The organism is Shewanella zhuhaiensis, from assembly GCF_022484835.1.
In the GTDB taxonomy this organism is placed as follows: Bacteria; Pseudomonadota; Gammaproteobacteria; order Enterobacterales; family Shewanellaceae; genus Shewanella; species Shewanella khirikhana.
In genome coordinates this window covers 169,579-225,817 of record NZ_JAKUDL010000004.1, presented here as the reverse complement: position 1 = coordinate 225,817, position 56,239 = coordinate 169,579, and the positions used below count along the sequence as shown (strand labels likewise).

Sequence of the window (56,239 nt, the reverse complement as noted above, 5' to 3'; positions counted from 1 at the left end):
GCTGGGTGTTCAAAGGTAAATTCGGTCATCCGCCGCACGGCGGCATCATCGCAGCGGGAAACGTCCTGAGCATCCAGCTCCAGCAGCGCCCGCTCGGCGGTTTGCAGTCTGGTGTCAAGGAAGCCTATCAGCTGGTCGAGGTCGTCTTTAATTTCGCGTTCCAGCTGCCAAAAGGCATAGCCCACCGACAACACCAGGGTGGTGAGACCACACAGAATAAGCAGCCAGAGCAAGCGCATACTGCGCTCGCCAAGGGCCTTTACCCGGCCCCGTTTGCTGCTGCGGTCGTTAGCCACATCCATTTCAACTACCGTCATCCTGTACCACCGAAATCAAACAATCCTGTTCATGTGCCAGAGTAGCACCAACTGCGGCCTCGCCCTATCGGTCAAATCGGCTAAGAGTTGCTCTCATCACGTAAATATCGTTGCCGCACCGCCTCAGGCATGGCCGCCAGGCGCCGGGATACCATGGCGTCAAAGGCCTCGAACAGGGCAGACACATCGAGCTGCGGCTCCAGCAGCATGAGCGCCTCGGCGGCGGCCTCCAGCGTCGAGAGGCTATCGGCCCTGTGTGCCTTGCGGATCCGGTAGGCCGAGGGCTTTTCGGGTGACAAGGCGAGCTTGGGCAGCGTGTGCAGCCAGGGGTTGAGGTGATACATCTTCAGCGCCTTGCGCCAGGTGCCATCGAGCAGAATCAGCAGCCGGTTTTCCGGCTCAGGCGCGTTTGCCGCAGGCGTAAACACCGCCTCCCCTGCTTCGGCAGGATACACCAGCACAGGCGCCAGCCCCTGAGCCTGAATTTGTGCCTGCAGCCCGGCAAAATCCGCAGATGTTTCGCCAACCACAATCTGCGCCTTGTCCAACATCAGCGGCAGTAAACGGGCACTGTTTTTGCCATGGTCGGTTTCAGATGGGTGCTGCAACACCCAGACAGCGCTGCGGGATGTCACAGGTTTGAGGACATCGCACAGACACACGTTGCTCGGAAAATGGCAGTGCTGACAAACTTTTCGACTCAACTTTGCGCTCCAGGACAGTGGTGATTCAGGCAGTGACAACTTTCATTTCAAGGTGGGTCTGAACGGTCGCTTCTGATAAAAAGAGGCCCACACCGAGCTTATCGTTGTGGGCCAAAGGGTGATTCATTATCGCCGGACGGGGCACGCTTAGCCGTGCTCTGGTTCCCGGTGCCAATGGCCAAGCCCTGGCAACATCATCACAAACAAGAGTAGCAGTGCCAGAACCCCCATGGTCAAACCTATGGCCAGCGGCGCTTCCAGAGGCGTCAATTGCACCAGCGCAGTAATCACAGACGCACCACTCATCTGAATAAAACCCAGCATGGCTGTGGCCGTACCGGCACGCTCACCGAAGGGCGCCAGCGCCATGCTGGTGGCCGGGCCAAGCAAGAAAGCAAAACCAATACACAGCAGCATCATCGGCAGCATAAAGGCGAAGGCTCCTGCCAGCGGGGTCTGCCAGTCAACCAGTTGCAGGCCAAGCTCCAGCAGCGACGCCAGTGCCATCAGCCACAAGGCCACAATCACAGTGGGGCGATTGCCAAGACGCTTAATGACCAGCGGCGCCGCAAAACACGCCACTACGTTGACCAAAGCATTGAGGCCAAACAGACCGGAGAAGGTCAGCTCACTGAGCCCAAGGCGGCCAATCAGCCAGATGGACGAGTAAGACACATAACACAGGATAGCCGCCATGGCCGCCATACAGGTGATGGCATAAAACATAAAGTGGCTGTTTTTCAGCACAGGGCCATAACGCTCCCAGCGGTACAAAGGTCCGGCAGAATGAGTATTGGCCGGACGGGTTTCCGGCAGACGATAGCCCACCACCACCAGCATCAACAGGCCGTACAGCGCCATAAAGGCGAAGGTAGAGCGCCAGCCAAATTGCAGTGCCAGCAGGCCGCCAAGGGTTGGGGCCAGCGCCGGGATCACGCAGATAGCTCCGTTAAGGTAACTGTAAATACGGGCGCCTTCGGACTGGCTGTAGCTGTCACGCACGGCACTGAAGGCCACGATGGACGTAGAACAGGCCGCCAGACCTTGCAGCAGACGCGCCAATTGCAGCCACTCGAACTCCATCGCTGCCATGGCAAGCAAGCTGCTGACCACATAGAGCACGGTACCAAACAGGGCGACCGGGCGACGACCATAACGGTCGGCCAGCGGACCAATCAATACCTGACCCACACCCATGGCAAACAAAAACAGCACCAGGGTGGACTGCACCTGCCGCTCGTCAACGCCATAATCCACCGCCATCGCGGGCATGGAAGGCAAGTAGATGTCGATGGCCAGCGGGCTCAACAGCACCAGAGACATCAAAATGGGCAACAGATTACGGGACATGGCGTTAGGTATTTTCAGACTGGTTTAACGATGCGAGCATCTTACCCCTGCTGTGGTATGAACAGAAATGGTATATATTCCTTTTACAAATTCCTTCAAGGAATATCTATGCAACTGGATAAACTGGCCCGTATTGACCTGAATTTATTGGTAGTACTGCAGGTCTTGATTGAAGAACAGAGCGTGACCCGCGCGGCCGTGCGGCTGAATCTGAGTCAATCGGCGCTGTCGAAAAGCCTGAGCCGCCTGCGGGAAACCCTGGGCGACCCGCTGTTTTCCCGTACCGCCCACGGGCTGAAGCCCACGGCACATGCACTGGCACTCGGCGAGCGGCTTCCGAAAATTCTGCAGGAGCTGTATCAACTCACCCTGCCCCCCAGTTTCGACCCGGGCAGCAGCAACCGCAGCTTCAGCTTTGCTATGGTGGAGAGCGCCTACGAAACCCTGATCCCCGGGTTTATCGGCCCCTTGCTGGCCCAGGCGCCGAACCTGCGTATCAACTCCTACATGTGGAATGAAAAGTCCATCAGTGACTTACAGCTGGGCCAGATTGACTTTGGTATCGATGGCATCGACCTGCAGCCCCAATCGAATTTCAGTATCGACAGCCTGCCTGAAGGCATCTGCCATCAGACTCTGTATCACGACCATCAACTGTGTTTGGTACGGGTGGGACACCCGGCGCTGGCGCTGCATCAGGCGGGCAACTGGGATGTAGAGGCTTACCTCAGCATGCAGCATGTGCAGGTGCGCTGCGAAGGTAACGACTGGTGGGCGCTGGATTACCACCTGGCAGCCAAGGGGCAGCAGCGGGATTTGTGCACCACGGTGCCGGACTTTTACGGCGCCGCCAGCGTCTGTGCCCACACAGACCTGGTGTTTACCCTGCCGGAAAGTTTCGCCCGCCACGCCATCAATCTGTATCCGCTGGTAATGCTGCCGCTGCCGTTTGATTTTATGCCGCTGGCATACGTGCTGCTGTGGCATCAGCGCAACGACGGCGACCCGGGCCACAAGTGGCTCAGAGAACTGATTACCCAGAGTGCAAGGCACAGTGCCCGCGACAGCGGCAGCTGGAATTAACTCAAGGCTGCGGGAAGATTAACCATATTTCACGTGCTTCGCGGGACGATTTTTCGCAGACTGTGACCATGACACCCGCCGAGGAGGCAATATGATTTACAGTCAATTCCACACCCCGCCCCTGCACCAACGTTTCAGCGGCCTTAAAGGTCTGGCCATGTTTGTGGCCGGTTTGGTGGTAATGGGACTCAGCCTGGTGGCCTTACCCTTTATTCTGCTGGCCGGAGCGGTCGCCTTCGGGCTGCTGAGCGTATTTGGCCGCATCTGGTTGGGTAAGCTGGTTCGCCGCGCCCAGCAAGCTCAGGCCAAGCGCGCCGAGACGCAGTTTGAAGCCGAAACCAGCGACGCCTTTATCCGTTTTCGCGATCGCGATGCATTCCGTCCACGTCCCCATCAGGGCCGCACCTTCGATCACGATCCAACCGAGTAATCCACTGCCCCGGGGCTAGCGCTCATCACCCGGCCCCGGCATTTCCACCAGCAAATCTTTGGCTCTCTCCAGGGCCTTTTTTTCGTCCGGATGGGTCGAAAGCGGCAGAACCTTTTCCACCTGCTCGGCCAGCGACTGCCACAGCGGCGCAATAATCTCCCGCTCCTGTGCATTCCCCAGCATGGCGCCGTGGCGCAGCAGCGCAGCCGCCCCCACCACATCGATACGCCCAAGAATGCCATCGGCAAGCGCCATCGATAATTCAATCATCGCCGGCACGCTGCGGCCATAGCGGATCACCTGGCGTAAATAGTCTTCTGCCTGCGCTAAATCGCTGCCCAGCGTGGCTTCATCATGCAACATGTGGCGGGCTCGCAGGAACATGGCATCCAGCTGCCCTTGCTGGGCCGCTTCAGCTAGCCAGCGCTCGCCGGCAAGCGTATCGGCCGGGCAACCCTCACCGCGACTCAGCATCAGCGATACATGGTACTGCGCCGCCGGGAAGCCCCCACGGGCAGCCGATTCGATATGGCCAAAGGCGCGCTCAAGCTCACCGGCCTGATAATAGAGCACCCCGAGATTGGCTTCGGCCTCGGTGTGGCCTGCCTCCGCCGCCTGGGTCAGCAGTGCTTTGGCAAGGATTAAGTCCTGGGGCTGACCAAACTGGCCGGTCAGCGCACAAAAGCCCAGCAAGGCACGGGCATCGTCTATGCCTTCATCTGCCGCCTGAACCAGCAGTTCAAGACCTTTTTTGGCATCGGTTTCGCCGTCATAGCCGTGCAGCCAGGCCACCGCCAGCTCGTATCTGGCCTTGGGCAAATGGTTTGCCGCCTCCCTAAACCAATGCTTGGCCTTGGTCAGCAGCCTCTTTGGCTCGAGGACTGAGGCTTGTTGGTCATCATCAAAGGCTTCGGCCTTATCGCGGGCCATCAGGCCTTCCACCTTAAATGCCATCCCCAGCAGATACTGAGCCTCGGCATCGTCCTGCATCACAGCGCGAAAACACAGCTCGCGATTGCCAAGGGCATCCAGTGGCTCAAATTCCCATTCGCCCAGATTGCCAAGTTCAGCCACCAGGGCGCAGAAGTTTTGCAGCGACTTTTCCGCCAGCGCCAGCAACTGCTCCTGACTCAGATGGTATTTTTCCGGGTGGGCACCGCGGTTACCATCGGCACGCAGCCGATGCATGGCCCGCACCTGACGCACCCCCAATAGGCGCGCCTGTGACAGGGCTTCGATACGGTTGTAGAGATTGGGGCTGTCGAATGACAAGCGGCCATCGGCGAGCAGGCCGGTTAATTTGAACAGAGCACTTCTGAGGGTCAAAAGTGCTTGGGAAGGCACATCACGGGCATGACGGCGGGCCTGTTGATAATCAGCGCCCAAATCGCTGTTGAAGGCGCTGACAAGCCCAGTATCGGTTAGCCGGGTATGTGCCATAGGTCTCCCTATCAAGCCTGTGAGCGGGTCACCATGTAAAGGCGGAACAGTGCCACGTTAACGAACAGGCCGATAAAGGCAAAGGCGGTATCGGTCAGCAGTTGCAGCGGCAAACCCACGTTGCCAGCCACCTGCGACAAGGTGCCGCCAATCAGCGACAGCGGCACATAAAGCATCAGCAATGCCATGGTTTTAAAGGCAATGGGCGCCGAAAACTGGAAGCTGGCCTTGATAGCCTCAAAGGGCGTTAAGCGCTCGGCCACCACCATAAAATTCACGTAAGCGAGACGGGCAAACAGATACAGGCTGATCCCGAGGCCCACAATCCACAGCGGGCCAAACACGGCCAGAAACACCACTGGCGCCAGAATGGCCATGCCCGAGAACACCCCGGCCAGCAGCAGCGGTGGCACAAAAGGCATGCTGGCTTTCAGTAATTGGCCGGTGGCCAGCTGATGGCCTTCGCTGCGCAGCTGTAAATACAGGGTCAGCGCGGCAATCAGAATCGAGAAAATGATCAGCAGCACCATCATGGCGAAGAAGTGCGGTGCCCCAAATTGTGGGTTTTCAATATCGGCCTTGGCAAACTCGCTGCCCAGCCACAGCTGGATCCCAACCTGGGCCAGCAACAGTGGAATGGTCAGAGCCGCCAATTGGCTCAGATGATTGCGAAAGAAATTAAACGCTTCGCTCAGAACTACCGACAATGACATGTGTCTATCCAACCGTTAAAAGTTAATTACATTCCGCCGCCCAAAAGCGATTTGTGACCGGCAGAAACTGACCCCTTATTTTGTGCGCCTAGAATACCGAAAAACCCCCGTGGATGCACAGGGCTTATCGGTGACCAAGGGTTGATATGACGCAAATTCCGTGCATTTTTTACCTTGGGCGGCCTAGAATACCCCCCAACCTTTGAAGGAAAACACCAACAGGACGTCTCAAAATGAAACGAATCACCACTCTTTCTCTGCTTGCCTCCCTGTCTCTGCTGGCGCCTGTGGCCAGTGCAGCCGATTTTGGCGCCCTGGCGGCAGACACGCTCAAGCAAGTAAGCAGCACCACTCAGTCGGCCAGCAACACCGCTCAGGCCGCATCCAACCAAGCCCAAAGCGGCGATCTGCTGGGCAACTTAATGGCCCTTGGCCTGGATCAGAATCAGGCCGAAGGTGGCATGGGCGCCCTGCTGAAAATGGCTCAGGGCAGCCTCAGTGGCAGTGAATTCTCCAGCCTCAGCAACGCCATCCCCGGCGCCGACAAGATGCTGAGCGCCGTGCCGGCGCTGGACTCCGGCAGCGGTATGTCTGGCCTGCTTTCCGGCGTGGGCGGCAGCCTGGGCAACTCGCTTCAGGGCAGCGCTCTTGTGTATGATGCCTTTGAAAAACTGGGGATTTCACGTGAGCTGGCTGCGCCTATGGTGGATGTTGCCAAAAACTACCTGCAGGCCAATGCCAGTGAAGATACCGTGGGTCTGCTGATGAAAGGTCTCGGCAGCCTGCTGTAAACTTCACAGCTCAAACAGCCATTCTTGGGAGGAAAGCATGATAGCGGCACTGAAAAAACTGCTGAAACAGCAACTGGGGGAACCCGGCAAGTTGCTTTCCCGGCAGGAAGCCGCTGCGGCACTCCTGATTGAAGTGGTACTGGCCGATGAAAGCCTCTCCGGGCAGGAGCAAACACTGTTGCCCGGCATTATCGCCAATCTCACCGGCGCCTCTGCTGCTGAGGCGAGCGAGCTTATCCAAAGTGCCATGGCGCGCCACGAAGAAGCGGTCTCGCTGTTTGAATATACGGATTTAATCAATCGGGAATTCAGCCTGCAGGACAAACAGGCGCTAATTCTGGCGATGTGGCAACTGGCCTTTGCCGATGGGGAATTGTGCCAATACGAAGAGCAGATCATCCGTAAAACGGCCGATCTGCTCTACTTAAAACACAGTGAATTGATCCAGCTGCGCAACCAGGTAAGCGACTAATCTGCCGGTCGGCTAATCAAGCACCCAGTCAGGCCAGCAGGGAAACCAAACTCGCAGGACAGGAACCGCTCGCACCGAGCAGCGTTTTACTTAAAATCAATTACCTAAGCCAGCTGCTTGCCCATTTCCATGCCCTGACCGTGAAGCTTGCCCAGCTTCTCCGCCAGACCGCCCAAATCCACCTTCACCCCGGCCATTTCACTGACCTGAGCCAGCCAACTGGTGCGCTCATCGTCGCCGATTTTCTCCCAGTCACTGACCACCCGTTTGGACATGGCAATCATGCCCGCAAGCTTTGAGTAAGGCTCGCAGGTCTTGGGCGCATCCTGAAAGCGGATCCCCTTCACAAGCGCCGGCGTGAACTTCCAGTTTTGCGCCAGCATGGCGCCGATATCGGCAGAATCGTAGCCAAGCATTTCTTTTTCCATCAAATGCCGGTCGGCACCCTCAGCCACAGCTGCGCGGATAGCGGCGGATTTTTCGGGCTCACCACTGGCAATTAGGAGTTCGCCAATGGAATGTAAAATACCGCAGGTAAAGGCTTCTTCCGGCAGGGTGCCAAGCCGCTTGGCCAGCTCCTGACAAATGGTGGCCACTTCAAAGGTATTCCCCCAAAAATCCCCTAAATCAATACCTTCCACCTTGGGCACCGCACCTACCACCGCTGAGGCAATCACCAGGGTGCGCAGAGTTTGCATGCCCAAACGCACCACAGCATCGTCGATGGAACCCACTTCCCGCGAGCTGCCAAAGCGCGCCGAGTTGGCCAGTCTAAGCACCCGGGCGCTGAGCACAGGGTCGTGGGAAAGCTTTTCGCAAACCTCTTTTATGGAGGTGTCTTCGTTATTTACCGCATCCAACAACTCGGCGATGGCCTTGGGCAACCTTGGCAATTCATCGACCTTGGATAAAAGCGCAGCTGAATTCATATTCCGGTCTCCTTTGTCTGCTTATTCAAATATAGACCAGATTTTTACTACCACGCCCTTTGGTTACAGCCGGGTAAATTTGAGTACGAATCTATCAGTCTTTCCGCGTATATCCTTGTCAAACGCCGACTTTTCCAGATTATCTTCGGGATTGGCCAGCGCCGCGCTCTCGCCTTCCAGCACAAATCCGGCGGCGGTCATTTTTGCAATCACCACCGCAGGTTCAATGCGGTGCAGACTGTGGGTCACGGCAGTCCCCGCGCCGGCACTGGCGCGATGGTCGATAATCGCCACCTTGCCGCCCGGTTTGAGTGAGCGATACATCAGCGCCGTGAGCTTATCGACATCGATGGCAGGCCAGTCTTTTTCACTGAAAAAGGCGTCATGAAAGCCAAGTACGAAAAAGATGCGATCGAAACTCGCTTCGGCAAAGTGCAGGTCATCGGCCTCCGCCAGCAAGGTCTGCACATTGGGCAAGCGCGTGTTGTAGTCACGCAGCTTCAGCTCATCACCGGCAAAGGGCAGATACGCCTTGTTATTGTGCGCCACGACTGTGCCTTGTTTGCCCACGGTGCGGGCCAGCAGCTCGGTGTAGTAACCGCCTCCGGAAAAGATATCCAGCACCTGCTGACCCGGCGCTACCTCGAAGAAATTAAGAATGGCATCTGGGTGTCGATTGGCATCTGTCAGTCTGTCGGCTGCGGGCCGAGCTGCGTCGTTAATGGCAGCCTGAATGGCCGGTTGATCCGCCGCCAGGGCGGTGGTTGCACTGACGCCCAATAAGGACAGCAGCATTGTGGTTCCCAAAACGCGAGTGAATGTGTTCATCTGCAAGCTCCCGGTATAGTTGCGCCACACCATTTTGGTAAAGCAAAAGTAAATTTGCTGTTTATATTTTGTAAATATTTGCTTTTATTGAGGAAAAGTGTAAGAAAATGTTTGCCGGTTAAAAAACAAGCTGCTAGCTATATCAGTGAATGCCAATACAACACAGGAAGGTGGATATGGGTAAATCACTGATGCGAAAAGGTACGCTGGGAATGCTGGGCGCCTTGGTCACCCTGGGCTTGTTTGTCTTTATGGCCTATTTGGTGAAACAGCCGCCGGTGGAATATCAGCAGCCGACACCGACACCTACACTCCAGGTCACCATGCCGGACAGAGTCGATCCCAAGCCGATTCGGGAGCGCACGCCACCACCTATCCCTGAGCCAATAAAACCCATAGCTATCGCCACTGGCGGCGGCGATCCAAACGGCACTTTAATCGATACACCCACCATTGAGCTGCCACCGGTGCAACCGACAGGTCACGATTTTGGCAACAACGACTTTGAGGCCGTGCCCGTGGTGCAAATCCAGCCTAACTATCCCATCAGCGCCGCCCAAAACGGCAAGGAAGGCTTTGTGGTGTTGGGCTTCGATATTGCCGCCGATGGCAGCACCACTAATATCCGGGTGCTGGATGCCAACCCCAAACGCACCTTCGATGCCGCCGCCCGCGACGCAGTTAAGCGCTGGAAGTACAAACCCAGGATGGTCGATGGCAAACCGGTTGCTGTGAGTAACCAGCAGATCCGCCTCGACTTCAGCCTGGATCAGCGGATTTAACAGGCACTATCCGCTTTACGCTGCAAATGCCCCTTCTGCCACCACAGCAGGGGCAACACCAGCATCAGCAACGCCGCCGCATAAGCCATACGTTCGCCAAGCGATATCCCAAGCGCAATGCAGAAACCCAACCCCAATAAGATCCACGGGCGGGACGATGCGCCAAGCAAACGCAAGGCCGCCAGCATCGACATGGCATAGATAATTACAAACACCCCGTTGCTCCAGGCAATCAGCTGCTCCAGATCCTGCTTGAACACAAACACCAGGGTCAGCACCAACGCCATGGTGCCCAGAATCGCCGTTTGGGCGCGCACCGGCACACCGTGGTCGTTAAGACGCTGGAAATAGCGCGGCATAATGCCTTCGCAGCTAAAACTCCACAGCAGTCTGGCAGCACTGCCGGCATACACATTCACGGTAGCCAGGCCGGCGGCAATCCCCAGCACCCCAATCACCTGAGCACCGGCGCCGCCAAGCAGGGCATCGAATACCCCCATCATGGCCACGCCTGTGCTGGATGGCACCAGCCACAGCAGGCTGGTACAGCCAAGATAAATCAGCCCCACCAGCACAGTGCCAATCATCATCGCCGGGATCATGTCTTTTTCCGGCTCACGAAAATCGTGGGCCAGGTGAGTCATAGCCTCAACCCCGAGAAAGCTCCAGAAGGCGATACCCGCAGCCAGCATCATGGGACCTGTCTGCCAGGCTGATTCAAAATCCGGCAATTCGACGGCCTGATGCTGCACACCAAGCGCCATAAACAGCGCCAGAACCACAGACACAATCCCCAGCGTCAGTGCGAACTGCGCCTTGGCCGACACCTGCAATCCCTTTAAATTGGCGAGCCACAACAGACCTATCACCAGCAGCTGCGCCACCAACAGCTCAGCGCCCGCCAATGGCAGTAAAGCGGTGACAAACTGAAATGTCATCAAAATGGCGGCCGGGGCGCCCATGGGGATCACCAGCAAAAAGATAAGCCCGATACTGCGCCCGAGGGTACGGCCAAAGGCTTTTTCCACGAAGAAGGCTGGCCCGGCGGCATGGGGAAAACGGCTAGCCAAACGACCAAACACCAGGGTCACAGGGATAATGGCCAGGGTAAGCAGCGCCCAGGCCCAGAGCGCACTGGCACCGGCCTTTTCCAGGGTCATCTGCGGTAAGATAAACACCCCGGTACCCAATAAAGTGGTGGCCATGAGTCCGGCGCCTTGCCAACGTCCGATCGTTCCTTTGATATGTTCCATCTGTTAAATTATTGCTGCGGGGAATGAGCCAAAGTATAGTCGGGCACCGAATAACATTCTGTCGTGCTTTTCCGCCATACCAGGGCATAAAGCCGTCATTTTGCCGGATATTAATCAGTTTGCCGTCATTTCGTCGGCAACAGTCATGGGGAGCTGCTTCAAGGTGGATAAATTCGACAAGGCCATAGTGCAGGCACTGAGGGAAGACGCACGCCAGAGCGTATCGGCCATTGCCGAGCGGGTGAATTTGTCGCGAAGCGCTGTGTCGGACCGGATCAAAAAGCTCGAGAGCACAGGTGTTATCCGTGGTTATCAGGTGCTCTTGTCCGAGTCGCAAAAAGAAGGGGTGTCAGCCTACTTCGAAATTCAGCACAAATGCCCCCGCTGCGCCGACGTGGTGCATGTGTTTCAGGCCATTCCCGAAGTGCTGACCTGCCACGGCATCTCAGGTGATATGGATCTGCTGGTGTACGTTCATACCCCGTCGATGCGGCGCCTGCACGAAATCCGCGAATACATAGATACCCACACCGAAATAGTAAAAATTAAAACCCATGTGGTAATGAGCGAGTGGATCAATAACCTCGCCAGCTGATCTCAATTGCGCCACAGCCCGATCACCAAAATGCCAAATGGCGCCCGAATTGAGTGAGCCGGTCGGCAATTGGCAACACCGCTGGCACCAAGCGAAAAAATTGCCTTTTATGCGCTGGAGTTAGCGGTAAACTATGGTCATCAGTTCCCCGATATTTTGACCCATGGACCATACTCATCCAGGCACAGCCGAACTCAATCTGCTTTGGGGCTCACTTATTCTCGAAGAGCTGTCACGCTATGGCGTGCAGCACCTGTGCATGGCGCCGGGCTCGCGCTCCACGCCACTCACTCTGGCCGCAGCCGCACAAACCAAGCTCAGTCGCCATCTGCATTTCGATGAGCGTGGGCTGGGCTTTCTGGCGCTGGGACTGGCCAAGGCCAGCGGCACGCCGGTGGCCATCATCACCACTTCGGGCACTGCGGTGGCCAATCTCTACCCTGCCATTGTCGAAGCCTGGCTGACCCGGGTGCCGCTGATTGTGCTCTCCGGCGACCGTCCCTGGGAGCTGATTGGCTGCGGAGCCAATCAGGCGATTCCCCAGCCCGGGATCTTCGGCCAGTATGCCGAGCCGCTGAACCTGCCGGCGCCAAGCCGCCAGATAGCACCGGAAGCGCTGCTCAGTGCCATCGACGAAAAGCTTGCCAACCTCAGTCGGCCACTGCACATCAACTGCATGTACCGCGAGCCCCTGTATCCCAGCGAAGCGTCTGAGCTCAGCGGCTTCGACGGCTACCTTAGCCGCCTCAGTCACTGGCAGGCCACCCAAACGCCCTACCTCGACATAGCGCCATCGCGCCCCTTCAGCCCACCGACGAGGGACGCCATGATGCGCTTCGTCCACGGCAAGGGCGTGATAGTGGCAGGCACCCTCACCGAAGACGAGGCACCGCTGGAACTCATTACGCTTGCGCAAAAGCTTGGTTGGCCGCTGCTGACCGATGCCCAGTGCCAACTGCGGCAACATCCGGGCGCCATTGGCCATATCGACCAACTGCTGCAAAGCCCCAGAGCCAAAGGCTTGTTGGAACAGGCCGATCGGGTGCTGGTGTTCGGCGCTCGCCTGCTGTCAAAACGGCTTATCGCCTTTTTGGCCGAAAAAGACTGGCACAGCCAATGGCAGGTATTGCCAGCACAGGAGCGGCTCGACCCCAGCCACAGCAGCAAACAATTGTGGCTTGGCCGTGCGGGTGAGATGGCGGCGCTGGACTGGCCGCGCTCCAGCGAGGCCAACTGGGCCAATGAACTGACGGCACTGAATCAGGCCGCAGAGCAGGACTTTATCCACCATATCGACGGCGGCGAGTTTGGCGAGGCCCAGGTAGTGCGCGCCATTGCCGCCAGCCACACCGCCGAGCAGCAGCTCTTTATCGGCAACAGCCTGCCGGTGCGGCTGTACGACATGTTCGCCCCCATCGGCTGCTGCGCCGCCAGTACCTTTACCAATCGCGGCGCCTCCGGCATCGATGGCTTGCTGGCTACTGCCTGCGGCGTGGCCCGTCATCAGGGCAGACCCACAACCCTGATTATCGGCGACCTGTCGGCGCTGCATGATCTCAATTCGCTGGCGCTGGCGCGAGGCTGCCAGTCGCCGCTGGTCATAGTGGTGCTGAATAACGATGGCGGCAATATTTTCAACCTGCTGCCGGTGCCTTCCGAGAACCTGAGAAGCGATTTTTACCGCCTGAGCCATGGGCTGGAATTTGGCTATGGTGCAGCCATGTTCGGCCTGCCCTACGACAGAGCCGAAGACATGGACAGCTTTATGGAGGCTTATCAGAGCGCGCTGGAACATCCCGGCGCCAGCCTGATTGAAGTGACAGTCGCCCACGACCAGGCCAGCAATCAAATCAAGAGGATGGCAGAGTGGATGCGAAGCCGCTGATACCAACGCTGGTGCTGCTGCACGGTTTTCTGGGCAGCGGCCGCGATTGGGATGCGCTCAGGCAAACGCTGGGTAATCGCCTGCGGGTGTTGACCCCGGATCTGCCCGGCCACGGCCTGAATCCTCTGCCCTGCAGCGAGTTCAATTTCGACGGTGTCTGCAACGCGCTGAAGCGCTATCTGACCGAGCATGAGGTGAGTCAGTTTCACTTGCTGGGCTATTCCCTTGGCGGCAGATTGGCGCTGCATCTGGCCAAACGCTTGCAGGCCAAGCAGGGGCAGGAAGGGCATCGGTCGCAGCGGCTGTTATCGCTCACTCTGGAATCCTGCCATCCGGGCCTCGCAGATAGTTCTGCCCGCAACGAGCGGCTTGGCTCTGATGAACTTTGGGCCCAGCGGCTGGCCAGCGAACCACTCGGCCAGTTTCTGGACGACTGGTATCGACAGGGAGTGTTCGCTCATCTGGACCATGTCAGCCGCGCCCGGCTTATCGAAAAGCGGCTGCAAGACCATCCGGATACCCAGCGCAATCAATTGGTTACCCTTTACCGGTCCACTTCCCTTGGCAGGCAACAAGACCTGTGGCAATTGCCCGCCATGCTCAGTTGCCCAGTCAACTTTATTTATGGCGAGCACGACAGCAAGTTTGCCGCCATTGCCCGGAACTGGCAGCAGCTGGCGCCTGTCCACAGCCACAGCATTCGCGGCGCAGGCCACAATTGCCATGCCGAGCAGCCTGGAGTACTGGCGACCTTGCTGCTTGACCTTATCGATGGAACCCAATCATGACTTCTTCTATGGAATTCGCCCTCTACCCCTACCGTATCGCCCTCTCCCGCCCCTTACCGGTGGGCAAGCAGCGCATCGACCACAGACAGGGCCTGGTGCTTGAAGCGCGTTTGGATGGTGTAACTGCTTTTTCCGAGATAGCCCCGCTGTCGGGGATCGATATCGATGGTGAATCGCTTCAGGGCTTCAGCAGGGAGTCTTTGGATGATTGTATTGCCGCGCTTAAGACCAGCCTGAAACAGATTGCTACCCTGGATGAGCTGGAACAGGCCGCCGATGACGCCAGCCTGCCCGCCATCGGCTGGGGCCTCGGCGTGACTGCGGCCAAACTCAGGGGCCATTTCGGCCACAGCTTTGATGACAATGCCCGCACCCCGGCCATCCCGGCGGTACCGCTGCTATATTTAAACCCGGGCGAGAGTCTTGATGCTCTGATGTTGCGGGTCAAAGCACTGCCGGATACGACCCGCTTTGCCAAGGTCAAGGTGGCGCAAACCTCCATGGAGGAGGAACTTCGGCTTATCCATGCCATTTTGGCGGCCAGGCCCAGGCTAAAGCTGCGCCTCGATGCCAACCAGGGCTTTGAGCTGGAAACCGCCATCGACTTTTGCGCCTGTCTGCCGCTTCAAAGCATCGACTATATTGAAGAGCCCTGTCGCAACCCGCTGGACAACCCGGCCCTGCACCGTGCCACCGGCATCGGCTTCGCGCTGGATGAATCCATTGCCTCAGGGACAGACGCGCTACATTCGGACCCACAGGCTCAGGGCCTTAAAGCTTTGGTGCTCAAACCCATGCTGCTGGGCTCCCCCGCCAGAGTGCAACGACTTATCGACCAGGCCCATGCCCTCGGGGTGCGCTGCGTTATCAGCTCAAGCCTTGAGTCTTCCCTCGGCATAGATGCACTCAGGCAATTTGCTGCCATAACAACCCCGGACGAAGCACCGGGGCTGGATACTCTGGCCGCCTTCGATGCTGACTGTGTGCTGCCAAGCGGCAAGAACCGACTGCTTACACCCAGTGCCCCGGGCTCGATTCAGGGCTCTGAAATTGGGGCTTCACTGCTTTGACGGCATCAACCGCACTGTCACCGCTGCAACAGGCCGCCGATCGTTGGCCCGATGCCTGTGCCCTGCGCTGGGGCGATACCCGTCTCAGCTACCGCGAGCTGGCACTCAAAGCACGGCACATTGGCGCCGCGCTTAAACAGGCAGGCATTAAACGGCTGGGAGTCATTGGCCGCAACAGCCCCGAGCAGGTGCTGCTTTACTGGGGCTGTGTGGAGGCTGGCAGCCTGTTTTGCCCGCTGTCATGGCGCTTCCCCAAGGCACAGCTTGAGAAGCTCGCCGGGCGGCTGGAACTGGATGCCATCTATTATGGCGATCCCCAAATACCCAGGCTTGGCGCCATCGATGAGTTTTCCGTCACCGCATGCCCAAACACCCATACAGAAACGGACACACCTGAGCCCGGCCTTATCGACTGGCAGGCACCGGTTAATCTGGTACTGACCTCGGGCTCCAGCGGCGAGCCCAAAGCCGCACTGCACAGCCTGGCCAACTACATGGCCAGCGCCACTGGGTCGGCGTCACTCATACCCCTTAAGCCAGGCGACAGCTGGCTGTTATCACTGCCGCTGTTTCATATCGGTGGGCTGGCGATTTTGCACCGCTGCGTTCTCGAAGGCGCCTGTGTGGCCATTCCGACAGAGCGCACCCTCAGCGACAGCCTCGCCCAGCTAAAGCCAACCCATGTGTCACTGGTGGCAGCTCAGCTAAGCGAATTGCTGGGCCAAGCGCCCGAGCGTCTGTCATCGGTGAAAGCCTTGCTGCTTGGCGGCGGCGCCATGCCTGTATCCCTGCTGGAGAGCGTGAAAGCCCTCGGGATTGCAGCCTTTAGCAGCTACGGCATGACGGAAATGAGCTCACAAATCACCACCGGGCCAGCCAACAGCGAAGGCGCCAGCGGTACTCTGCTGCCCGGGCGGCAACTGCGCATTGAGGACGGAGAAATTCAGGTGCGCGGCGATACCCTGTTTCTGGGCTATCTGACGCCAAACAGCATAGAAAGGCCGCTGACCATAGACGGCTGGTTTGCCACCAGGGACAAAGGCCACCTTGATGCTGACGGTCGGCTGTTTGTGGCAGGTCGGCTGGATAACATGTTTGTTTGCGGCGGCGAGAATCTGCAACCGGAGGAAGTGGAAGCGGCGCTGTGTCGTCATCCAGCCATCGCCGAGGCGCTGGTATTTGCGTTGGCTGACGCACGCTTTGGCAACCTGCCCCACGCCATGTTGCGCTTAAGGCAGGATAGCGGCACCATGCCAAGCCAAGCTGAGCTGGATGCGTTTCTTGCCAGCCACATTGCCCGCTTCAAGCGGCCACGGCGCTACTTTGCCTGGCCGGAGAATGCCTGGCACGAGACAGGCAGCAGCGGCCTTAAGCCCAATCGAAAGGCACTGATACAGGCGCTGCTGGCGCGGGAAGGCCTAAAAGGCTAACTTAAAGGCTAAACAGGTATAAAAAAACCGGCGCTCAGGCCGGTTTTTTCAGACTCGCCGGAAGTTAAACTTCCATGCAGGCCTTAAGTTTGTTCATGGCGTTCTTTTCGAGCTGACGAATACGCTCGGCAGACACCTGATACTGCTCGGCCAGCTCCTGCAGGGTGACCTTGTCGTCATCCAACCAGCGGGCACGCAGAATGTGCTGGCTGCGCTCATCCAGAGTCTTGATGGCCGACAGCAAACGGTTCTGGGCAGCAGATTCCCAGTTGTCGTTTTCGATGTTGGCCGCCAAATCGGAAGAGTGGTCTTCCAGATAATGAACAGGCGCGAAGCTCTCGTCATCGTCGTGGTCGTTCACCAGATCGAATGCCTGATCCTGGGCCGCCATACGCGACTCCATCTCAGTTACGTCTTCCTTCGATACCCCAAGGTTTTCCGCTACCATGGCCACTTCATCATCTGAGAACCAGCCCAGACGCTGTTTGGCCTTGCGCAGATTAAAGAACAGCTTGCGCTGTGCCTTGGTGGTGGCCACCTTGACGATGCGCCAGTTTTTGAGGACGTATTCGTGGATCTCGGCTTTAATCCAATGCACCGCAAAGGACACCAGACGCACGCCTACATCGGGATCGAATCGCTTAACGGCCTTCATCAGACCTATGTTGCCTTCCTGAATAAGGTCAGCCTGTGGCAGACCGTAGCCGGAGTAGCTTTTGGCAACGTGCACTACAAAGCGCAGGTGGGACATAATCAGCTGCTTAGCCGCCTGCAGGTCACCGGTTTCCTGCAAACGCTTGGCGAGCTGATACTCCTGCTCCGCCTCCAGCATGGGCATGCTGTTGACCGAGTGAATATAAGCTTCAAGGCTACCGGCTCCCTGGGGGACCATCAGTGCCATTGATTGCGTTTGTCCAGTCATTGGTTCTCCTGATTACTTCTCACTTGAGCCTTTACCCGAGGTTCGGGGAGGGCTGATGAACTATCGGCCATCTGACATGTCATGTCAAGACTGCCGCCAAGCCACCTATTCCGGAAAGCTATTTTGGCCCCGCAAATAGGACTTCTCAAGTGAACAAAAGTTCATTTTTTGCGCGTCTGAGCGGGGCTTAAGAGGGCTCAATCGCCCGCAGGTGTTGGCGTACCGACAGATATGAGCCAAGCCAGCCGAGGAAGGAGGCCAGAAACACCAGCTGGATAAGCTCGGTAAAGCTTAAGGAAGCCATCTCAATATTGCTGCCGTAAAGCCCCAACAATTCGGCGATGGCGCCATCCAGATACCACACCAGCAGGTTGATGATGATCCAGGCCAGAATGCCGCCAATCACGCCATACCAGATCCCGGTATAGAGGAAAGGCCGCTGAATAAAGGCTTCGGTAGCGCCCACCAGCTTCATCACTTCGATTTCGTTGCGGCGGTTCATAATCGCCAGACGAATGGTGTTACCAATCACCAGCACCACCGCCAGCACCAACAGGGCAGCAATCGCCATTACGGTGCTCTCCAGCAAACGGATCACCGCCTGCAAGCGCTCCAGCCACTCAATATCGAGGCGGCCAAAGCTCACTTCCTGTTCGCGCTCAAGCTTGCCAAGCAGCTCGCGGGCACCCACCGGGGTGGAATATTTGGCCGTAGGGGTCACAGTCACCACCGCCGGCAGTGGGTTGGCATCCAGATAAGACAGCGCCTCACCAAAGCCCGATAACTGCTGGAACTCGGCCAGCGCCTGATCGCGGTTGATATACTGCACCTCGGCGATTTCCGGGTACACCTTAATTCGGGAAATCAGGCTTTGAATCGCCTGCTCGTTGCGGCCTTCATCGATAAACAGGGAAATTTCAGCGGCACTGTTCCAGGACTGGGTGATGGTATCGGCGTTTTTCACCAGCACCTGCAAGGCGGCGGGCAGACTCAGGCTCACCCCCAGCACAGCCATGGTCATCAGTGACGATACCGGATTGCGCCACAGCTCGCCGATACTGGCCATGCCCTGCTGAATATGGCGGATAAAGAACATCACAATCTGGCCGGTAAAGGGCAGTTTGCTGCGGGTCAGCTCTCCGTGTTCGCGCATGGTCAGCTCCTTTATTCGCCGCGGCGCAGCGGCTCACCAATTTCGCGCGCCCCCAGCATACGGCCCTGGCGCAGGGTCAGGGTGCGGTATTTCATCCGGGCGATAAGCCCCAGATCGTGGGTGGCGATGAGTACCGTGGTGCCGGCATCGTTGAAGGTCTCAAACAAGCGCAGAATGTCCATCGACAACTTGGGGTCGAGGTTACCCGTAGGCTCATCCGCCAGCAGCAGTGCGGGCTTGTTGACGATGGCGCGGGCAATACCCACCCGCTGCTGCTCGCCGCCGGAGAGCATGATGGGGTTGTGGCGCTCTTTGCCATACAGGCCCACCATGTCAAGCGCTGCAGCCACCCGCTTTTTGATTTCGCCGTGGGTAAAGCCTTCGATAACCAGTGGCAGCGCCACGTTGTCGAACACGCTTCTGTCCATCAGCAGGTGGTGATTCTGAAAAATCATGCCGATTTCGCGGCGCAGATAAGGCACGTGGCGACGACTGATATCGGCAATATCGTGGCCGTTGATATACACCTTGCCGGCGCTGGCACGCTCGATAACCGTGATAAGTTTGAGCAGGGTACTCTTGCCCGCCCCCGAGTGTCCGGTGAGGAAGGCCATCTCGCCGCGGCGCAGATGGAAATTCACATCGGACAGGGCCTTTTGCCCGCCGGGGTAGACCTTGCTGACCTGCTCAAATCGAATCATGGGTTATCCGTTTTCTCCTGACTGAACAGGGCATCAATAAAGTCGTGAGCGTTGAACACCCGCAGATCGTCGATCTGCTCGCCAACACCTATGTATCGGATAGGAATACCAAATTTATCGGCAATGGCAAAGATAACTCCGCCTTTTGCGGTACCATCGAGCTTGGTAATGGAGATACCGGTCACGCCCACGGCCTCTTCAAACAGCTTGGCCTGGCTGATGGCATTCTGACCGGTGCTGGCGTCCAGAGTCAGCATCACTTCATGGGGGGCGCTCTCGTCGAGCTTCTTCATCACCCGCACCACTTTTTTCAGCTCTTCCATCAGGTGGCTCTTGTTCTGCAAACGACCGGCGGTGTCGCAAATCAGCACATCCACGCCCTTGGCCTTAGCCGATTGCAATGCGTCGAACAGCACCGAGGCACTGTCGGCACCGGTATGCTGGGCCACCACAGGGATATTGTTGCGCTGGCCCCACACCTGCAGCTGTTCAACCGCAGCGGCGCGGAAAGTATCACCGGCAGCCAGCATCACGCTCTTGCCCTGGCTCTGATACTGCTTGGCGAGCTTACCGATAGTGGTGGTTTTACCCACACCGTTTACGCCCACCATCAGAATCACATAAGGGCCTTCGGCATTTTCAGGCACCAGAGGCACGCTCACAGGCTCCAGGGTGCGCTGCATTTCTTCACGCAGCAGCTCATACAGGGCCTCGGCGTCTTTCAGTTGTTTGCGACTGGCGTGCTCGGTCAGGCTGTTGATCAGCTTGGAGGTGGTTTCAACCCCCACGTCGGCGATCAGCAGCTGCTCTTCCAGCTCTTCAAACAGTTCATCATCAATTTTCTTACCGCGGAACAGGCCAATAAAGCCACTGCCGATGTTCTCGCTGGTGCGCATCAAGCCACGCTTCAAACGGGCGAAGAAGCCTTCTTTCACCGGCTTGGCCTGGGGCTCGGGCTGCACCTCAACATCGGCTGCAGCGGCTTGCTCGGCGGCAAGGCGTTCGGTCTCAGCTTGCTCGGCAGCAATACGTTCGGCTTCGAGACGGGCTGCTTCCGCCTGCTCAGCGGCAACACGTTCTGCTTCAACACGTTCTGCTTCAACACGTTCAGCCTCGAGACGGGCGGCTTCAGCTTGCTCGGCAGCAATACGTTCAGCTTCGATACGTTCGGCTTCGAGACGGGCTGCTTCGGCGCGGGCGGCTTCAGCCTGCTCAGCGGCAATACGTTCTGCTTCAACGCGCTCAGCTTCAAGACGAGCAGCTTCGGCGCGGCTGGCTTCGGCCTGCTCAGCGGCAATACGTTCTGCCTCAAGGCGGGTGGCCTCGGCTTGCTCGGCAGCAATACGTTCAGCTTCGATACGCTCAGCCTCGAGACGTGCTGCTTCGGCGCGAGCGGCTTCAGCCTGCTCGGCGGCAATACGTTCGGCTTCAACACGTTCAGCCTCAAGACGTGCTGCTTCGGCGCGGGCGGCCTCGGCTTGCTCGGCGGCTTGACGCTCAGCCTGTTCTGCTTGTTCGGCGGCAGCCTGTTCTGCTGCGGCTTGCTCGGCGGCAATGTGTTCCTGCTGAGCACTGGCGCGTTCTGCTTCGGCCTGTTTTGCGGCCGCATCATCCTTGTCCCGGCGGAACCAGGAGAAAAAACCTTTCTTTGACATCTGTTGTACCGGTCTGTGTTGGCGCGGGGCCGTTTGCGAAGCCGGCGGCTTCATCGGTCATTCCGTGCCGTCTGGGAAGGTATCCCTGGGGATACGCTTTACGTTAAAATGACGGCCTTTTACGGGGTGGCCTAGTCTACCACTTTCTTTCTTCGGGCAAAATGACGGGGAACCAATGAGCAGAAATCGTTCATCTGCCGGACGCGGTCAGGGCACCAAGCCCAAGACCAGTGGCGGCTCGGGCACAGGTCAGGTGCGGATCATCGGCGGCCAATGGCGCTCACGCAAGCTGCCAATCAAGGATCTGGAAGGGCTGCGCCCTACCACCGACCGGGTGCGTGAAACCCTGTTTAACTGGATAGCGCCACATTTGCCCCACGCGCGGGTGCTGGATTGTTTCGGCGGCAGCGGCGCGCTGGCGCTGGAAGCCCTGTCCCGTTATGCCAGCTTCGCCAAGGTGTTTGAGCTGCAGCGTGAAGCGGCCAATCAGCTTAAGACCAACCTGCAAACCTTAAAGTGCGACAGCGCCGAGGTCGTAAACGGCGACACCCTGGCGCTGCTGGCCTCAGGCACGGCAGAAGGCTTCGATATCGTGTTTATCGACCCGCCATTCAGAAAAGGGCTGGCGGAAGCGACCCTCAATGCCCTTAAGGCCCACGACTGGCTGAAACCGGGTGCACTGGTGTATCTGGAAACCGAAAGTGAACTGGCCAGCATGGCGCTGCCAGAAGGCTTTGATGAGCTTAAGCACAAGCTCGCCGGTCAGGTGTGTTACCGATTACTGCAATTTAACGCGGGAGAGCAAACCCCATGAAATGGCTGACCATGCTTGGCAAGCTGGCGACACTGGGCGCCTGGGTGATGATGGGTTACAACCTGTTTGTGCCTTTCGACGGCAATATCGGTACCCTGCTTAAGATTTTATTGGCAGTCACTGTGGTGATGCACAGCTTCCAGTTGGGCGTGTTTCACCTGCTGTTTAAAAAACTGTTGCCACTGAAGGGCAGCGACTATTTACAGGTGTTTGCCTTTGGCGTGTTTGCGCTGCTGGAATACCGGGCACGGGCGCTGGCTAAGTTTGAGGCCGAGGCACGCCAGGGCTGATGGCGCTTTGAAACACAGTCACAAAAAAGCCCCGCATCGCGGGGCTTTTTGCTATCGCTATATCATGCGACCGCTATCAGCTCTTTGGATAGGGGTGGGCAACGCCCTTGTGGCAATCGATACAGGTCTTGCGCTTTTCAGGCTCTTTCTTGAAGTTGTTGCTGTGCATACGCACGGCCATCTTGCTCATGTTTTCAGACTGATTCTCGTAAATACGATTGTGGCAGTTCTGACAGGTAGAAGAATCGATGGCACGCAGGTAGTCGCGGGCCAGGTCGGCCTGCTCTTTGCGGTTGGCTTCGAGCCATTCCTGAGTGTTGAAACCATCGATGGTCAGGAAGCCGATAACGTCCTTGGACACAATGATTTTCTTCTTCAGGTAAGCGAAAGGCTCCTGAGCGATGTGGCACTGCTGACACTGAACAACAATACCGTTTTTGTTGTTGCCGTGTGCAGAAGCAAGCACTTCATCTTTAAGGGAATGATTGCTGTGACAGCTCATACAGAACTCGTCTGTACTGGTCATATGCAGTGTGGTTTGTGTCGCAAAGTAACCCACTACGCCAACCACAATACCTACCAACAACAGGGCAAATATTGAGTATTTCGCGCTGGGCTTGAATAGTGCACGCCAGTTCATCACTCTATCTCCAAAATCGGGTTATTGTTTTAGTGTGCCCATAGTAGGGTAATTCGGGTTTCGGAAATTTGACCGCAAGCGGAGTTTTTGAGCGAATCCCCAAGTTTTGTGCGGGTTTGAGATCCAGCGCAAACTTTGGCCGTCAAATCACGTCCTCCCTGATGTTCCAACATCAAAACCTAAAGTAAAGCTTAGGTGCTTGCAAGCCGTACAGCGACCCTTAATTGATTAAATCCATTTGATTATCAATTAAAAGTTTCAGTTTTTTGTTGGCCTGGGAACTTTTACTCAGACATGCCGGTCTGATTAATCGACACATAAACGGAGCCAACCATGAGCCTGAGATTGCCGCAACTGGCATTAAAACTCTTGCTGATTACCATGCTGCTGGGGCAAATACTGACCCCGGTGCAGGCTCTTGTGTCTGTAGTGAATGCACCAATGAGCATGGAAATGACCATGGGAGAGCTTTCCCATGAGGTCAGCGATGCAGCAACTCTGATGCCAAAGGTCAGCCACATGAGCACCATGATGGTGACAGGTGAGCACGACACCGACTGTCAGACCCACTGCGCCAGCCACAGCGAATCCGACTGCGCCCGTCACTGCGCCTCGGCAATGGCTTTGCCAATATTACCGCTTCACAGCACCCATCATCACCCCCAGGATGCCGTTGCCACTGCGTCCTGGAGCCTGATTGCCTTTATAGGTTCATTGCAAACTCCGCCGCCTGATTTGGCCTGAGTGTTTCCACACCCACGCAAAATTAACGTCGAATTTTTAGGGTACGCCTTTAGCGGCCCAGGAGTAATTGCATGAAAACCTTTATCAAATCTTTTGTTATCACCGCTGGCCTGCTGCTTTCTTCCCTCGCCAGTGCCGCCACTATCAACCTGCCGGAACAGCTGGGATTGCAGGCTGTGAATGGCGAGCGCGACATCACCAAGCCACTGATGCTGCCCAAAGGCGACCACTTGCTGGAGCTGCGCTTTGCCGAGATGTACGCCAGCAACGCCGACGACTCCGGCCAGTGGCTGCGCTCAGGTCCGCTGTATTTGCCGCTGAGCGTAGGCGATGAGCAACTGCTGACACTCACGCTGCCCAAGCTCTACAGCTATGATGAAGCCAGACGTTTTCTCAAGGCGCCGAAAGCCACACTGAGCCGCGACGGCAAGTCGGACGGGCAAGTCATTCTGCTCGACCATGCTGCCATGATGGCCAAGATGGCGGCAGCGCACTGAGCAACTGCAGCTTTGTGAGTAAAATCAATATCCAATTAAGTACTCTGTGCTAATATCGACGCTGTTCATGGTCTGAGGTCTTTATGTCGCCGATGCTGCGTAAACCATTGCTGGTAATAGTTACCCTGCTTGCCCTTGTGGGTCAGGCACTGGCGGGTAATGGCCACGCTATGGTGATGTCAGCCGACATGGACATGACCGAAGCCATGGATAGCGCCTTAATGACAGGGCACCCGGAGATGGCAGAGCAGCAACACGCCTGTTGTGACAATCAGGACATGACCATGCTTCCCGACCACAGCATGTCCTCCTGTTGCGACGGCGACGGTTTCTGCATTGGTGATTGCAACCACTGTCTGACCATCTCCATCAGCCTGAGCCTGCCTATCGCCAATTCCTGGCCAATGTCTTTTGGTCCGGAAGAAGCCCAGGCGTTACCCTTGCCTCATTTCCACTCTATTGCGCCCACTGTCGCTTTCAAGCCGCCCAAGGCCTGAACGCACGCCCTCAACTTACGCAATTAATTCAGCTTATTTGAATATTAGGTCGTTGCAGCTATCCTCGTTTTGCTGCTGACCCGAGTGGAGTATCTGTATGAAAACACTGATAGGCCTGTTTATGGCCGCCCTTCTGTCTGTCTCTGTGTCAGTCAGCGCTCAGGCTACGCCAGCCCACGAGCACCATAGCCATCAGGCTGTGGCAGCCGAAGCCAGCGCCAGCCATGCCTGCCCCATGCATCCTGAAGTTACCGGCAAGGCCGGCGACAGCTGCCCCAAGTGCGGCATGGATCTTGAGGCCAAACACACCCATAAATGCCCCATGCATCCCCAGGTAACCGGGGTTGCCGGTGACTCCTGCCCCGACTGCGGTATGGATCTTGAGCCCGACGGTGCAGCCCAGGGTGAGCATTGCGCCAACTGCCCGAAAAAAACCATGAACCACAAGCATCACTGACAGGCCAAGGGTGGAAATGAGGTTGACTATGAACACGAAAAAGCAAAAAAGCGCCTTACTGCTCCTTGGCGCCAGCCTGGCCTTTGGCCCTGGCATGCCAGCCATGGTGCTGGCCAAAGATCATCAACAGCACCAAGCGGCTCAAACCAATGAGGCGGCAATTTACCACTGCCCGATGCATCCCGAGGTGGAAAGCCACGAGCCCGGTCGTTGCCCCAAGTGCAAAATGTTTCTGGTGCCGGGCGCCGGCGCATCGTCCTCATCCGGCGAACAACAGGCCGCGGTACAAAAAAACTATACCTGCCCCATGCATCCCGAGGTGGAAAGTCATGAGCCCGGCCGTTGCCCCAAATGCAACATGTTCCTGGTAGAAAAAGAAGAGGAAGAGGAAGCCGAGCCTCAGGCAGAACAAAAGCCAGCAGAAGATCACAGCGCACATCAGGCCGCACAAAAAGACATTTTCGCCAAACCCGCTGCCAGCCCTATGGAAGGCGGCAAGGTTAAGTATGTTTGCCCGATGCACGCCCATATCATCAGCGATGAGCCCGGCACTTGCCCCATCTGCGGTATGGATCTCGAGAAAGTCGAGATGGGCAGCAGCCAGGAAGTGCAGGTGGATGTGTCCGGCAACATGCAGCAGGCGCTGGCATTGCGTGTTGCCAAAGCCGAGCGCGGCACCCTGTGGCGCTTTGTCTCCACTGTTGGGCAGATTGGTTACGATGAGAGCCAAATCCTGCATATCCACGCCCGGGTCAACGGCTGGATAGAGAAGCTGCAGGTCAGCGCCGTGGGCGACAAGGTCACCAAGGGTCAGCTGTTATATGAAATCTACTCCCCGGATCTGGTTAATGCTCAGGACGACTACCTGCTGGCGCTGGACACCTTAAAGAAATCCGGCGATGCCGAGCGTTATCAGGAACTGGTGCGCAAGGCGGGACTGCGTCTGGAACTGCTCGGCATGAACGAAGCTCAGGTCAAGGCGCTGGCAAAATCGCGCAAGACCCAGTACCGGGTACCCTTCTACGCCCGTGAGTCCGGGGTCATCACCACGTTGAACGTACGGGACGGCATGTATATCCAGCCGATGACCGAAGTGATGGCGCTGGCCGACATCAGCAAAGTGTGGGTGATTGCCGACGTGTTTGAGAACGAACAAAGCTGGCTGAAGGTCGGTCAGGGCGCCGAAGTGGCCGTGCCTGCCATGGGCATCAGCGCGATTCAGGGCAGCATCGATTACATCTACCCCGAACTCGACCCTGTGACCCGCAGTCTGCGGGTGCGGGTGGTGCTGACCAACAACGACAAAGAGCTCAGACCCAACACCCTCGCCAAGGTGAAACTGTACGGCGGCCCCAAGCGCAATGTGTTGTCCATTCCCCAGGAAGCCCTGATCCAAACCGGCAGCCAAAACCGGGTGATAGTGCGTAACTCAGACAACAGCTTCGTGGCCAAAGAAGTGGGCGTGGGCATGTTGTCGCAGGGCAAGGCAGAAATTCTGTCTGGCCTCGACGATGGCGATCTGGTGGTGACCTCAGGTCAGTTCCTGCTCGACTCCGAAGCCAGCCTCAAGGGCAGTTTGATGCGCCTTGGCAGCGGCCATCAGCACTAGGAGACAGGCCATGTTGGATTACATCATCAAGTCCTCTATCCGCCAGCGATTCATGGTGTTGATAGTGGCGTTCATGGTCACCCTCTGGGGTGTGAATGAGCTGAAAAAGACGCCGCTGGATGCCTTGCCTGACTTATCGGACGTGCAGGTGATCATCAAAACCAGCTACCCGGGTCAGGCGCCCAAGCTGGTGGAAGAACAGGTCACCTATCCGCTGTCCACCGCTATGTTGGCGGTGCCCGGCGCCAAAACCGTACGTGGTTTCTCCATGTTCGGCGACTCTTATGTGTACGTGATTTTTGAAGACGGCACCGACATCTACTGGGCCCGCTCCCGGGTACTTGAGTACTTAAGCCAGGTGCGAACCCGCCTGCCCACCGGGGTTGAGCCGTCACTGGGGCCCGATGCCTCCGGTGTAGGTTGGGTGTACGAGTATGCCCTGGTCGACAGGAGTGGCAGCCTGGACTTATCGCAGCTCAAGAGCCTGCAGGATTGGTACCTCAAGCTGGAACTGCAAAGCGTGGCCGGGGTGTCCGAAGTTGCCACTGTGGGCGGCATGGAGCAGACCTATCAAATAGTGCTGGAGCCGGACAAACTCGCCATCTATAAGCTGGATATTGCCACCATCAAAAATGCCATCACCCGCGCCAACGGCGAGGCTGGCGGCAGCGTGGTGGAAATGGCCGAAGCCGAATACATGGTGCGGGCCAAGGGCTACCGCCAGACGCTGGATGACTTTCGCGAAATTCCGCTTGGGGTGACCACCAGTGCCGGTACGCCGCTGCTGCTCAAAGACGTGGCCACCATCCGCAAGGGGCCTGCGTCCCGCCGCGGCATTGCCGAACTCGACGGTGAAGGCGAAGTGGTGGGCGGCATTATCGTGATGCGCTACGGCGAAAACGCCCTGGCCACCATTGAGGCAGTAAAAGCCAAGCTGGAGGAGCTCAAGGGCGGACTGCCCAAAGGAGTGGAGATAGTGCCCACCTACGACCGCTCTCAGCTGATTGAAAACTCAGTCGATAACCTCTTCTCCAAGGTGGTGGAAGAGATGCTGGTGGTGGGGCTGGTGTGTCTGGTGTTTCTGCTGCACGCCCGCTCAACTCTGGTGGCGGTGTTCACCCTGCCGCTGTCGATTCTTATCGCCTTTATCGTGATGAATCACATGGGCATTAACGCTAACATCATGAGTCTGGGCGGTATCGCCATCGCCATTGGCGCCGTGGTGGACGGTGCCATTGTGATGATTGAAAACCTGCACAAGCATCTGGAACACTTCCGCGCCAAGCACAACCGTGCCCCCACCACCCGCGAGCACTGGGAGGTGGTTACCGAGGCCTCGCTCGAAGTGGGGCCGGCGCTGTTTTTCTCGCTGCTTATCATTACCTTGAGCTTTATTCCCGTGTTTGCACTTGAGGCCCAGGAAGGCCGATTGTTTGCGCCGCTGGCCTACACCAAAACCTTCGCCATGGCGGCTGCATCCGTGCTGGCCATCACCCTGGTGCCGGTACTGATGGGCTACTTTATTCGCGGCAAAATCCCCTCGGAAGAAGCCAACCCCATCAGCCGCTTTTTGATTGCCCTCTACAAACCTGCACTTAACAAGGTGCTGGATTTTCCCAAGCTCACACTGGCAGTAGCGTTAATTGCACTGCTCAGTGTCTGGTATCCCATGAGCCGTATGGGCAGCGAATTTATGCCGGAGCTTGAAGAAGGTGACCTGCTGTATATGCCAACTGCCCTGCCCGGCATCAGCGCTGGCAAAGCGGCTGAAGTGCTGCAGCAGACCGACCGGCTGATAAAAACCGTGCCCGAAGTGGCCCGGGTGTTTGGCAAAATCGGCCGCGCCGAAACCGCCACCGACCCGGCGCCGCTAACCATGCTGGAAACCACCATCATGCTCAAACCGAGGGATGAGTGGCGCGAAGGCATGACGTTGGATGGCATCGTCGAGCAGCTGCAACAAACTGTGCGGGTGCCCGGCCTGACCAATGCCTGGGTGCAACCCATCAAGACCCGTATCGACATGCTCTCCACCGGTATCAAAACCCCGGTGGGCATCAAGATCACCGGCGCCGATGTGGATGAGCTGCAAAGTATTGGTGCCAATGTGGAAGCCATTCTGGCCAAACTGCCCAACACCCGCTCGGCCTATGCCGAACGCGTGGGTGGTGGCCGTTACATAGATATCAGCCCCAAGCTGGACGTGGCCTCGCGCTACGGCATGACCCTGACCGACATTCAGGACGTGGTGCGCTACGCCGTGGGCGGCATGAATATAGGTGAATCGGTTCAGGGCGCCGAGCGCTACCCGATAAACCTGCGTTATCCACGGGAGCTGCGGGACAACATTGAAAAACTGCGCGATCTGCCGGTGATCACCAAGTCGGGCCATTATCTGCCACTGGGGAACCTTGCCGACATCCAAATCAGCGATGGCCCGCCAATGCTCAAGAGCGAGAACGGCCGACTGATCTCCTGGGTGTTTGTGGATATCAAGGGCACCTCCATCGGCCAATATATTGAGTCGGCCAAGCAGGTGCTAGAGCAGGAGCTGACTCTGCCGCCGCGGTACAGCTACAGCTTCGCCGGTCAGTATGAGTACATGCAACGGGTCGATGCCAAGCTCAAGCAGGTGGTTCCGCTGGCCATAGGCATTATCTTCATTCTGCTGATGCTCACCTTTGGCTCGGGCAAACAGGCCAGCATGATCATGTTGAGTCTGCCCTTTGCGCTGGTGGGCAGCACCTGGCTTTTGTACCTACTGGACTACAACATGTCGGTGGCGGTGGCTGTGGGCATGATTGCACTGGCCGGTGTGGCTGCGGAATTTGGGGTGGTGATGCTGGTGTACCTCAACAATGCCATCAAACAAAAACAAACCCTTGGCCAACTGCAGCAGGAAGCCGACCTGCGTGCAGCCCTGATTGAAGGCGCCGTGATGCGTATTCGCCCCAAGGCAATGACAGTGGCGACCATCTTCTTTGGTCTCTTGCCGATCATGTGGGGCGCAGGTTCCGGCAACGATGTGATGCAGAAGATTGCTGCCCCCATGGTCGGCGGCATGGTCACGGCGCCACTGCTGTCGCTGTTTGTTTTGCCCGCCCTTTATTTGCTGGTATATCGGCGCATGCCGTTCGGCAAAAAAGGTGGCGATAACACTTAAGCATGGGATGGTCAGCCCTAAGGGCAAGGCCATACCCTCCTAAAGTCTAGTTATTGATCTGTAAGGCTTCCTCTTCGGAGGAAGCCTGATAAACTGGTGACATTTTGTGGTTATGGGTTTATCAAACATGTCCCTGTTGCGGCGCCTTATCCCGCTCATTGCCTTAAGTCTTGTTGCGTCGGCAAAGGCCGATACCTTTGTTGCTGACCAAAACTGCCCCCTGTATCAGTCCAAAAACAAACTCACCAACCCTGGGGAAGTGATGACAGTCCCTGGGCAGCACTACTCCGTATTGGAAGTATTGGGTAACCCCAATCGCCCTGATTGGGTGCGTCTGGAAACGGCCGCTCTCACCTCGCCGGCGCGTTGGGTGAATGGACGCTGCGGTAAAATTGAGCAGCAGGGAACAAGCGCCGACAGCGGCCGTTGTGATGTGGCAGGCGAGCAGGACAGCCATATTCTGGCCTTGAGCTGGCAGGGTGCATTTTGCGAACTTTACGGCAAGGGCAAACGTGAGTGTCATGCGCTGGAAGGCAACCCCGACGATGCCCGCTGGCAGGCACTTACCCTGCACGGCCTGTGGCCCAACAAAGCCAGTTGCGGTACCGACTATGGTTTCTGCGGCTCGGTACACCAAAAAGCACGCGGATTTTGTAATTATCCGGCCATTGCTTTGAACAAAGAGGCGGAAACTGCCCTGGCGGGCGTGATGCCGTCAGCTGAGTTTTCCACCTGTCTGGATCGTCACCAATGGTGGAAACACGGCAGCTGTCAGACCATGGATGCCAGCGATTACTTTATCGAGGCCGCCAGGCTGACCCGACTGGTGAACGAGAGCCGCATGGCCAAGGCACTGGCCCAGAGCAGTGGCAAGATGCAAACCACCGCCAATTTACGCAAGTTGTTTACCGAGGAGTTTGGTAAGCACAGCGGCAAGCGAGTGAGCTTTCATTGCAGCCGCGGCCTGCTGACCGAGGTGCGTCTGAGCCTGCCGGACAGGCTCGACAGTTCGATTGAAATCAAACACCTGATGGCCCGCAGCGGCCCCGACCTCAGAGACAGCTGCCCGGCCAGTTTTCTGGTGGACAAGCCAGGCTGATCAGGAGCCTCTCAGGGCAATCACTGAGAATATCCCACCGTCAGGGTCGTTAAGCACTGCAAAACGCCCCACCCCGGGGATATCCGTTGGCGGCACACATACCCTGCCGCCAAGGGCTTCGACCCGGGCTGCATGCTCGTCGCAGTCCAACACCTGAAAATACAGCATCCAGTGGGGTGGCATCTCACCCCACTCGGCGGTCATTTCCAACATGCCGCCGTGGGCTTCCCCCGACACCAACCATTCACAGTAACGCATCTCGCTGTTGCTGCTTTCGCGGCAATCCCAGCCAAAGACTTCACAATAAAATTGATGGGCTCTGGCAGGGTTGCGACTGGCCAGTTCAACCCAGCACAGGGCGCCGGGCTCGTGGCGGCGTTTAGCCCCTATGTGCAGCTTGCACTCCCATACGGCAAACCTGGCACCCTCGGGGTCGGCCAGCTGCGCCATACGACCGGCATGGCCTATGTCATGGGGCCCCATCACCAAAGTACCACCGGCCTCCAGCACCCTGGCGATGGTGGTGTCGACGTTATCGGTGGCAAAGTAGATGCCCCACTGGGTTTTGAGATTATCGACGGCTACATCGGGCACCTGATAGATGGCGCCCAGGTCGTCACCATCGAGGGTAAACATGGAAAAGGCGCTGCCGGGCAAGGCCATGTCGGCCATATCCCAGCCAAACAGGGCGTGATAAAAGCGTTTGGCACCCTGCCAGTCGTGGGTGGCCAACTCGCTCCAACAGGGCTGACCGGGAATATATTCAGTGACCCTCATGATGACGATTGCCTCCTGACTGGTGGGTGGAATTCAAGTTAAGTCGTCAGCTGAAATTTTGTCTATGCTTAAGGGGACATTTTCATGGAAGGACTCACGATGTCTTTGACTGAACAGCAAATTAAGTTAATCCGCCAATCATTCGACTTGGTCAGGCCCATTTCTGACGATGCTGCAGCGCTGTTTTACCGCAACCTGTTTGAAATTGACCCTACTCTGAGGCCCCTGTTCAAAGACGATATTCGCAGTCAGGGACGCAAACTGATGGCCATGTTGGATGCCGCGGTGAAAGGGCTGGAACGACCGGATACCCTGGTGCCGGTGCTTGAAGATCTCGCCAGACGCCATATCAAATACGGCGTAAAAACCACGCACTTTTCCCCGGTGGGCAATGCGCTGCTTTACACACTCGCCGAAGGGTTGGGTGACAAGTTCACCCCAGATATCAAGGCGGCCTGGATTGCGGTGCTGCATCTGGTGTCGGATGTGATGAAAGCCGAGATGAATCGTCAGATAAGCCACTGAGGCGAAAAAGATGGGAATATGGAGCGGGTGAAGGGAATCGAACCCTCGTATGCAGCTTGGGAAGCTGCCGTTCTACCATTGAACTACACCCGCCGAACATGGATACAAATTACTGAATTCCATGCCTTTGTCAAGAGAGCCAGCACGCACCACGCGCCGCCTGGACGCATGATGCACTGCTGTTTTCGATTATCTGTAAATAGGCAGTAGCTCGGCCATCGCCAACAAATGGCACGCCGCAGTCAGCACCCCAAACGCGATCACCAGATAAATCACCAGATTGCCGCCAGGCACCACAAAGCCCTGATAGTCAGGCTCGCGGCTACGCAGCTTAAAGGCCATCATCCCGGGCACCAACAAGGTCCACACAGTGGCTGCCAGCGCCGCAAAACCGATGGCAATCAAGAAACCATTGGGGAACAGAATGCCAAGTAGGGTCGGTGGCAGGAAGGTCATGGCCGCGGTTTTCAGTCTGCCGGTACGGGTATCGGCAAAGCCAAACAGGTCGGCCAGGTAGTCAAACAGCCCCAGCGTCACCCCAAGGAATGAAGACGCCACAGCCAGATTGGCAAACAGGGTCAGCATTTTGCCAAGCCATTCGCTGGCCATCACGCCAGAGAGCGCCGACACCAGCACCCCCATATTGCCACCCTGGGCGATGATATCGCTGAATTGGCTGCGCGGCAGATTGCCCATGGCGGCCAGCAGCCAGCACACGTAAATCACCAATGCAATAAAGGTACCAATCACAATGGCTTTGATGATAACCGACGGCTGCTTGCCGTAGTATTTCACCAGCGAAGGCACGTTACCGTGATAGCCAAAGCTGGCCAGACCAAAGGGGATGGCCGCCCACAGGAAGGGCGAAAAACGCTGCTCACCGTCGGGTGAAAACAGCTTGAGGGTATCGACCTCAATCAGCAGATTGCCCACGGCGAGGAAGAAGGTGATCACCATACCGCCCAGCATGATGGTGGTAATACGGTCCACCGCGCGGGTACTTATCATCACCACCAGAGCCAGCACCAGCGCAAATACCAGTCCGGCAATGCTTTGGGGCAAGCTGATCCCTAAGCCTTCCAGGCTGTGGTTGACGATCGAGCCGCCGCCACTGATATAGGCGTAGGTGAGAATGTAGAGAACAAAGGCGATGGACAGGCCATTCACAATCCGGCCAAAGCGCCCGAGGGTGTCACGGGTCAGGGTATCGAAGCTGGCGCCGGGCTCGTATCTTAAGTTGGTTTCCAGCAGCAACAAGCCAGACAGCAACATACACAGCCAAATGCCGCCCATCAACACCAGAGACCATCCAAACCACATGCCTGCGCCCACTACCGGCAGCGAAAACATCCCGGCACCGACAGTGGTACCGGCGATGATCATGGCACCGCCAAGCAAGGACGGCGCCTTGGCCTTATGACGGGCCGCATTCATGTGGTTTGCCATCAGTCGCGCTCCTGGGTGACGGTATCGATAATGGTTTGACGTACCGAGCCACGCAGCAGCCCATTGACGTGATCGCGGATCTTACGGGCCTTGTTACGATCAGCTTTATCAGACAGATAGCCAAGGTCCTTCAACTTACTCGACAGCAACGCATACAGCTTCTTGTCGTAAAACTCCGGCGCAGTCACACCATGAATGGAGCCAAGACGGCTGGCAAGCCGATGGCTGTGATGCTCAAGGTCAGAACGCTCCATATCCGGTGATTCGGCCAGCAGGTTAAAGATCACTGCATAGCGCTTGAGGGTCTCAGAGACCACGCCAGCAAGCAGCAATAACTGCGCAATGCGGTCGTCTACCAGCGCAAGCTCGCTGTCACCCTGGATAAGGCCCTCGGCAACAAAGGCATCCACCAGCGCGTCTACATAGGCTGGCAGATCCTGAATGCCCATAAACAGCTCAGCCTTGAGCAGTGGATAACATTCGGCCACCATTTCATGCAGGTCGGCACGGGATATCCGCTCATGACGCACCATAATGGTGGCAAGCAGCGACGGGATCACAAATAAATGGATGATATTGTTTCGATAATAAGTCATTGAAATGGCTTGGCCATCTTCAATGGAAATGATGGAACCCAGCTCATCACGGGTTTCCACCAACTTGTTCAGTTCAAGGCCGCGCTCAACCAAATCTTTACCACTGCCCTCAGTCACCGAGGCATAGCCGGTGTAAGGCACTGTTTTCAACAGGTTCAGGTAGAGGTCAATCTGCCGCTCAAGCTGACCGCGCTCCAGCGCATTTTGCTCAGATGCCAGCAGTACCATGCTCGAGAGGGTGACCGAACTCGCGGCGGCGGCGTTGTTGATACGGGTCATCACCCGATTGGCCAAGGAGTTTACCACAGGGGTGAGCCAGCTCGGCTTCTGCTCAGGATCTTCGCTAACCTGCTCGCGCCAATCGGGCACCTTCTCGGAGAGGAAGTTTTGCAGGGTTATAGGCTCACCGAAGTTCACATAACCACGGCCGAAGTTGCCAAGCTTACGGATGGCCCCAAACACCTGCCACACCGATTCTTTCTCTTTTTTCTTACCCGACAGTTCCTTGTGATAAGTCGCCACTTCCATCACATGGTCGTAGCCAAGGTACACGGGCACCAGAGTCACCGGGCGTTCAATACCACGAATCACAGAGGAAAGCGTCATCGCCAGCATACCCGTCTTGGGAGCCAACAGACGACCGGTTCGGGAGCGGCCACCTTCGGTGAAGTACTCCACCGAATAGCCTTTGGCAAACAGCTGATCCAGATACTCTCGGAACACCGCGGTATAGAGCTTGTTACCGTTGAAACTGCGACGGATGAAGAAGGCGCCACCACGACGGAACATGGGACCGGCAGGCCAGAAGTTCAGGTTGATACCCGCCGCAATATGGGGCGGCACCATGCCTTCGTAATACAGGATGTAAGACAGCAGCAAATAGTCCATGTGCGAGCGGTGACAAGGCACGTAGACAATTTCATGTCCATCGTGGTGCAGCTGACGAATTTGCTCGGCACCCTTGATGCTGATGCCTTTATAGAGCTTGTTCCAAAGCCAGGTAAGGAAACGCTCGGCTATACGCACCAGGCTGTCGGAGTAATCTGCCGCGATTTCATCCAGATATTCAATGGCAGTCTCGCGGGCCTTTTCTTCGGAAATCTTTTTGCTGGCCGCCTCTTCGGCAATGGCCTTCTTGAGATTATCGGACTTGAGCAGGGCATGGAACATCGCCTGACGATTCGGCAGCACAGGGCCTGTCATCACTTTACGTTGGCGGCGGAAATGCACCCGCGCCACCCGTGCCAATTTGTGGGCAATACGCTTATCGGTGCCGTGTTCATCGGCCATGCTGCGCAGCGACACTGCGCGGGAGAACTGCACAAAGTTGTGGCGCCCTAAAAACAGAATCATCAAACACTTACGCAGCCAGGTTGGATCTTCACGCTCCAGCACAGCAGCACGCATGCTGTCGTCTTCTTTGCCTGGGGTGCGGCCCCAATACAGGCTTACCGGCACCAGTTGAATATCGAGATCCTTTTGCTGACGATGCAACGCCAGCAATTGCAAGAAGGTCTGCAGGAAAGGCTCGTTGCTTTCGCGCTTGCCAAACAGCGGCTTACTGCCTTCGAGACAAACGATTCTGGGAGTTTCCACGCCGTCGAGTTTCAACGGCTCGTAAGGGCTGGGCAGCCCCATTTTGCCAGTGATTTCATTGAGGGCGGCGATGTCGCTCACCGACTCAGTTTTCATCACATAAACCAAAGGTCTGGCGGGATCCAGATTCAAATCGGCAAAGGGGTCCTGCGGCACCACAATGGTGTGCACCAGATGCTTCTGGATCCAACGCAGAGACTTAAACCAAATAGAGTCGTGTGCTGACATGCTGTTTTCTTGGGACCTGGCTTCTATCAATAGCGGCATAGAATATCAGACAGCCATATCCCTTCGCCAATAATCTGAAAAATGGTTAATACTTGCACTGATCAAAATACTGTATATACTAACAGTAACTGTATAGAAAAACAGGAACACCCATGAGACCGCTGACGCCGCGCCAGGCCGAGATCCTGGACCTGATCAAACGCAATATCGCCGAAACCGGCATGCCCCCAACCCGGGCCGAAATTGCCACCCGGCTTGGCTTTAAAAGTGCCAATGCCGCCGAAGAACACCTCAAAGCGTTGGCCAAAAAAGGCTGCATTGAGATTATGCCCGGCACCTCCCGTGGTATTCGTCTCGCCGGTGACGAGCTGGAAGATCAGCCCGATCCGGGTCTGCCACTTATCGGTCAGGTGGCTGCGGGTGAACCCATTCTGGCGCAGGAACATGTCGAACAGTATTACCAGGTCGACCCCAATATGTTCCGCCCGCAGGCCGATTTTCTGCTGCGGGTTCGCGGCGACAGTATGAAAGACATAGGTATTCTCGATGGCGACCTGTTGGCCGTGCACAAAATGGATCAGGCCCGTAATGGCCAGGTTGTTGTGGCACGGGTTGAAGATGATGTCACCGTGAAGCGGTTCGAGAAGAAAGGCAATGTGGTTTATCTGCATGCCGAAAACGAAGATTTTGCCCCCATTGAAGTGGATCTGACCCATCAAAGCCTCGCCATTGAAGGGCTGGCAGTTGGGGTTATCCGCAACGGAGACTGGCTATGAACAAACTCCTTGGCAACGCACCGCGCCATCCCGGCCTGTGGACAGATGTCCCAGCAAGCAGCGCTATGGGTCCGGCTCAGGTGCTCACCCGCTCAACCTGTTCCATGGGGCGTGATGAATTAGCCAACCTGGCACCGGAACTGGCTCGCCTGAGCCTGGAAGGTCGCTGGATTGTACTTATCAGCCCGCCGAACATTGGCCTTAAAGCCATGCTGGCTCAGGCTGGTGTTCGTATGGACAGAGTATTGCTGGTGCATGCCAAGGACGAAGTTGAAACTCTTTGGGCGATGGAAAAAGCCCTGACCAATGGCACTTCAAGCGCGGTACTGTGCTGGACCAATGCACTGGAAGCCAGAGACAAGCGCCGCCTTGAACTGGTTGCCCGAAATGCCGTTGCCCTCGGCGTGATTTTTGAAAATGTAAATACTCACTCTCATGCCAACAACTTGCCAGGAAGAACCGAGCCAAACACCATACTCAGGCACCCGGCCCAATTCCACTAATCACAGCTTCATCCCCTTCAGCCCCGTTTTCGGGGCTTTTTTTCGATAATTTTTTCAGATAATTAGAAAAGAAAGTGATCTTGATCAATATTTAAACTGCAAGTAATGTAGTTCAGGCTAACAACGATTCGTTTGTTATATCTGGCGATTATGTCGTCGCAGTATCTGAGGCTTGCGCCATGGGTAATGCGGATCTGACCGATATATTCAGCTGTAGGTGCAAGTGTGGTTAAGAGAGCTGTAAATACCTAATCAACAATCAAACCGCCAATGCACTTTGAAGTCATCGTTGCTTTTTGTGGGAACTGAAGAGTTTGCATAGAGCAGAGACTTACTGTGTGACTTTTCTTTGTAGTTGCTTGATGCAATTGACAGAGGAGATGTCTTGTGAAGCATTGGTTGTATTGTATCGCGGCGGCTTTATTGGCCCCGCCAATCCTTGCGGCTGACATGCCGCTAAACATGACGCAGGGCGTAACGGAGATCAGTGGCAAGGTTTATGGCCTGCACATGACCATCCTGTACATCTGCTGCGCCATAGGTGTGGTGGTTTTTGGCGCCATGATTTACGCCATGATTAACCACCGCAAATCCAAGGGCGCCGTCGCCGCCCAATTCCATGAAAGTACCAAAGTAGAAATAGCCTGGACCCTGGTACCCTTTCTGATCCTGGTTGGCATGGCCATTCCGGCCACCAAAACCTTGATTGCCATGGAAGATCCTTCCAATGCTGAGCTGACCATCAAAGTCACAGGTTCCCAATGGAAATGGCGCTACGATTACTTCGACCATGACTTCGGTTTCTACAGCATTCTTGCTACTCCCCGCGCGCAAATTGAAGGTGCTGAAGCCAAGGGCGAGCATTACCTGCTGGAAGTCGACAATCCTCTGGTACTGCCCACCAATCGTAAAGTCCGTTTTCTGATGACTTCCGACGATGTTATCCACTCTTGGTGGGTTCCCGCCTTCGCCGTGAAAAAGGATGCCAATCCGGGCTTTATCAATGAAGCCTGGACCCGGGTAGACAAACCCGGCATTTACCGTGGCCAGTGCGCCGAGCTTTGCGGCAAAGACCATGGCTTTATGCCCATTGTGGTGCAGGTACTGGCTGAAGATGAGTTTGATGCCTGGGTAGAAACCCAGAAGCAGAAAGCCAGCGCACAGGCTGCAGAAGCTGCCGCTGCACTCAATCAAACCCTGTCCATGGACGAGTTAATGGCCCAGGGCGAAAAAGTCTATCTGGCTTCATGCGCCGCCTGTCACCAGCCCAATGGCGCAGGCTTGCCCGGGGTCTTCCCGGCCTTGAAAGGCAGCGCAATCGCCACAGGCGCGATAGCCAATCACCTTGAGATAGTGATTAACGGCAAGTCCGGCACCGCCATGCAAGCCTTTGGTAAGCAGCTTTCTGCCACCGATATCGCAGCCGTGGTGACCTATGAGCGTAATGCCTGGGGTAACAATACCGGTGACACAGTGCAAGCGGCCGACGTAAATGGCCACAGCCCTGATGGTGCAGCCAGCGCAGCCCCCTCAAGCTCTGAGCCTGCCATGAATACGGCGCCAGCTGCCACTGAGCCATCTGCCGGCAGCGAAACTTCGCCTACAGCAGTGGTTGCAGACGAACCCGCGTCCAACGAGCCACTGTCGATGGATGAGCTGATGGCCCGTGGCGAAAAGGTGTATATGACCGCCTGCGTCGCCTGCCACCAGCCCAATGGTGCCGGTTTGCCTGGTGCCTTCCCCGCCCTGAAGGGCAGTCCCATTGCCACAGGTCCCGTTGCCGACCACCTGGATATCGTTATCAAGGGTAAGGCAGGTACCGCAATGCAAGCCTTCGGCGCCCAGCTGTCGGCACAGGACATCGCCGCCGTGGTGACTTATGAACGCAATGCCTGGGGCAACAGCACCGGCGATGCGGTTCAGGCCACCGACGTCAACAATCATGGAAAGTAGGGGAACGCTAATGACTACCACGACCCACGATACCCATCAGGGCGTCCATGACGAACACCATCATGGCCCTGCCAAGGGCATAATGCGTTGGATTTTAACCACCAACCACAAGGACATAGGCACCCTTTACCTCTGGTTCAGTTTCATCATGTTCCTCACCGGTGGCGCCATGGCGATGGTGATCCGGGCGGAATTGTTTCAGCCCGGCCTGCAACTGGTTGAACCCAACTTTTTTAACCAGATGACCACGGTACACGGTCTTATCATGGTGTTCGGTGCAGTAATGCCCGCCTTTACCGGCTTGGCTAACTGGCTGATCCCCATGATGATTGGCGCTCCGGACATGGCTCTGCCCCGAATGAACAACTGGAGCTTTTGGATCCTGCCATTCGCGTTCCTGATCCTGCTCAGTTCATTGTTTATGGAAGGCGGCGCCCCCAACTTCGGCTGGACCTTCTACGCCCCCCTGTCCACCACCTACAGTCCTGACAGTACTGCGCTGTTTGTGTTTTCGGTACACATCATGGGGATAAGCTCCATCATGGGTGCCATCAACGTGATTGTGACCATTGTGAACCTGCGGGCCCCCGGCATGACCTGGATGAAGCTGCCGTTGTTCGTCTGGACCTGGCTTATCACCGCCTTCCTGCTGATTGCTGTGATGCCGGTACTGGCTGGCACTGTGACCATGGTGCTCACCGACAAGTACTTTGGCACCAGCTTCTTTAACGCAGCCGGTGGCGGCGACCCTGTCATGTTCCAGCATATCTTCTGGTTCTTCGGTCACCCCGAGGTGTACATCATGATCCTGCCATCGTTCGGGATCATTTCGGCCATTGTGCCCGCGTTCAGCCGCAAACCGCTGTTTGGCTATGCCTCTATGGTATACGCCACCGCCAGCATCGCGATTCTGTCGTTCCTGGTGTGGGCGCACCATATGTTTACCACCGGCATGCCGGTATTCGCCGAACTCTTCTTTATGTACTGCACCATGATGATTGCGGTGCCCACAGGCGTGAAGGTGTTTAACTGGGTGGCCACCATGTGGCGCGGCTCTATCACCTTCGAAACCCCAATGCTGTTTGCCATCGCCTTTATCATACTGTTCACCATCGGTGGCTTCTCGGGGTTGATGCTGGCGATTACTCCAGTTGACTTCCAGTACCACGACACCTACTTCGTGGTGGCCCACTTCCACTACGTGCTGGTGTCCGGCGCCATCTTCTCGATTATGGCCGCCGCCTACTACTGGCTGCCGAAATGGACCGGCAATATGTACGACGAGAAACTGGGCAGACTGCACTTTTGGTGCTCAGTGATTTCGGTGAACGTGCTCTTCTTCCCCATGCACTTCCTGGGGCTGGCAGGTATGCCACGACGCATCCCCGATTACGCCATCCAGTTCGCCGATGTGAACCAGATAGTTTCCATCGGCGGCTTTGCCTTTGGTCTGTCGCAGCTGATTTTCCTCGCGGTGGTAATCAAGTGTATTCGCGGTGGTGAGAAAGCACCTGCCAAGCCATGGGAAGGTGCCGAAGGCCTTGAGTGGACGCTGCCAAGCCCAGCGCCTTATCACTCGTTCAGCACACCTCCCGAGGTGAAGTAAATGACTACCGGTCGGGTATCAAACCGCAAACTCATTCTGGGGCTCGCCCTTGGATGTGTGGCCATGTTCGGCTTTGGTTTTGCTCTGGTGCCGCTTTACGACGTGCTGTGCGAGAAGCTCGGCATCAATGGCAAAACCAGCTCAGAAGCCGCCAGCTACAGCGAAATCCGCGTGGATGAGACCCGTACCGTTGAAGTGGAGTTTATGGCGCAGGTGCAGCCCGGCATGCCCTGGGAATTTGGTCCGGCAGTTAAGCGCATGCAGGTACATCCGGGGGAGCTGGTACGCACCGAATTTCATGCCACCAATAACTCAGGCAATCGCATCGTGGGGCAAGCCATCCCCTCGGTGTCACCGGGTCAGGGGGCCGCTTACTTCAACAAGACCGAATGCTTTTGCTTTAACCAACAGGTATTGGCAGGTCAGGACAGCACATCGCTGCCGCTGATCTTCTTTGTGGATCCCGACCTGCCTGAGTCCATAGGGACATTGACCCTCTCTTACACCCTGTATGACATCACCGACAAGAGTCTGGCCGGTGCCATACAGGCAGGAGCAGCAAAATGACAAGCAAGCCTCAAAACTATTATGTGCCCAGCCAAAGCGGCTGGCCCATCGTCGGAGCCATCGGCCTATTCCTGATTGCCTTTGGTGCCGGCAATTATGTCCATCAACTTAAATCGGGCGGCAGCGGCGGCGGATATATCCTGCTGCTGGGGATTGCCGTGATCCTGTTTATGATGGTGGGCTGGTTTCGAAACGTGATTGACGAGTCCATGTCCGGACTCTATTCAGGGCAGATGGATCGCTCGTTCCGTCAGGGGATGAGTTGGTTTATTTTCTCAGAAGTCATGTTCTTTGCCGCCTTTTTCGGGGCACTCTTTTATGCCCGCATGGTGGCGGTGCCCTGGCTTGGCGGCGCCTCTAACAACGCCATGACCCACGAAGTGCTGTGGCCTACCTTTGAGGCCGTGTGGCCGCTGGAAACCACCCCCGGCGGCACCCAAACCCAGGCCATGGGTTGGACCGGGCTGCCACTCATCAACACCATTCTGCTGCTCACATCCTCTTTTACTCTGCACTTTGCCCATGTCTCGCTGGAGAAAGGTAAGCGCACCGCACTGACACTGTGGCTGGGGCTCACCATTCTGCTGGGTCTGAGCTTCCTGACATTGCAGGCAGAAGAGTACATCCATGCCTACACCGAAATGGGGCTGACACTGGCCTCCGGGGTTTATGGCAACACCTTCTTTTTGCTCACCGGCTTCCACGGCATGCACGTAACCCTGGGCACCATCTTCCTGTTGGTACTGTTTTTCAGGGTTCTCAAAGGGCATTTCAGTGCCGACAACCACTTCGCCTTCCAGGCGGGGAGCTGGTACTGGCACTTTGTCGATGTGGTGTGGCTGTGTTTGTTTGTATTCGTGTACGTGCTGTAACTCAGTAAGGCCGGGGGTGGGGCGCTATCCACCCCATGGCCAGCGCAATCAGTAATAACAGTACCACCAGGCCGGAAAGTGCCACCCGGCGGCCGAGAAAGCGGCTCATGGGCACAGAGTTGTCGCCCTTGACCATGATGTAAAGCGCTCTGCCGAGATTGAAAATAATGAAAAGCAGCAGCAAAACCAGCACAGACTTGAAGAGCGTGACCATGGATTCTCCGGTGGGGCGACCGGCGCTGGCCGGCAAGTTGCTGATACTTTTCACTCTGGGACTCTTTGTGGTGCTCGTCAAGTTGGGATTCTGGCAACTGTCGCGGGCAGAGGAAAAACAGCAGCTGTTGGCGGCACAGGAAGCACGCTTTCAGGCAACCCCGCTGACCATGCATAACCTTGTGCAAACGCCACTGCAGCAAGCGCAAGGGGCCAGAATGGAAGTCACGGGTACCTTGATGGCAACGCCCACATTGCTGCTGGATAACCAGGTGATGGACGGCAAGGTGGGTTACCTGGCTTATCGACTGCTGCAGGTACCGGGTTACAAGGCTTTGCTGCCGGTGGAGCTTGGATTTATCGCTGCAGGCAACGACAGGCGGATATTACCGCAGCTTTCCGCTGAAGCCGTGCAACTGACACTGCATGGCAGACTGTATCAGCGTCAGGCCAATCCCATGAGTCACGGGCTTGGCGCCGAAGCCGGAGAGCCTATGCGGATACAGGCACTGGATATCAATGCGCTGTCGGTGCAGCTGGGTAAGCCACTGCTGAACATCTGCCTGCAACCGGACACCATGCCCGGACTGCCGCTGCCACGTCGCTGGATGCCGATCAGCATGCCGGTTGAAAAACACCTTGGTTATGCCGCTCAGTGGTTTTCTCTGGCCGGCGCCTTATTAGTACTGACACTGCTGTATTGGATAAGAACACGGAAGAAGAGCAACACATCTTCAGGGATTGAAACTCAATAATGTAAAGAGGAGAGAAGCATGAACTCCCCAACCTCAGGTGCGCGTCCCCTACTACTGCTGGTAGCAGCCTTTGCCCTTCCGGTGGTGCTGGCAAAGCTGGTGCTGAGCCAACACTGGTACTCCGAGGGCGTGACCAATAAAGGTCTGCTGTTTGCAAGCCCCACCAGCTATCAAAGCCTTGGTGCCGCCAACCCGCTGCCACAGCGCTGGCAAATCCTTTATCGCCTGCCCGAACAGTGCGACGCCAGCTGCGAAGACCGTCTGTACCTTATCAAACAAAGCTACACCGCCCTTGGCGCCGAGCGGGGCCGGGTCACTCCTGTGGTACTTCTCAGCGGCGGTGCCAACAAAGCTGTGCTTGATGACGATTTCTTTGTTACCGCCACCCTGCCCAGCGAACTTGAACCACTTTTAAGCGACCAGACTCTGATCTTGGTTGACCCCATGGGCACCCTGGTAATGAGCTATCCCAAAGTGGACGGCCGCGAAGCCAATATCACTCAGGGCAAGGCGATGCTGGCCGACCTGCGTAAGCTGCTCAAACTGTCGAGGGTTGGCTGATGGCATTGAAAACACTGCTTAAACTCACTCTGGTGTTTACCCTGATGGTGATCATCATGGGTGCCTATACTCGGCTGTCTGATGCGGGACTTGGCTGCCCTGACTGGCCAGGGTGCTACGGCCATATCAAGGTGCCCACAGCCGACCACGAACTTGCCAGGGTGGAGACTCACTTCCCCGGCCACACGGTGGAGCCGGACAAAGCCTGGCTAGAGATGATCCACCGCTATATTGCCAGTGGGCTTGGAGTGCTGGTCATCATCATTTTGGTCAGTTGTCTGAAAAGCCGCGAAGCACCGCGCAAACTGCCGGTGTTTATCTTCCTGCTGATCCTGTTTCAGGGCGCGCTCGGCGCCTGGACCGTGACCATGAAACTTATGCCGGTAGTAGTGATGTCGCACCTGCTGGGCGGCTTTACCTTGCTGTCACTGCTGACGCTGCTGTATCTCAGAACCAGCGGCTTTCGGATCCCCGGCGGTGACAGCCCCATGCGGGCATACCGTACTTTGGCGCTGACCTGTCTGGCTGTGCTGGTCGCGCAAATTCTGCTGGGAGGCTGGACCTCCTCCAACTATGCGGCGCTGGCCTGCACCGAGCTGCCTTTCTGTGAAGGAGATTGGAGTCAAAACCTGCGCCTTGCGGATGCATTTTCACCGTTTCAGGGTACCCACCCCAGCTTCGAGTTTGGCGTGCTCGATTACCATGCCCGCATGACCATCCATGTTGCCCACCGCTTTGGTGCCATGATCACCGCAGGTTTGGTGGGCTTACTGGCGATCCGACTGCTGCGCCGTGCCAACAGCAGCGCGCTGCGCTCTGCCGGCGGCGTGTTGCTTTTACTACTGGCGCTGCAAGTGGCGCTGGGGATTTCCAATGTGGTTCTGGGGCTGCCACTGGCGGTGGCCGTTGCTCACAATCTGGGGGCGGCACTCCTGCTGGTCACCCTGGTGTTCATTAACTACGCCCTGTGGCGCAAAGTCTGACAAGACAAGGAGTTTCCTATGGCCAAGTCGCTCTCAATCGCCGATATCTCCAGCCAGACCCGCAGCCACTGGCGTGCTTATCTGGAAATGACCAAGCCCAAGGTCGTGGCGCTGATGCTGCTGACTGTGTTGGTAGGCATGTGTTTGGCGTTGCCAGGTGCTGTGCCACTGCAACCCCTGCTTGCCGGTATGCTGGGCATTGGCATGATGGCGGGCGCCGCCGCTGCCATGAACCATCTAATCGACAGGCGCATCGATGGCCTGATGGCACGCACTTATAATCGGCCACTGCCCAAAGGTAAGGTGCCGGTGGCCAATGCCGTGGCCTTTGCCGCCGTGCTCGCCGTTGCCGGATTTGTACTGCTGTATCTGCTGGTGAATCCACTCACCGCCTGGCTGACACTGGCAAGTTTGCTCGGCTATGCCGTGGTGTACACCGCGTATCTTAAGCGCGCCACCCCGCAGAATATTGTGATTGGTGGCCTGGCGGGTGCTATGCCACCACTGCTGGGCTGGACCGCAGTCACCAACGAGTTCCACGGCCACGGACTGCTGCTGGTGATCATTATCTTCACCTGGACACCGCCCCACTTCTGGGCCCTGGCCATTCATCGTCGCGCCGATTATGCCAAGGTAGACATTCCCATGCTGCCGGTTACCCACGGCGTGGATTTCACCAAGACCTGCATCTTCCTCTACACCTTGCTGCTGGCACTTGCCTGCCTGTTGCCGGTGCTGGTTGGCATGAGTGGCGCTGTGTATCTGGTGGGGTCGACCGTGCTGAGCCTGATGTTTATCTACAAAGCATGGCAGCTAAAGTTCCATGAAACACCCGGCATGGCGATGGATGTGTTTCGCTTTTCTATCTACCACCTGATGCTGCTGTTTATTGTGCTGCTGGTCGATCACTACGTGTAAAAGCGCGCGCAGAAGGAGTAATAATGACGAAAAAATGGATCATTAGCCTGATTTTGGTGATAGGCCTTGGCGGCCTGCTGCTGATTAAGTTTGCGGGGGTGAAACATGTTCCGCCGCCGCTCGACACAGGTTTTGTATTCCCCAATGCCAAGCCGCTGTCGCCCTTCAGCCTTACCGACCAATTCGGCCAACCCTTTGATAACAGCCGTTTGGCTGGCAAGTGGAGTTTAATTTTCCTCGGCTACACCTCCTGCCCCGATGTATGTCCCACCACCATGGCAAAGCTGTCGGCGGCTTACCCTAGCCTGAATGATGCAGGCAACGTGCAGGTGATTTTCCTCTCAGTCGACCCGGCCAGGGATACTCTGGAGCGACTGAAGCAATATTCTGCGTTTTATCATCCGGAGTTTATTGCAGTAACCGGCGAGCACAAGGCGCTACTGCCGTTTACCCGCGAGCTTGGCATGGTGTACACCATGGTAGGAGAAGGCGCCGATTATCAGGTCGACCACAGTGCTTCCATTGTGGTGATATCTCCCAAAGGAGAGAAATACGCCGTTTTCAAACCAAAGTCTGACGGCAAAACCGTACCGCAAATCCTCAATCAGGCGCTGATCGCCGACATGCAGATTATCCGCAATCAGTTTTAATCCTGCCAAACATTCCTTCTCTCCAACTTGCGGCCGACATTGGCCGCTCTTTTATTCCATTTACAGACTCCCATACGAAAAAAAATCCTTGCAAATGAGGCGACAGTCTTGAATGGCGTCTATCTTTTGAAAGTAAAGGGACGCAACGCAAAAGCACGAAGGACGCCTCGATGTCTGAAAATACCGTGGAATTGGGCAGTGAACTGACCATACGTAATATCCAGCCGCTCTATAGCCAGCTGGCGGAATTGCTGCATCAGGGCAGCGCCGTCAGGCTGGAAGCATCTGAGCTTATCAAGGCGGACACGGCAGGCCTCCAGTTGCTTTTTTGCCTGCAATCCACCTGTGTTCAAAGGTCCATTCCGCTCAACTGGATAGGAATAACCCCAGAACTTAAAAAGCAATTCCTGCAAATGGGTATGCAGCTCCCGGGAATAACCGACGAACTGTAAAAGGATGACAGCATATGAAGAAGATTCTTGCCGTTGATGACTCCGCCTCCATGCGCCAGATGGTGGGCTTTACCCTCAAGACCGCTGGCTTTGATGTTACCGAGGCCTGTAACGGTGATGAGGCACTGAAAGTGGCGCAGACCGGACAATTCGACTTGGTGATCTCCGATGTGAATATGCCGGTGATGGATGGGATTACCCTTATCCGCAATCTGCGAACCTTGCCCGCCTATAAATTTACCCCACTGCTGATGCTCACCACCGAATCCGGCGGCGACAAAAAGCAGGAAGGACGGGCGGCAGGCGCCACTGGCTGGATTGTAAAACCATTCAATCCAGAGCAGTTGTTAGCCACGGTACGCAAGGTATTGGGATGATCCGCAAAGAGACGAGAGCATGGATATAGATCTCAGCCAATTCAGTCAGGTCTTTTTTGAAGAAAGTATTGAAGGCCTGGCCATCATGGAATCTGAACTGCTGAAACTGGATGTTGAAGCGCCGGATCCTGAAACCATCAACACTATCTTCCGCGCCGCTCACTCCATCAAAGGCGGCAGCGCTACCTTTGGTTTTACCGCTGTTGCCAACTACACCCACTTGCTGGAAACCCTGCTGGATGAAATCCGTGACGGCAGACGGCAGATGACACCGGATCATGTCGATATGCTGCTGCACTCGGTTGATTTGCTGCGGGGCATGATTGATTCGCTGATGAATCAAACCGAGTTCAGCGATCCTAAGCTGCAACAGCTGGAACAGCGCCTGGCGGCGGCACTGGCCGACGACAACGCACCAGCAGCTGAGGCTCCTCAAGAAACGCCAGCGACAGCAGCCTGCGACGATATCGGCCAGGGCTGGATAATCGATTTTAAAGCCGGTTTCGACATCATGCGCTGCGGCAACGATCCTCAGCTGATGTTTGCCGAACTCGCTGAAAAAGGCGAGTTGCAGGTACTACTGCAACCTGCTGAATTTCCTGCGTGGGATGACTTTGACCCTGAGGGTTGCTACCTGCACTGGCAGCTGCGCCTGGTTACCGACGTGGGTGTCGACAAACTCAAAGAAGTGTTCGAATGGGTAGAAGACGAGTGCGAAATCAGCTATCAACCCCTCGGCGCCACTGACACGCAAACCACGCCAGCAACCGAAGCCGCCGCTACGGCCGAAGCACCGTCGGCCGACGCAATATCTCCCGCGGCACAGACTGATGAGTCAACGCCTGCAGAGGCCGTCAGCGCAGAAGTGACTCCCATCTCGGCCCCAACAGAGAAAGCGCCTGCGGCTAAACCGACAGCGGTAGCCAAGAGCAGCGAAAGCAGCTCGATTCGGGTCAGCACTGAAAAAATCGACATGCTTATCAATATGGTGGGCGAGCTTGTGATCACTCAGGCCATGCTCGGTCAGATTGGTCAGCAGGAAGAAATTAATCAGGAGTCGCTGCTTCTGCTCCAGCAGGGGCTTGAGCAACTGGCCTCCCACACCCGGGATTTGCAGGAAAGTGTCATGCAAATCCGTATGTTGCCCATCAGCTTCGCTTTCAATCGATTCCCCAGACTGGTGCGGGATATTGGCCAGCAGCTGGGTAAAAAGGTCGAACTGGTACTGAAAGGGGAAGACACAGAGCTGGATAAAACCGTGCTCGAAAAAATTGTCGACCCCATGGTGCATCTGGTGCGCAACTCACTCGATCACGGGTTGGAGCTTCCTGAAGCTCGCCTTGCCCGCGGCAAGCCTGAAACCGGCACCATCATGCTGAACGCCTTCCATCAGGGCGGCTGCATTGTGATTGAAATTATCGACGACGGCGCCGGGCTCAACACCGCCAAAATTCTTGATAAAGCGCGGCAAAAAGGCCTGGTCAGCGCCGATGAAGAGTTATCGGACGAAGCAATCCACCAGCTTATCTTCAAGCCCGGGTTTTCCACCGCCGATGCGGTGTCGGATTTGTCCGGCCGCGGTGTGGGTATGGATGTGGTTAAGCGCAATATTCACGAGCTTAACGGCACTATCGAGCTGCATTCTGAAGCCGGCAAAGGCAGCCGCTTCACCATTCGACTGCCGCTGACCCTGGCGATTCTGGATGGCCAACTTATCCGGATTGGCAAGCATGTTTACGTGGTGCCACTGGTGTCTATTTACGAGTCGCTGCAGGTGCCCCCCCACCGTATCAATCAGCTTTCTGACGGCCATGAGCTTATTCGCCTGCGTGATGAATACCTGCCGGTAATTAAGGTTTACCGCGAGTTCAATCACGATGCCGACGCCAAAGAAATCAAAGATGGTTTGGTAATGGTGGTGGATAACAACAACGAAAAAACTGGCCTGCTGGTCGATGAATTATTGGCCCAGCAACAGGTGGTGATCAAAAGCCTGGAAGACAACTACACCCGTATCCCCGGTATTTCAGGGGCCACCATTCTCGGTGACGGCACTGTGGCCCTGATCATTGATGTGTCCGGTCTGGTGAATCTGGCCGGCATCGGCAGCAGCAACGAACACGCAGCGTAAAAGGAAGGCTGATTATGGCAGACATTTCCATTGAACAGGCTGAACACGGAAATCAGCAGTTTCTCAGCTTCATTATGGCCAACGAAGAATATGGGGTCGATATCCTCTCGGTGCAGGAAATCCGTGGCTGGGAAGCCACCACAGTGCTGCCCAACGCACCGGATTATGTCAAAGGCGTGATTAACCTGCGCGGCACTATAGTGCCCATTATCGACCTCAGGCAAAAATTCGGCATCAAGACCCTGGAATATGGTGCCACCACGGTAGTGATTGTGGTCAAGGTCACCATGGAAGACAGCCAGAAAATCATCGGCATTGTGGTTGATGCGGTATCCGATGTTTTCAGCATTGAAGAAGAAGAAATCCGCCGTGCACCAGACTTCGGCCATGAAACAGATTTGCGTTTCATCAAGGGGCTGGCCAACGTGCAGGACAAGATGGTTATTTTACTTGAAATCAATAAATTACTCGGTTCTGCAGTGCTACCGGACCCTGACACCCTGAGCCGGATTATCGGCAATATTGAACAGCAACCTCAGGCCGTCAACGCTTGAGACAGGTATTTGATTGAGAGGAATCAACATGGACGCAGGCAACAACAACCTGATGGGCCATAGCCCATTCACGCTGGGTGGCATGGTGATAGGCGCCGTGACCCTGGTGCTGAGCCTGGCAGGGCAGTCCGGCAACCTGGTTAGCGGCGCGCTGGCGCTGACTCTGGTGCTGATGGGCATTGGTCTTAGCCAGGGCGCCGGCCAAGGCAAAAGCCGAATCGGCGAGGCGCTGGACGAGATTTCCAAGGCGCTGCGAAGCAACACTCGCCCGGTGTTTAATCAATATGATATTCCGGGTTGGCAGGCGTTTTCAGACGACTTCTGTAACTTCTGGGATGCCCAGCAGCAGGGTAAAGCCACGTTGAAGGCACTGGATATCTGCCAGGCCAACGTGATGGTGGCAGACCCCAACGGCGATATCCTCTACTTCAACGAGTCTCTCAGGGCGACCCTGTCCGAGGCTGAAAGCGATATTCGCAAGGATCTGCCCAACTTCGATGCCAGCCGTTTGATTGGCGTGAACATGGACAGCTTCCATAAAGATCCTTCCCATCAGCGGCGCCTGATTGGTGCACTGAAATCTGTCTACTCGGCGCAAATCAAGGTGGGTGGCCGCACCTTCAGCTTGATTGCCTCTCCGGTGTTTGACGACAGTCACCAACGCATAGCTACTGTGGTGGAATGGCAAGACCTGACCGAGTCCCTTGCCCGCCAGCATGCTGAAGAAAAACTCATCCGTGAAACCAACCGTATCAAGCAAGCTCTGGATGTATGCCGAGCCAACGTGATGATGGCTGACGAAAACTACAACATCATCTACTTCAACAACTCATTGAAAGAGATGCTGAGCGGTAACGAGCAAAAGCTGAAAGAGTCGTTAAGCCGCTTCGATATGAACCAGCTGATGGGTGCCAATATCGATATCTTCCACCAAAACCCAGCCCATCAGCGCAACATGCTCGATAAGCTCACCTCGGCCTATGAAACCCGCATCAAGGTCGCCGGGCTGACATTCAATCTGATTGCAACGCCCGTGTTTGATAACGGCAAGCGCACCGCCACAGTTGTGGAATGGCGCGACGTAACCGCCATGCTCGCCCGTGAAGAAGCAGACCGCAAACTGTCGGCAGAAAATGCCCGCATTCGCAAAGCACTCGATAACGTGTCGTCCAATACCATGGTGGCCGATGCCGACTGCAACATCATTTATTTGAACGAGGCCGTACTGAAGATGTTCGGTGCCGCCCAGGCCGACATTGTCAAAGAGCTGCCCAACTTCAACATCAATAAGCTTATTGGTGAAAATATCGATGTGTTCCACAAGAACCCGGCGCATCAACGCAACTTGCTGGCCAATCTCAAATCCACTTACAGCAATCAGCTGAGAGTAGGTGGCCGCACCTTCAGGATCATCGCCAATCCGATTACCGATACCGACGGCACCCGCATAGGCACAGTGGTGGAATGGGCTGACCGCACCGCAGAAGTCGCCATTGAGCATGAGATTGATGCCATCATCAACGCCGCCAATGCCGGTGACCTGTCGCAGCGGATCACCACCCACGACAAAGATGGCTTCTTCCTCAACTTGTCCAATGGCCTCAACAGCCTGGTTGGCATCGCCGACAAGGTCATGGCCGATGTGGTGGAAATGTTTGACGGTCTGGCCAAGGGCGACCTGACCCGTAAGATAAACGGCGAATACGAGGGCCAGTTTGGCAAACTGCAAACCGATGCCAATGCCACGGTCAGCCGCCTGACTGAAGTACTCAACGGCATCAGCGAATCGGCCAACACCGTCACCTCAGGCGCCGAAGAGATAGCCCAGGGTAACGCCGATTTGAGCCAGCGCACCGAAGAGCAGGCCGCCTCATTGGAGGAAACCGCCTCCAGCATGGAAGAAATGACCGCGACCGTGAAGCAAAGCGCCGAAAACGCCACCCTGGCCAACACCCTCGCCAAAGAAGCCTCAAGCAAGGCCGACCATGGCGGCAAGGTGGTGAAACAAGCCGTTACCGCCATGGAAGCCATTAATGAGTCCAGTAAGCGGATTGCCGACATCATTGGTGTTATCGATGAAATCGCCTTCCAGACCAATCTGCTGGCACTGAACGCTGCCGTTGAAGCGGCCCGCGCCGGTGAACAGGGCCGGGGCTTTGCGGTGGTTGCAGGCGAAGTACGCAATCTGGCCCAACGCTCGGCTGGTGCCGCCAAGGAAATCAAAGAGCTCATTCGCGACAGCGTGAACAAGGTCAACGATGGCACTTCGCTGGTCAATCAATCGGGTAACACCCTGCAGGAAATCGTCCATGCGGTATCCAAGGTGGCCGAGATGATTAACCAAATCAGCGTCGCCGCTGAACAGCAAGCCTCCGGTATCCAGGAAGTGAACAAGGCTGTGTCGCAAATGGATGAAATGACTCAGCAAAACGCGGCTCTGGTAGAGCAGGTATCCGCCGCAGGTGACGCCATGGCCGAACAGGCACGCAACATGCGGCGTCAACTTGGCTTCTTCCGTACCGACGAGCAGACCACCAGCGCAGCACCATTGGCACTGGTTTCCGGTGGCGATAAGCGCCCAGCCGGTAAGTTTAAGGCGAGTAAAGAAGAGTGGCACGAGTTCTGATGACTAAGCGATGAAAGCGCACAGGGGCTCATCCAGTGAGCCCCTTGTCATCAGTGATGGCATGTACAGGAGAAGCCGCCTTGGAATTCAAATCCGAGCGAGAATTTACGATGACTCGGGCAGATTTCGAGTTTATCCGCGATCTTGCCTACAACCAGACCGGCATCGTTTTACCCGACCGTAAAAAACACATGGTGTACTCACGCCTGTGTCGGCGGCTCAGGGCGCTTAAAATCAACGACTTCAAAGATTACTGCCAGTACCTGCAACGGGAAGAGGAAGAGCTGGGCCATTTTATCAACGCCCTGACCACCAACCTCACCTCGTTCTTCCGTGAAAAACATCACTTCCACTATCTGCGTGATGATGTGGTGCCCAAGTGGCAAAAACGGGGTGGGAAACGCCTGCGCGTTTGGTCTTCTGCCTGTTCTACCGGTGAAGAGCCCTACTCCATTGCCATGACACTGGCGCCATTCTTCCCAAAAAACCAATGGGATCTAAAAATTCTGGCGACAGATTTGGATACCAATGTGCTCACCAAGGCCGAAAACGGCATTTACCCACCGGAGAATCTCGAAAGTCTGCCAACCAGCCTGGTTGAGCAGTATTTTCAGCGTCAGGGTGATATGGCAAGGGTGAAAGACAGCGTAAAAGAGATGGTATTTTTCAAGCAGCTCAACTTACTCGACAGCTGGCCCATGCAAGGGCCTTTTGATGCCATTTTTTGCCGTAACGTTCTTATTTATTTCGATAATCCAACAAAACAAAAAATCATTCACAAATTCAGACAGCTGCTCAGCGACGACGGATTTCTTTTTATTGGCCACTCTGAAACCTTGCATCAGATTTCAGACGACTTCGACCTGATAGGCCAGACCATATACCGTCCCAGACGCCATGGGCGCTAATCTTCAGAGGGGGAAGCTATGATAAGAGTGCTCATCGTTGACGATTCAGCATTGGTACGCCAGCTTCTGAGCCATATGCTGTCTCAGGCCGAGGACATTAAGGTGGTGGGTTGCGCCGAAGATCCTTATCAGGCCCGGGACATGATCAAAGAGCTCAATCCCCAGGTGATCACACTCGATATTGAGATGCCCAGAATGGATGGCATCGCTTTTTTACGCAACCTGATGAAACTCAGGCCCATGCCGGTGATCATGATTTCTACCCTCACCGAAAAAGGCGCCGCAATCACGCTGGAAGCTCTGTCATTGGGCGCAGTGGACTTTATCAGCAAGCCCAAGAATGACCTTGCCAACCGCTTGTTGGATTATCAGGACGAGCTGCTGGAAAAAGTTCGTCAGGCGGCAGTAAGCCGGGTCAGGGCATTAAGCCCACCACCACCGGAGCCAGAGTGCCCTTCCAAACTGAAAAACCGGGTCATCGCCATTGGCGCTTCAACCGGCGGCACCGAAGCCATTCAGCGACTGGTATCGAGGCTGCCCGCCAACTTCCCACCTGTGGTCATAGCGCAGCACATTCCCGCAGCCTTCAGCGCTTCGTTTGCCAAGCGGCTCGACCTGAACTCGCAAATGACCGTTGTCGAAGCGGTAGGCAACGAGCAGCTCAAACCGGGAAATGTGTATATAGCGCCCGGGCACTGCCACATGATTATCAAACGGGTCGGCGCACACCTGCATACGGCTCTGCTGGACACTGAGCCGGTGAACCGTCACAAGCCATCGGTGGATGTGCTGTTTGACAGCGTGGCCGATGTGGCCGGTAAAGCCGCCATTGGCGTTATCCTCACTGGCATGGGTCGCGACGGTGCCAAAGGCCTGCTGAACATGCGTGAGCAAGGCGCTTACACCATAGCTCAGGACGAAGCCAGCAGCGTGGTCTGGGGGATGCCCGGCAGCTCGGTGGAAATCGGCGCCGCCTGTGAGCAGCTGCATCTGGATAAAATCGCCGGCAAGCTGCTTGGCATGTTGAAATCAGAATAGTGAGCCCTTGGCTTCCGGCGTAAAGCTCAGGGCTCAGCAGGCCAGCTACCGTCTTTGTTTGGCCTCAGCCATGCCTGAGAAAACCAATAAAAGCCGCGCTGGGTTTTGGATGGCGCAGTGCAGTTGTAACGCGAACGCCCCGCAGGCAACTCACGGCTCGCCTGTACCTCAAAGCGGTTCTCATCAATCCACGTCGGGGTAACCGCACCTTCATTTGGCAGATAGCACCTGAGCTGCGCTTTATGGATATCTTTGCTATCGGCCAGCGTCAGTTGCATTTTTGGACGAAAATCATCACGCAGCAATGGGTCAGCCGGAGTCAGGCCAACCACGGGCATCGGCAGACTGTAGAGTTTATCTTTGAGGGTTTGCAGCGACGCATACTTGCCGCCAAGGGGAAACCTGGGCAAGGCCGTCAGATTGCTGTGTTGTCCAAGCGCCCCCGACTGCTGCCCAAAAGCCACCATACCAAGCTCGCCGACCAGCGCCTGCAGCTCAGCGTTATATTCGCCATAAGGATACGCCAGCATCGGGGTATCTGCTTTACCGCGCAGTTGCTCAAGTACAGCTTCGGTCTGCAACAGATTTTTCCGAACCCGCGCCTTCCAACCCGCCAGGTCTTCACCCGGCAGTTGGCGCACCAGATGCTCATGGGCAAAACTGTGATTGGCAAGCTCGGCCCCTTCTGCGGCCAACCGCGTCAGTGTGGCCATGCTCATCATGCCTTTGTGCGGTGCAGCCAGCGGCTCAGCGGCCACAAACAGGGTGTAGGGAAAACCGTATTCCTTTAAGATAGGAACGGCTTCATCGGCAATGTTTTGATAACCATCATCAAAGCTGATGGCCACCGCCCTCAGTGGCGGCGCTTCGCCCCGTTGCACAGCGGCAACCAGGCTCGACAATGGCACCACCTGAAAGCCGTTGTCAGCCAGATACTGCATATGGCTTCTGAATTCGGCCGGAGTCACGCTGGTCACCCTGGGGGTCGTATCGGACACATGGTGATATTGCAAAACCACCGCAGCTTGGGCGCTACCAATCAACAGGGCGAAGATGCTCGCCAAAAACTTCAACATTGCGGGGAAATTCCTCTGAACACAACGGACAACAACTGGCGCAACTGGCAGACACACCGACGCCTGTGGGCCTTGGCGTTGCCGATGATGCTGTCCAACATCACGGTGCCGCTGCTCGGTCTGGTCGACACGGCCATCATCGGCCATTTGAGCGAGGCCTATTATTTGGGCGCGGTAGCACTGGGGTCAACTCTGTTTACCCTGATCGTATGGCTGCTGGGCTTTTTACGCATGGCCACAACGGGGCTGACCGCTCAGGCCTGGGGCCGCGCCGATGGCCATGGGCAAAAGCGGTTGCTGCTTCAGGGGCTGGTGATGGCCTTTGCCATGGGGCTTGCGCTGCTGGCCAGCTATCCGCTGCTGCTCAATATCGTGTTGTCCTTTTCATCGGCAAGCAGTGAGGTGCTGAGCTACTGCCGCGACTATTTTGGTGTGCGGGTGCTGTCGCTGC

57 protein-coding genes and 1 tRNA gene (2 of these 58 running past the window's edge) are annotated in these 56,239 nt (G+C 56.3%); 39 read left to right on the top strand and 19 right to left on the bottom strand.

The features are described from left to right. The 3 genes from MJ923_RS12995 to MJ923_RS12985 all read right to left on the bottom strand — a co-directional run. Nucleotides 1-317, bottom strand: the beginning of a protein-coding gene (locus MJ923_RS12995) for an EAL domain-containing protein (RefSeq protein WP_240591464.1). Its footprint begins 1,312 nt before the window's first position; only the first 317 of its 1,629 coding nucleotides appear in the window; it begins with the start codon at nt 315-317; its stop codon lies off the left edge, out of view. An 80-nt stretch (nt 318-397) separates the two neighbouring features. Continuing rightward, nucleotides 398-1,021, bottom strand: coding sequence for a tRNA-uridine aminocarboxypropyltransferase (locus tag MJ923_RS12990; RefSeq protein ID WP_240591463.1), 624 nt, complete (start codon nt 1,019-1,021; stop codon nt 398-400). A 147-nt stretch (nt 1,022-1,168) separates the two neighbouring features. Then, nucleotides 1,169-2,371 (bottom strand): multidrug effflux MFS transporter, encoded by a 1,203-nt coding sequence (locus tag MJ923_RS12985; RefSeq protein WP_240591462.1) that lies wholly within the window; start codon nt 2,369-2,371, stop codon nt 1,169-1,171. 108 nt (nt 2,372-2,479) lie between these two features. Between MJ923_RS12985 and MJ923_RS12980 the strand changes: the two genes are divergently transcribed. Both MJ923_RS12980 and MJ923_RS12975 read left to right on the top strand, forming a co-directional pair. Then, nucleotides 2,480-3,454, top strand: a complete 975-nt coding sequence (locus MJ923_RS12980) for a LysR family transcriptional regulator (protein WP_240591461.1) — start codon at nt 2,480-2,482, stop codon at nt 3,452-3,454. A gap of 91 nt (nt 3,455-3,545) precedes the next feature. Beyond that, on the top strand, nt 3,546-3,884 hold the full coding sequence (locus tag MJ923_RS12975) for a hypothetical protein (RefSeq protein WP_126168627.1): 339 nt from the start codon (nt 3,546-3,548) through the stop codon (nt 3,882-3,884). A 15-nt stretch (nt 3,885-3,899) separates the two neighbouring features. Here the strand turns inward: MJ923_RS12975 and MJ923_RS12970 are convergent, their stop codons facing one another. After that, the gene (locus MJ923_RS12970; RefSeq protein ID WP_240591460.1) at nt 3,900-5,324 is read right to left on the bottom strand and encodes a DUF4145 domain-containing protein; all 1,425 of its coding nucleotides are present in this window, start codon (nt 5,322-5,324) and stop codon (nt 3,900-3,902) included. A gap of 11 nt (nt 5,325-5,335) precedes the next feature. Continuing rightward, nucleotides 5,336-6,037, bottom strand: a complete 702-nt coding sequence (locus MJ923_RS12965) for a hypothetical protein (protein ID WP_126168629.1) — start codon at nt 6,035-6,037, stop codon at nt 5,336-5,338. Between the two features lie 233 nt (nt 6,038-6,270). Between MJ923_RS12965 and MJ923_RS12960 the strand changes: the two genes are divergently transcribed. Then, nucleotides 6,271-6,828, top strand: coding sequence for a DUF2780 domain-containing protein (locus MJ923_RS12960; protein ID WP_240591459.1), 558 nt, complete (start codon nt 6,271-6,273; stop codon nt 6,826-6,828). A 37-nt stretch (nt 6,829-6,865) separates the two neighbouring features. Then, the gene (locus MJ923_RS12955; protein WP_240591458.1) at nt 6,866-7,300 is read left to right on the top strand and encodes a tellurite resistance TerB family protein; all 435 of its coding nucleotides are present in this window, start codon (nt 6,866-6,868) and stop codon (nt 7,298-7,300) included. Between the two features lie 104 nt (nt 7,301-7,404). Here the strand turns inward: MJ923_RS12955 and MJ923_RS12950 are convergent, their stop codons facing one another. Continuing rightward, nucleotides 7,405-8,229, bottom strand: coding sequence for an HDOD domain-containing protein (locus MJ923_RS12950; protein WP_126168632.1), 825 nt, complete (start codon nt 8,227-8,229; stop codon nt 7,405-7,407). A gap of 63 nt (nt 8,230-8,292) precedes the next feature. Further along, the gene (locus tag MJ923_RS12945) at nt 8,293-9,057 is read right to left on the bottom strand and encodes a class I SAM-dependent methyltransferase (RefSeq protein ID WP_240591457.1); all 765 of its coding nucleotides are present in this window, start codon (nt 9,055-9,057) and stop codon (nt 8,293-8,295) included. 176 nt (nt 9,058-9,233) lie between these two features. Between MJ923_RS12945 and MJ923_RS12940 the strand changes: the two genes are divergently transcribed. After that, nucleotides 9,234-9,839 carry an energy transducer TonB gene (locus MJ923_RS12940; RefSeq protein WP_240591456.1) on the top strand — a complete coding sequence of 202 codons (606 nt, stop codon included), beginning with the start codon at nt 9,234-9,236 and terminating at the stop codon, nt 9,837-9,839. On the opposite strand, the gene yjeH is transcribed toward MJ923_RS12940, so the two are convergent. Continuing rightward, nucleotides 9,836-11,092 (bottom strand): L-methionine/branched-chain amino acid transporter, encoded by a 1,257-nt coding sequence (gene yjeH / locus MJ923_RS12935; RefSeq protein ID WP_240591455.1) that lies wholly within the window; start codon nt 11,090-11,092, stop codon nt 9,836-9,838. The two genes, MJ923_RS12940 and yjeH, sit on opposite strands and share 4 nt — an antisense overlap. A 163-nt stretch (nt 11,093-11,255) precedes the next feature. Between yjeH and MJ923_RS12930 the strand changes: the two genes are divergently transcribed. From MJ923_RS12930 to menE, 5 genes are all read left to right on the top strand, one after another. Continuing rightward, the gene (locus MJ923_RS12930; protein ID WP_240591454.1) at nt 11,256-11,687 is read left to right on the top strand and encodes an Lrp/AsnC family transcriptional regulator; all 432 of its coding nucleotides are present in this window, start codon (nt 11,256-11,258) and stop codon (nt 11,685-11,687) included. A gap of 163 nt (nt 11,688-11,850) precedes the next feature. Then, complete coding sequence (menD, locus tag MJ923_RS12925) at nt 11,851-13,572, top strand: 2-succinyl-5-enolpyruvyl-6-hydroxy-3-cyclohexene-1-carboxylic-acid synthase (protein WP_240591453.1); 1,722 nt, start codon at nt 11,851-11,853, stop codon at nt 13,570-13,572. Further along, on the top strand, nt 13,554-14,360 hold the full coding sequence (menH, locus tag MJ923_RS12920; protein ID WP_240591452.1) for a 2-succinyl-6-hydroxy-2,4-cyclohexadiene-1-carboxylate synthase: 807 nt from the start codon (nt 13,554-13,556) through the stop codon (nt 14,358-14,360). Before menD ends, menH begins: the two co-directional genes overlap by 19 nt. After that, complete coding sequence (gene menC / locus MJ923_RS12915) at nt 14,357-15,430, top strand: o-succinylbenzoate synthase (RefSeq protein WP_240591451.1); 1,074 nt, start codon at nt 14,357-14,359, stop codon at nt 15,428-15,430. The genes menH and menC overlap by 4 nt, the downstream gene beginning before the upstream one ends. Continuing rightward, nucleotides 15,427-16,860, top strand: a complete 1,434-nt coding sequence (gene menE, locus MJ923_RS12910) for an o-succinylbenzoate--CoA ligase (RefSeq protein ID WP_240591450.1) — start codon at nt 15,427-15,429, stop codon at nt 16,858-16,860. The genes menC and menE overlap by 4 nt, the downstream gene beginning before the upstream one ends. Before the next feature lie 64 nt (nt 16,861-16,924). Here menE and rpoH read toward each other — a convergent pair whose 3' ends face one another. The 4 genes from rpoH to ftsY all read right to left on the bottom strand — a co-directional run bounded on the left by rpoH (nt 16,925) and on the right by ftsY (nt 21,291). After that, a complete protein-coding gene (gene rpoH, locus MJ923_RS12905) occupies nt 16,925-17,782 on the bottom strand; it encodes an RNA polymerase sigma factor RpoH (RefSeq protein WP_126168640.1) in 858 nt (285 codons plus the stop codon). A 187-nt stretch (nt 17,783-17,969) separates the two neighbouring features. Next, complete coding sequence (ftsX, locus tag MJ923_RS12900) at nt 17,970-18,935, bottom strand: permease-like cell division protein FtsX (RefSeq protein ID WP_240591449.1); 966 nt, start codon at nt 18,933-18,935, stop codon at nt 17,970-17,972. Nucleotides 18,936-18,946: 11 nt separating this feature from the next. Next, nucleotides 18,947-19,636, bottom strand: a complete 690-nt coding sequence (gene ftsE, locus MJ923_RS12895) for a cell division ATP-binding protein FtsE (protein ID WP_126168642.1) — start codon at nt 19,634-19,636, stop codon at nt 18,947-18,949. Continuing rightward, nucleotides 19,633-21,291, bottom strand: coding sequence for a signal recognition particle-docking protein FtsY (gene ftsY, locus MJ923_RS12890; RefSeq protein WP_240591448.1), 1,659 nt, complete (start codon nt 21,289-21,291; stop codon nt 19,633-19,635). The genes ftsE and ftsY overlap by 4 nt, the downstream gene beginning before the upstream one ends. Nucleotides 21,292-21,466: 175 nt before the next feature. Here ftsY and rsmD point away from each other — a divergent pair, with 175 nt between their 5' ends. Then, a complete protein-coding gene (rsmD, locus tag MJ923_RS12885) occupies nt 21,467-22,105 on the top strand; it encodes a 16S rRNA (guanine(966)-N(2))-methyltransferase RsmD (protein WP_240591447.1) in 639 nt (212 codons plus the stop codon). Further along, complete coding sequence (locus MJ923_RS12880) at nt 22,102-22,395, top strand: DUF1145 domain-containing protein (RefSeq protein ID WP_240591446.1); 294 nt, start codon at nt 22,102-22,104, stop codon at nt 22,393-22,395. The genes rsmD and MJ923_RS12880 overlap by 4 nt, the downstream gene beginning before the upstream one ends. A gap of 76 nt (nt 22,396-22,471) precedes the next feature. Here the strand turns inward: MJ923_RS12880 and MJ923_RS12875 are convergent, their stop codons facing one another. Beyond that, a complete protein-coding gene (locus MJ923_RS12875; protein ID WP_240591445.1) occupies nt 22,472-23,035 on the bottom strand; it encodes a NapC/NirT family cytochrome c in 564 nt (187 codons plus the stop codon). 333 nt (nt 23,036-23,368) lie between these two features. On the opposite strand from MJ923_RS12875, the gene MJ923_RS12870 reads away from it, so the two are divergent. From MJ923_RS12870 to MJ923_RS12840, 7 genes are all read left to right on the top strand, one after another. Next, nucleotides 23,369-23,779, top strand: a complete 411-nt coding sequence (locus MJ923_RS12870; RefSeq protein ID WP_240591444.1) for a hypothetical protein — start codon at nt 23,369-23,371, stop codon at nt 23,777-23,779. Between the two features lie 71 nt (nt 23,780-23,850). After that, nucleotides 23,851-24,276 (top strand): DUF2057 family protein, encoded by a 426-nt coding sequence (locus MJ923_RS12865; RefSeq protein WP_240591443.1) that lies wholly within the window; start codon nt 23,851-23,853, stop codon nt 24,274-24,276. A gap of 83 nt (nt 24,277-24,359) precedes the next feature. Beyond that, entirely contained in the window at nt 24,360-24,773 is a 414-nt protein-coding gene (locus MJ923_RS12860) for a hypothetical protein (RefSeq protein ID WP_240591442.1), read from the top strand. Between the two features lie 97 nt (nt 24,774-24,870). Then, nucleotides 24,871-25,230 carry a heavy metal-binding domain-containing protein gene (locus MJ923_RS12855; protein ID WP_240591441.1) on the top strand — a complete coding sequence of 120 codons (360 nt, stop codon included), beginning with the start codon at nt 24,871-24,873 and terminating at the stop codon, nt 25,228-25,230. A 103-nt stretch (nt 25,231-25,333) separates the two neighbouring features. Then, a complete protein-coding gene (locus MJ923_RS12850) occupies nt 25,334-26,839 on the top strand; it encodes an efflux RND transporter periplasmic adaptor subunit (RefSeq protein ID WP_476748701.1) in 1,506 nt (501 codons plus the stop codon). A gap of 10 nt (nt 26,840-26,849) precedes the next feature. Continuing rightward, nucleotides 26,850-30,002, top strand: coding sequence for an efflux RND transporter permease subunit (locus MJ923_RS12845; protein ID WP_240591439.1), 3,153 nt, complete (start codon nt 26,850-26,852; stop codon nt 30,000-30,002). A 127-nt stretch (nt 30,003-30,129) separates the two neighbouring features. Continuing rightward, nucleotides 30,130-31,101, top strand: a complete 972-nt coding sequence (locus MJ923_RS12840; protein ID WP_240591438.1) for a ribonuclease T2 family protein — start codon at nt 30,130-30,132, stop codon at nt 31,099-31,101. On the opposite strand, the gene MJ923_RS12835 is transcribed toward MJ923_RS12840, so the two are convergent. After that, entirely contained in the window at nt 31,102-31,878 is a 777-nt protein-coding gene (locus MJ923_RS12835) for a VOC family protein (RefSeq protein ID WP_240591437.1), read from the bottom strand. Between the two features lie 99 nt (nt 31,879-31,977). Here MJ923_RS12835 and MJ923_RS12830 point away from each other — a divergent pair, with 99 nt between their 5' ends. Further along, nucleotides 31,978-32,403 (top strand): globin family protein, encoded by a 426-nt coding sequence (locus MJ923_RS12830; RefSeq protein WP_240591436.1) that lies wholly within the window; start codon nt 31,978-31,980, stop codon nt 32,401-32,403. A gap of 19 nt (nt 32,404-32,422) precedes the next feature. Here the strand turns inward: MJ923_RS12830 and MJ923_RS12825 are convergent. The 3 genes from MJ923_RS12825 to plsB form a co-directional block, all read right to left on the bottom strand. Continuing rightward, a tRNA-Gly gene (locus MJ923_RS12825) sits at nt 32,423-32,496 on the bottom strand. A gap of 96 nt (nt 32,497-32,592) precedes the next feature. Then, nucleotides 32,593-33,849: a tryptophan permease gene (gene mtr, locus MJ923_RS12820; protein ID WP_240591435.1), complete on the bottom strand. Its 1,257-nt coding sequence runs from the start codon at nt 33,847-33,849 to the stop codon at nt 32,593-32,595. Further along, nucleotides 33,849-36,269, bottom strand: coding sequence for a glycerol-3-phosphate 1-O-acyltransferase PlsB (gene plsB, locus MJ923_RS12815; RefSeq protein ID WP_240591434.1), 2,421 nt, complete (start codon nt 36,267-36,269; stop codon nt 33,849-33,851). The genes mtr and plsB overlap by 1 nt, the downstream gene beginning before the upstream one ends. A gap of 152 nt (nt 36,270-36,421) precedes the next feature. Here plsB and lexA point away from each other — a divergent pair, with 152 nt between their 5' ends. The 6 genes from lexA to MJ923_RS12785 all read left to right on the top strand — a co-directional run bounded on the left by lexA (nt 36,422) and on the right by MJ923_RS12785 (nt 42,546). Further along, the gene (lexA, locus tag MJ923_RS12810) at nt 36,422-37,045 is read left to right on the top strand and encodes a transcriptional repressor LexA (RefSeq protein ID WP_126168656.1); all 624 of its coding nucleotides are present in this window, start codon (nt 36,422-36,424) and stop codon (nt 37,043-37,045) included. Next, a complete protein-coding gene (locus tag MJ923_RS12805; RefSeq protein ID WP_240591433.1) occupies nt 37,042-37,548 on the top strand; it encodes a cell division inhibitor SulA in 507 nt (168 codons plus the stop codon). Before lexA ends, MJ923_RS12805 begins: the two co-directional genes overlap by 4 nt. 387 nt (nt 37,549-37,935) lie before the next feature. Beyond that, the gene (gene coxB, locus MJ923_RS12800) at nt 37,936-39,501 is read left to right on the top strand and encodes a cytochrome c oxidase subunit II (RefSeq protein ID WP_240591432.1); all 1,566 of its coding nucleotides are present in this window, start codon (nt 37,936-37,938) and stop codon (nt 39,499-39,501) included. Nucleotides 39,502-39,511: 10 nt separating this feature from the next. After that, complete coding sequence (gene ctaD, locus MJ923_RS12795; protein WP_126168659.1) at nt 39,512-41,107, top strand: cytochrome c oxidase subunit I; 1,596 nt, start codon at nt 39,512-39,514, stop codon at nt 41,105-41,107. After that, complete coding sequence (locus MJ923_RS12790; RefSeq protein ID WP_240591431.1) at nt 41,108-41,674, top strand: cytochrome c oxidase assembly protein; 567 nt, start codon at nt 41,108-41,110, stop codon at nt 41,672-41,674. It begins immediately after the preceding gene. Next, nucleotides 41,671-42,546, top strand: a complete 876-nt coding sequence (locus MJ923_RS12785) for a cytochrome c oxidase subunit 3 (protein ID WP_126168661.1) — start codon at nt 41,671-41,673, stop codon at nt 42,544-42,546. Before MJ923_RS12790 ends, MJ923_RS12785 begins: the two co-directional genes overlap by 4 nt. A 1-nt stretch (nt 42,547) precedes the next feature. On the opposite strand, the gene MJ923_RS12780 is transcribed toward MJ923_RS12785, so the two are convergent. Next, on the bottom strand, nt 42,548-42,760 hold the full coding sequence (locus MJ923_RS12780; protein WP_126168662.1) for a DUF2909 family protein: 213 nt from the start codon (nt 42,758-42,760) through the stop codon (nt 42,548-42,550). Between MJ923_RS12780 and MJ923_RS12775 the strand changes: the two genes are divergently transcribed. The 12 genes from MJ923_RS12775 (at nt 42,759) to MJ923_RS12720 (ending at nt 54,712) form a co-directional block, all read left to right on the top strand. Next, nucleotides 42,759-43,514 (top strand): SURF1 family protein, encoded by a 756-nt coding sequence (locus MJ923_RS12775; protein ID WP_240591430.1) that lies wholly within the window; start codon nt 42,759-42,761, stop codon nt 43,512-43,514. The genes MJ923_RS12780 and MJ923_RS12775 overlap by 2 nt on opposite strands. An 18-nt stretch (nt 43,515-43,532) precedes the next feature. Next, on the top strand, nt 43,533-44,075 hold the full coding sequence (locus MJ923_RS12770; RefSeq protein WP_240591429.1) for a hypothetical protein: 543 nt from the start codon (nt 43,533-43,535) through the stop codon (nt 44,073-44,075). Then, nucleotides 44,075-45,058 (top strand): COX15/CtaA family protein, encoded by a 984-nt coding sequence (locus MJ923_RS12765; protein ID WP_240591428.1) that lies wholly within the window; start codon nt 44,075-44,077, stop codon nt 45,056-45,058. The genes MJ923_RS12770 and MJ923_RS12765 overlap by 1 nt, the downstream gene beginning before the upstream one ends. 18 nt (nt 45,059-45,076) lie before the next feature. After that, entirely contained in the window at nt 45,077-45,976 is a 900-nt protein-coding gene (cyoE, locus tag MJ923_RS12760) for a heme o synthase (protein ID WP_240591427.1), read from the top strand. Between the two features lie 23 nt (nt 45,977-45,999). After that, nucleotides 46,000-46,626 (top strand): SCO family protein, encoded by a 627-nt coding sequence (locus tag MJ923_RS12755; protein ID WP_240591426.1) that lies wholly within the window; start codon nt 46,000-46,002, stop codon nt 46,624-46,626. 170 nt (nt 46,627-46,796) lie between these two features. After that, nucleotides 46,797-47,078, top strand: a complete 282-nt coding sequence (locus MJ923_RS12750; RefSeq protein ID WP_126168668.1) for an STAS domain-containing protein — start codon at nt 46,797-46,799, stop codon at nt 47,076-47,078. 14 nt (nt 47,079-47,092) lie between these two features. Continuing rightward, entirely contained in the window at nt 47,093-47,455 is a 363-nt protein-coding gene (locus MJ923_RS12745) for a response regulator (RefSeq protein ID WP_126168669.1), read from the top strand. Between the two features lie 19 nt (nt 47,456-47,474). After that, a complete protein-coding gene (locus MJ923_RS12740) occupies nt 47,475-49,586 on the top strand; it encodes a chemotaxis protein CheA (RefSeq protein ID WP_240591425.1) in 2,112 nt (703 codons plus the stop codon). A gap of 14 nt (nt 49,587-49,600) precedes the next feature. Then, entirely contained in the window at nt 49,601-50,140 is a 540-nt protein-coding gene (locus MJ923_RS12735) for a chemotaxis protein CheW (RefSeq protein WP_126168671.1), read from the top strand. A gap of 28 nt (nt 50,141-50,168) precedes the next feature. Continuing rightward, nucleotides 50,169-52,766: a methyl-accepting chemotaxis protein gene (locus MJ923_RS12730; protein ID WP_240591424.1), complete on the top strand. Its 2,598-nt coding sequence runs from the start codon at nt 50,169-50,171 to the stop codon at nt 52,764-52,766. A gap of 110 nt (nt 52,767-52,876) precedes the next feature. Beyond that, nucleotides 52,877-53,674, top strand: coding sequence for a CheR family methyltransferase (locus MJ923_RS12725; protein ID WP_240591423.1), 798 nt, complete (start codon nt 52,877-52,879; stop codon nt 53,672-53,674). Nucleotides 53,675-53,692: 18 nt separating this feature from the next. Continuing rightward, nucleotides 53,693-54,712: a protein-glutamate methylesterase/protein-glutamine glutaminase gene (locus MJ923_RS12720; RefSeq protein WP_240591422.1), complete on the top strand. Its 1,020-nt coding sequence runs from the start codon at nt 53,693-53,695 to the stop codon at nt 54,710-54,712. Between the two features lie 26 nt (nt 54,713-54,738). Here the strand turns inward: MJ923_RS12720 and MJ923_RS12715 are convergent, their stop codons facing one another. Further along, nucleotides 54,739-55,788 (bottom strand): polysaccharide deacetylase family protein, encoded by a 1,050-nt coding sequence (locus MJ923_RS12715; RefSeq protein ID WP_240591421.1) that lies wholly within the window; start codon nt 55,786-55,788, stop codon nt 54,739-54,741. 15 nt (nt 55,789-55,803) lie between these two features. On the opposite strand from MJ923_RS12715, the gene MJ923_RS12710 reads away from it, so the two are divergent. Further along, a protein-coding gene (locus MJ923_RS12710; RefSeq protein WP_420854485.1) for an MATE family efflux transporter crosses the window boundary here: on the top strand, nt 55,804-56,239 show its 5' portion. It continues 899 nt past the right edge of the window; only the first 436 of its 1,335 coding nucleotides appear in the window; it begins with the start codon at nt 55,804-55,806; its stop codon lies beyond the right edge, outside the window.

What these genes read in the sequence shown, in the direction of transcription:
- MJ923_RS12860 (WP_240591442.1), top strand. Translation starts at nt 24,360, where the DNA reads ATGTCGCCGATGCTGCGTAAACCATTGCTGGTAATAGTTACCCTGCTT.
- MJ923_RS12870 (WP_240591444.1), top strand. Translation starts at nt 23,369, where the DNA reads ATGAGCCTGAGATTGCCGCAACTGGCATTAAAACTCTTGCTGATTACC.
- MJ923_RS12750 (WP_126168668.1), top strand. Translation starts at nt 46,797, where the DNA reads ATGTCTGAAAATACCGTGGAATTGGGCAGTGAACTGACCATACGTAAT.
- MJ923_RS12950 (WP_126168632.1), bottom strand. Translation starts at nt 8,229, where the DNA reads ATGAATTCAGCTGCGCTTTTATCCAAGGTCGATGAATTGCCAAGGTTG.
- plsB (WP_240591434.1), bottom strand. Translation starts at nt 36,269, where the DNA reads ATGTCAGCACACGACTCTATTTGGTTTAAGTCTCTGCGTTGGATCCAG.
- MJ923_RS12850 (WP_476748701.1), top strand. Translation starts at nt 25,334, where the DNA reads ATGGTGCTGGCCAAAGATCATCAACAGCACCAAGCGGCTCAAACCAAT.
- rsmD (WP_240591447.1), top strand. Translation starts at nt 21,467, where the DNA reads ATGAGCAGAAATCGTTCATCTGCCGGACGCGGTCAGGGCACCAAGCCC.
- MJ923_RS12835 (WP_240591437.1), bottom strand. Translation starts at nt 31,878, where the DNA reads ATGAGGGTCACTGAATATATTCCCGGTCAGCCCTGTTGGAGCGAGTTG.
- MJ923_RS12715 (WP_240591421.1), bottom strand. Translation starts at nt 55,788, where the DNA reads ATGTTGAAGTTTTTGGCGAGCATCTTCGCCCTGTTGATTGGTAGCGCC.
- lexA (WP_126168656.1), top strand. Translation starts at nt 36,422, where the DNA reads ATGAGACCGCTGACGCCGCGCCAGGCCGAGATCCTGGACCTGATCAAA.
- MJ923_RS12805 (WP_240591433.1), top strand. Translation starts at nt 37,042, where the DNA reads ATGAACAAACTCCTTGGCAACGCACCGCGCCATCCCGGCCTGTGGACA.
- MJ923_RS12940 (WP_240591456.1), top strand. Translation starts at nt 9,234, where the DNA reads ATGGGTAAATCACTGATGCGAAAAGGTACGCTGGGAATGCTGGGCGCC.
- MJ923_RS12975 (WP_126168627.1), top strand. Translation starts at nt 3,546, where the DNA reads ATGATTTACAGTCAATTCCACACCCCGCCCCTGCACCAACGTTTCAGC.
- MJ923_RS12965 (WP_126168629.1), bottom strand. Translation starts at nt 6,037, where the DNA reads ATGTCATTGTCGGTAGTTCTGAGCGAAGCGTTTAATTTCTTTCGCAAT.
- ftsX (WP_240591449.1), bottom strand. Translation starts at nt 18,935, where the DNA reads ATGCGCGAACACGGAGAGCTGACCCGCAGCAAACTGCCCTTTACCGGC.
- MJ923_RS12880 (WP_240591446.1), top strand. Translation starts at nt 22,102, where the DNA reads ATGAAATGGCTGACCATGCTTGGCAAGCTGGCGACACTGGGCGCCTGG.
- MJ923_RS12960 (WP_240591459.1), top strand. Translation starts at nt 6,271, where the DNA reads ATGAAACGAATCACCACTCTTTCTCTGCTTGCCTCCCTGTCTCTGCTG.
- MJ923_RS12830 (WP_240591436.1), top strand. Translation starts at nt 31,978, where the DNA reads ATGTCTTTGACTGAACAGCAAATTAAGTTAATCCGCCAATCATTCGAC.
- MJ923_RS12970 (WP_240591460.1), bottom strand. Translation starts at nt 5,324, where the DNA reads ATGGCACATACCCGGCTAACCGATACTGGGCTTGTCAGCGCCTTCAAC.
- rpoH (WP_126168640.1), bottom strand. Translation starts at nt 17,782, where the DNA reads ATGACTGGACAAACGCAATCAATGGCACTGATGGTCCCCCAGGGAGCC.
- MJ923_RS12875 (WP_240591445.1), bottom strand. Translation starts at nt 23,035, where the DNA reads ATGAACTGGCGTGCACTATTCAAGCCCAGCGCGAAATACTCAATATTT.
- MJ923_RS12745 (WP_126168669.1), top strand. Translation starts at nt 47,093, where the DNA reads ATGAAGAAGATTCTTGCCGTTGATGACTCCGCCTCCATGCGCCAGATG.
- ctaD (WP_126168659.1), top strand. Translation starts at nt 39,512, where the DNA reads ATGACTACCACGACCCACGATACCCATCAGGGCGTCCATGACGAACAC.
- ftsY (WP_240591448.1), bottom strand. Translation starts at nt 21,291, where the DNA reads ATGTCAAAGAAAGGTTTTTTCTCCTGGTTCCGCCGGGACAAGGATGAT.
- MJ923_RS12980 (WP_240591461.1), top strand. Translation starts at nt 2,480, where the DNA reads ATGCAACTGGATAAACTGGCCCGTATTGACCTGAATTTATTGGTAGTA.
- MJ923_RS12855 (WP_240591441.1), top strand. Translation starts at nt 24,871, where the DNA reads ATGAAAACACTGATAGGCCTGTTTATGGCCGCCCTTCTGTCTGTCTCT.
- MJ923_RS12730 (WP_240591424.1), top strand. Translation starts at nt 50,169, where the DNA reads ATGGACGCAGGCAACAACAACCTGATGGGCCATAGCCCATTCACGCTG.
- MJ923_RS12790 (WP_240591431.1), top strand. Translation starts at nt 41,108, where the DNA reads ATGACTACCGGTCGGGTATCAAACCGCAAACTCATTCTGGGGCTCGCC.
- mtr (WP_240591435.1), bottom strand. Translation starts at nt 33,849, where the DNA reads ATGGCAAACCACATGAATGCGGCCCGTCATAAGGCCAAGGCGCCGTCC.
- MJ923_RS12755 (WP_240591426.1), top strand. Translation starts at nt 46,000, where the DNA reads ATGACGAAAAAATGGATCATTAGCCTGATTTTGGTGATAGGCCTTGGC.
- MJ923_RS12985 (WP_240591462.1), bottom strand. Translation starts at nt 2,371, where the DNA reads ATGTCCCGTAATCTGTTGCCCATTTTGATGTCTCTGGTGCTGTTGAGC.
- MJ923_RS12845 (WP_240591439.1), top strand. Translation starts at nt 26,850, where the DNA reads ATGTTGGATTACATCATCAAGTCCTCTATCCGCCAGCGATTCATGGTG.
- ftsE (WP_126168642.1), bottom strand. Translation starts at nt 19,636, where the DNA reads ATGATTCGATTTGAGCAGGTCAGCAAGGTCTACCCCGGCGGGCAAAAG.
- menD (WP_240591453.1), top strand. Translation starts at nt 11,851, where the DNA reads ATGGACCATACTCATCCAGGCACAGCCGAACTCAATCTGCTTTGGGGC.
- MJ923_RS12840 (WP_240591438.1), top strand. Translation starts at nt 30,130, where the DNA reads ATGTCCCTGTTGCGGCGCCTTATCCCGCTCATTGCCTTAAGTCTTGTT.
- MJ923_RS12740 (WP_240591425.1), top strand. Translation starts at nt 47,475, where the DNA reads ATGGATATAGATCTCAGCCAATTCAGTCAGGTCTTTTTTGAAGAAAGT.
- MJ923_RS12765 (WP_240591428.1), top strand. Translation starts at nt 44,075, where the DNA reads ATGGCATTGAAAACACTGCTTAAACTCACTCTGGTGTTTACCCTGATG.
- MJ923_RS12785 (WP_126168661.1), top strand. Translation starts at nt 41,671, where the DNA reads ATGACAAGCAAGCCTCAAAACTATTATGTGCCCAGCCAAAGCGGCTGG.
- MJ923_RS12770 (WP_240591429.1), top strand. Translation starts at nt 43,533, where the DNA reads ATGAACTCCCCAACCTCAGGTGCGCGTCCCCTACTACTGCTGGTAGCA.
- MJ923_RS12955 (WP_240591458.1), top strand. Translation starts at nt 6,866, where the DNA reads ATGATAGCGGCACTGAAAAAACTGCTGAAACAGCAACTGGGGGAACCC.
- MJ923_RS12945 (WP_240591457.1), bottom strand. Translation starts at nt 9,057, where the DNA reads ATGAACACATTCACTCGCGTTTTGGGAACCACAATGCTGCTGTCCTTA.
- MJ923_RS12775 (WP_240591430.1), top strand. Translation starts at nt 42,759, where the DNA reads ATGGATTCTCCGGTGGGGCGACCGGCGCTGGCCGGCAAGTTGCTGATA.
- yjeH (WP_240591455.1), bottom strand. Translation starts at nt 11,092, where the DNA reads ATGGAACATATCAAAGGAACGATCGGACGTTGGCAAGGCGCCGGACTC.
- MJ923_RS12720 (WP_240591422.1), top strand. Translation starts at nt 53,693, where the DNA reads ATGATAAGAGTGCTCATCGTTGACGATTCAGCATTGGTACGCCAGCTT.
- MJ923_RS12735 (WP_126168671.1), top strand. Translation starts at nt 49,601, where the DNA reads ATGGCAGACATTTCCATTGAACAGGCTGAACACGGAAATCAGCAGTTT.
- MJ923_RS12725 (WP_240591423.1), top strand. Translation starts at nt 52,877, where the DNA reads ATGACTCGGGCAGATTTCGAGTTTATCCGCGATCTTGCCTACAACCAG.
- MJ923_RS12780 (WP_126168662.1), bottom strand. Translation starts at nt 42,760, where the DNA reads ATGGTCACGCTCTTCAAGTCTGTGCTGGTTTTGCTGCTGCTTTTCATT.
- cyoE (WP_240591427.1), top strand. Translation starts at nt 45,077, where the DNA reads ATGGCCAAGTCGCTCTCAATCGCCGATATCTCCAGCCAGACCCGCAGC.
- menC (WP_240591451.1), top strand. Translation starts at nt 14,357, where the DNA reads ATGACTTCTTCTATGGAATTCGCCCTCTACCCCTACCGTATCGCCCTC.
- MJ923_RS12865 (WP_240591443.1), top strand. Translation starts at nt 23,851, where the DNA reads ATGAAAACCTTTATCAAATCTTTTGTTATCACCGCTGGCCTGCTGCTT.